The 55,780-nt window shown below is 62.8% G+C and carries 54 protein-coding genes (1 of these 54 cut by a window edge); 30 read left to right on the forward strand and 24 right to left on the reverse strand.

Annotated features, from left to right (window positions below; genetic code table 11):
• Positions 1 to 181: 181 nt before the first annotated feature.
• Both V3388_RS05105 and V3388_RS05110 read left to right on the forward strand, forming a co-directional pair.
• Positions 182 to 640, forward strand: a complete 459-nt coding sequence (locus V3388_RS05105) for a hypothetical protein (RefSeq protein WP_336366467.1) — start codon at positions 182 to 184, stop codon at positions 638 to 640.
• A gap of 94 nt (positions 641 to 734) precedes the next feature.
• Positions 735 to 1,112 carry a YkvA family protein gene (locus V3388_RS05110; RefSeq protein ID WP_336366468.1) on the forward strand — a complete coding sequence of 126 codons (378 nt, stop codon included), beginning with the start codon at positions 735 to 737 and terminating at the stop codon, positions 1,110 to 1,112.
• Positions 1,113 to 1,422: 310 nt separating this feature from the next.
• On the opposite strand, the gene V3388_RS05115 is transcribed toward V3388_RS05110, so the two are convergent.
• From V3388_RS05115 to V3388_RS05130, 4 genes are all read right to left on the reverse strand, one after another.
• Positions 1,423 to 2,220, reverse strand: coding sequence for a site-specific integrase (locus V3388_RS05115; RefSeq protein ID WP_336366469.1), 798 nt, complete (start codon positions 2,218 to 2,220; stop codon positions 1,423 to 1,425).
• A gap of 714 nt (positions 2,221 to 2,934) precedes the next feature.
• Entirely contained in the window at positions 2,935 to 3,396 is a 462-nt protein-coding gene (locus tag V3388_RS05120; protein WP_336366470.1) for an RES family NAD+ phosphorylase, read from the reverse strand.
• Entirely contained in the window at positions 3,393 to 3,896 is a 504-nt protein-coding gene (gene parS / locus V3388_RS05125; RefSeq protein ID WP_336366471.1) for a type II RES/Xre toxin-antitoxin system antitoxin, read from the reverse strand. The genes V3388_RS05120 and parS overlap by 4 nt, the downstream gene beginning before the upstream one ends.
• Before the next feature lie 109 nt (positions 3,897 to 4,005).
• A complete protein-coding gene (locus V3388_RS05130; protein ID WP_336366472.1) occupies positions 4,006 to 4,917 on the reverse strand; it encodes a LysR substrate-binding domain-containing protein in 912 nt (303 codons plus the stop codon).
• A gap of 139 nt (positions 4,918 to 5,056) precedes the next feature.
• Here V3388_RS05130 and V3388_RS05135 point away from each other — a divergent pair, with 139 nt between their 5' ends.
• Positions 5,057 to 5,494, forward strand: a complete 438-nt coding sequence (locus tag V3388_RS05135; RefSeq protein ID WP_336366473.1) for a carboxymuconolactone decarboxylase family protein — start codon at positions 5,057 to 5,059, stop codon at positions 5,492 to 5,494.
• Between the two features lie 77 nt (positions 5,495 to 5,571).
• Here the strand turns inward: V3388_RS05135 and V3388_RS05140 are convergent, their stop codons facing one another.
• Complete coding sequence (locus tag V3388_RS05140; protein WP_336366474.1) at positions 5,572 to 6,030, reverse strand: ATPase; 459 nt, start codon at positions 6,028 to 6,030, stop codon at positions 5,572 to 5,574.
• Positions 6,031 to 6,183: 153 nt separating this feature from the next.
• Here V3388_RS05140 and V3388_RS05145 point away from each other — a divergent pair, with 153 nt between their 5' ends.
• Positions 6,184 to 7,098 (forward strand): pirin family protein, encoded by a 915-nt coding sequence (locus V3388_RS05145; RefSeq protein ID WP_336366475.1) that lies wholly within the window; start codon positions 6,184 to 6,186, stop codon positions 7,096 to 7,098.
• 74 nt (positions 7,099 to 7,172) lie between these two features.
• On the opposite strand, the gene V3388_RS05150 is transcribed toward V3388_RS05145, so the two are convergent.
• The 4 genes from V3388_RS05150 to V3388_RS05165 form a co-directional block, all read right to left on the reverse strand.
• On the reverse strand, positions 7,173 to 8,447 hold the full coding sequence (locus V3388_RS05150) for an MFS transporter (RefSeq protein ID WP_336366476.1): 1,275 nt from the start codon (positions 8,445 to 8,447) through the stop codon (positions 7,173 to 7,175).
• Between the two features lie 54 nt (positions 8,448 to 8,501).
• Entirely contained in the window at positions 8,502 to 8,834 is a 333-nt protein-coding gene (locus V3388_RS05155) for a tRNA-binding protein (protein ID WP_336366477.1), read from the reverse strand.
• Positions 8,831 to 9,742 carry an aromatic amino acid exporter YddG gene (gene yddG / locus V3388_RS05160; protein ID WP_336366478.1) on the reverse strand — a complete coding sequence of 304 codons (912 nt, stop codon included), beginning with the start codon at positions 9,740 to 9,742 and terminating at the stop codon, positions 8,831 to 8,833. Before yddG ends, V3388_RS05155 begins: the two co-directional genes overlap by 4 nt.
• A 129-nt stretch (positions 9,743 to 9,871) precedes the next feature.
• Positions 9,872 to 10,603, reverse strand: coding sequence for an AraC family transcriptional regulator (locus V3388_RS05165; RefSeq protein ID WP_336366479.1), 732 nt, complete (start codon positions 10,601 to 10,603; stop codon positions 9,872 to 9,874).
• Between V3388_RS05165 and V3388_RS05170 the strand changes: the two genes are divergently transcribed.
• A complete protein-coding gene (locus V3388_RS05170; RefSeq protein ID WP_336366480.1) occupies positions 10,602 to 12,893 on the forward strand; it encodes a heavy metal translocating P-type ATPase in 2,292 nt (763 codons plus the stop codon). The two genes, V3388_RS05165 and V3388_RS05170, sit on opposite strands and share 2 nt — an antisense overlap.
• Before the next feature lie 35 nt (positions 12,894 to 12,928).
• On the opposite strand, the gene modC is transcribed toward V3388_RS05170, so the two are convergent.
• From modC to modA, 3 genes are read right to left on the reverse strand one after another with little or no spacing between them, the layout of a single operon-like run.
• The gene (gene modC / locus V3388_RS05175; protein ID WP_336366481.1) at positions 12,929 to 14,065 is read right to left on the reverse strand and encodes a molybdenum ABC transporter ATP-binding protein; all 1,137 of its coding nucleotides are present in this window, start codon (positions 14,063 to 14,065) and stop codon (positions 12,929 to 12,931) included.
• Positions 14,062 to 14,772 (reverse strand): molybdate ABC transporter permease subunit, encoded by a 711-nt coding sequence (gene modB / locus V3388_RS05180; protein WP_336366482.1) that lies wholly within the window; start codon positions 14,770 to 14,772, stop codon positions 14,062 to 14,064. The genes modC and modB overlap by 4 nt, the downstream gene beginning before the upstream one ends.
• 9 nt (positions 14,773 to 14,781) lie before the next feature.
• Positions 14,782 to 15,537: a molybdate ABC transporter substrate-binding protein gene (modA, locus tag V3388_RS05185; protein ID WP_336366483.1), complete on the reverse strand. Its 756-nt coding sequence runs from the start codon at positions 15,535 to 15,537 to the stop codon at positions 14,782 to 14,784.
• 193 nt (positions 15,538 to 15,730) lie between these two features.
• Here modA and V3388_RS05190 point away from each other — a divergent pair, with 193 nt between their 5' ends.
• The 4 genes from V3388_RS05190 (at position 15,731) to V3388_RS05205 (ending at position 18,877) form a co-directional block, all read left to right on the forward strand.
• Positions 15,731 to 16,690, forward strand: coding sequence for an SPFH domain-containing protein (locus V3388_RS05190; RefSeq protein WP_336366484.1), 960 nt, complete (start codon positions 15,731 to 15,733; stop codon positions 16,688 to 16,690).
• Between the two features lie 48 nt (positions 16,691 to 16,738).
• On the forward strand, positions 16,739 to 17,188 hold the full coding sequence (locus V3388_RS05195; protein ID WP_336366485.1) for an NfeD family protein: 450 nt from the start codon (positions 16,739 to 16,741) through the stop codon (positions 17,186 to 17,188).
• Between the two features lie 77 nt (positions 17,189 to 17,265).
• Complete coding sequence (crcB, locus tag V3388_RS05200; RefSeq protein WP_336366486.1) at positions 17,266 to 17,658, forward strand: fluoride efflux transporter CrcB; 393 nt, start codon at positions 17,266 to 17,268, stop codon at positions 17,656 to 17,658.
• Positions 17,659 to 17,824: 166 nt separating this feature from the next.
• The gene (locus V3388_RS05205; RefSeq protein ID WP_336366487.1) at positions 17,825 to 18,877 is read left to right on the forward strand and encodes an NAD(P)-dependent alcohol dehydrogenase; all 1,053 of its coding nucleotides are present in this window, start codon (positions 17,825 to 17,827) and stop codon (positions 18,875 to 18,877) included.
• Between the two features lie 114 nt (positions 18,878 to 18,991).
• Here V3388_RS05205 and V3388_RS05210 read toward each other — a convergent pair whose 3' ends face one another.
• From V3388_RS05210 to V3388_RS05220, 3 genes are read right to left on the reverse strand one after another with little or no spacing between them, the layout of a single operon-like run.
• A complete protein-coding gene (locus tag V3388_RS05210) occupies positions 18,992 to 19,633 on the reverse strand; it encodes an ATP-dependent zinc protease family protein (RefSeq protein WP_336366488.1) in 642 nt (213 codons plus the stop codon).
• The gene (locus tag V3388_RS05215) at positions 19,624 to 20,205 is read right to left on the reverse strand and encodes an acyl carrier protein phosphodiesterase (RefSeq protein ID WP_336366489.1); all 582 of its coding nucleotides are present in this window, start codon (positions 20,203 to 20,205) and stop codon (positions 19,624 to 19,626) included. The genes V3388_RS05210 and V3388_RS05215 overlap by 10 nt, the downstream gene beginning before the upstream one ends.
• Complete coding sequence (locus V3388_RS05220) at positions 20,205 to 20,759, reverse strand: porin family protein (protein ID WP_336366490.1); 555 nt, start codon at positions 20,757 to 20,759, stop codon at positions 20,205 to 20,207. The genes V3388_RS05215 and V3388_RS05220 overlap by 1 nt, the downstream gene beginning before the upstream one ends.
• Before the next feature lie 231 nt (positions 20,760 to 20,990).
• On the opposite strand from V3388_RS05220, the gene V3388_RS05225 reads away from it, so the two are divergent.
• Positions 20,991 to 22,403: a TrkH family potassium uptake protein gene (locus tag V3388_RS05225; protein ID WP_336367278.1), complete on the forward strand. Its 1,413-nt coding sequence runs from the start codon at positions 20,991 to 20,993 to the stop codon at positions 22,401 to 22,403.
• 15 nt (positions 22,404 to 22,418) lie between these two features.
• On the opposite strand, the gene V3388_RS05230 is transcribed toward V3388_RS05225, so the two are convergent.
• From V3388_RS05230 to glgC, 3 genes are all read right to left on the reverse strand, one after another.
• Positions 22,419 to 22,784: a PilZ domain-containing protein gene (locus tag V3388_RS05230; protein ID WP_336366491.1), complete on the reverse strand. Its 366-nt coding sequence runs from the start codon at positions 22,782 to 22,784 to the stop codon at positions 22,419 to 22,421.
• A 69-nt stretch (positions 22,785 to 22,853) separates the two neighbouring features.
• Entirely contained in the window at positions 22,854 to 24,611 is a 1,758-nt protein-coding gene (locus V3388_RS05235; protein WP_336366492.1) for a glycoside hydrolase family 57 protein, read from the reverse strand.
• Positions 24,601 to 25,866 carry a glucose-1-phosphate adenylyltransferase gene (gene glgC / locus V3388_RS05240; RefSeq protein WP_336366493.1) on the reverse strand — a complete coding sequence of 422 codons (1,266 nt, stop codon included), beginning with the start codon at positions 25,864 to 25,866 and terminating at the stop codon, positions 24,601 to 24,603. The genes V3388_RS05235 and glgC overlap by 11 nt, the downstream gene beginning before the upstream one ends.
• A gap of 172 nt (positions 25,867 to 26,038) precedes the next feature.
• Between glgC and glgB the strand changes: the two genes are divergently transcribed.
• The 3 genes from glgB to glgP are packed head-to-tail and all read left to right on the forward strand — an operon-like array spanning position 26,039 to position 31,991.
• On the forward strand, positions 26,039 to 27,925 hold the full coding sequence (glgB, locus tag V3388_RS05245) for a 1,4-alpha-glucan branching protein GlgB (RefSeq protein ID WP_336366494.1): 1,887 nt from the start codon (positions 26,039 to 26,041) through the stop codon (positions 27,923 to 27,925).
• A complete protein-coding gene (gene glgA, locus V3388_RS05250) occupies positions 27,922 to 29,400 on the forward strand; it encodes a glycogen synthase GlgA (protein WP_336366495.1) in 1,479 nt (492 codons plus the stop codon). The genes glgB and glgA overlap by 4 nt, the downstream gene beginning before the upstream one ends.
• A 5-nt stretch (positions 29,401 to 29,405) precedes the next feature.
• Positions 29,406 to 31,991, forward strand: a complete 2,586-nt coding sequence (gene glgP / locus V3388_RS05255; protein ID WP_336366496.1) for an alpha-glucan family phosphorylase — start codon at positions 29,406 to 29,408, stop codon at positions 31,989 to 31,991.
• A 28-nt stretch (positions 31,992 to 32,019) separates the two neighbouring features.
• Here glgP and V3388_RS05260 read toward each other — a convergent pair whose 3' ends face one another.
• Complete coding sequence (locus tag V3388_RS05260; RefSeq protein WP_336366497.1) at positions 32,020 to 33,192, reverse strand: 1-acyl-sn-glycerol-3-phosphate acyltransferase; 1,173 nt, start codon at positions 33,190 to 33,192, stop codon at positions 32,020 to 32,022.
• A gap of 165 nt (positions 33,193 to 33,357) precedes the next feature.
• On the opposite strand from V3388_RS05260, the gene recQ reads away from it, so the two are divergent.
• The gene (gene recQ / locus V3388_RS05265) at positions 33,358 to 35,286 is read left to right on the forward strand and encodes a DNA helicase RecQ (RefSeq protein WP_336366498.1); all 1,929 of its coding nucleotides are present in this window, start codon (positions 33,358 to 33,360) and stop codon (positions 35,284 to 35,286) included.
• A gap of 171 nt (positions 35,287 to 35,457) precedes the next feature.
• On the forward strand, positions 35,458 to 36,411 hold the full coding sequence (locus V3388_RS05270; protein ID WP_336367279.1) for a hypothetical protein: 954 nt from the start codon (positions 35,458 to 35,460) through the stop codon (positions 36,409 to 36,411).
• A 58-nt stretch (positions 36,412 to 36,469) separates the two neighbouring features.
• On the opposite strand, the gene V3388_RS05275 is transcribed toward V3388_RS05270, so the two are convergent.
• Positions 36,470 to 38,356: a methyl-accepting chemotaxis protein gene (locus V3388_RS05275; RefSeq protein ID WP_336366499.1), complete on the reverse strand. Its 1,887-nt coding sequence runs from the start codon at positions 38,354 to 38,356 to the stop codon at positions 36,470 to 36,472.
• A 131-nt stretch (positions 38,357 to 38,487) separates the two neighbouring features.
• Here V3388_RS05275 and V3388_RS05280 point away from each other — a divergent pair, with 131 nt between their 5' ends.
• The 3 genes from V3388_RS05280 (at position 38,488) to selD (ending at position 42,810) form a co-directional block, all read left to right on the forward strand.
• The gene (locus tag V3388_RS05280) at positions 38,488 to 40,020 is read left to right on the forward strand and encodes a bifunctional GNAT family N-acetyltransferase/carbon-nitrogen hydrolase family protein (protein ID WP_336366500.1); all 1,533 of its coding nucleotides are present in this window, start codon (positions 38,488 to 38,490) and stop codon (positions 40,018 to 40,020) included.
• Between the two features lie 71 nt (positions 40,021 to 40,091).
• On the forward strand, positions 40,092 to 40,490 hold the full coding sequence (locus V3388_RS05285) for a hypothetical protein (RefSeq protein WP_336366501.1): 399 nt from the start codon (positions 40,092 to 40,094) through the stop codon (positions 40,488 to 40,490).
• 43 nt (positions 40,491 to 40,533) lie between these two features.
• A complete protein-coding gene (selD, locus tag V3388_RS05290) occupies positions 40,534 to 42,810 on the forward strand; it encodes a selenide, water dikinase SelD (RefSeq protein ID WP_336366502.1) in 2,277 nt (758 codons plus the stop codon).
• 36 nt (positions 42,811 to 42,846) lie between these two features.
• On the opposite strand, the gene senB is transcribed toward selD, so the two are convergent.
• A complete protein-coding gene (gene senB, locus V3388_RS05295) occupies positions 42,847 to 43,833 on the reverse strand; it encodes a selenoneine biosynthesis selenosugar synthase SenB (RefSeq protein ID WP_336366503.1) in 987 nt (328 codons plus the stop codon).
• Between the two features lie 170 nt (positions 43,834 to 44,003).
• On the opposite strand from senB, the gene V3388_RS05300 reads away from it, so the two are divergent.
• The 4 genes from V3388_RS05300 to V3388_RS05315 all read left to right on the forward strand — a co-directional run bounded on the left by V3388_RS05300 (position 44,004) and on the right by V3388_RS05315 (position 47,870).
• Positions 44,004 to 44,879 (forward strand): putative selenate ABC transporter substrate-binding protein, encoded by an 876-nt coding sequence (locus V3388_RS05300; RefSeq protein ID WP_336366504.1) that lies wholly within the window; start codon positions 44,004 to 44,006, stop codon positions 44,877 to 44,879.
• Positions 44,879 to 45,529 (forward strand): ATP-binding cassette domain-containing protein, encoded by a 651-nt coding sequence (locus tag V3388_RS05305; protein WP_336366505.1) that lies wholly within the window; start codon positions 44,879 to 44,881, stop codon positions 45,527 to 45,529. Before V3388_RS05300 ends, V3388_RS05305 begins: the two co-directional genes overlap by 1 nt.
• Positions 45,530 to 45,543: 14 nt before the next feature.
• Positions 45,544 to 47,010, forward strand: coding sequence for a PhnE/PtxC family ABC transporter permease (locus V3388_RS05310; protein WP_336366506.1), 1,467 nt, complete (start codon positions 45,544 to 45,546; stop codon positions 47,008 to 47,010).
• Between the two features lie 245 nt (positions 47,011 to 47,255).
• Positions 47,256 to 47,870, forward strand: a complete 615-nt coding sequence (locus V3388_RS05315; RefSeq protein WP_336366507.1) for a hypothetical protein — start codon at positions 47,256 to 47,258, stop codon at positions 47,868 to 47,870.
• Here V3388_RS05315 and V3388_RS05320 read toward each other — a convergent pair.
• Positions 47,863 to 48,183 carry a hypothetical protein gene (locus V3388_RS05320; RefSeq protein ID WP_336366508.1) on the reverse strand — a complete coding sequence of 107 codons (321 nt, stop codon included), beginning with the start codon at positions 48,181 to 48,183 and terminating at the stop codon, positions 47,863 to 47,865. The genes V3388_RS05315 and V3388_RS05320 overlap by 8 nt on opposite strands.
• Before the next feature lie 210 nt (positions 48,184 to 48,393).
• Between V3388_RS05320 and V3388_RS05325 the strand changes: the two genes are divergently transcribed.
• The 3 genes from V3388_RS05325 to V3388_RS05335 are packed head-to-tail and all read left to right on the forward strand — an operon-like array spanning position 48,394 to position 50,628.
• The gene (locus V3388_RS05325; protein ID WP_336366509.1) at positions 48,394 to 49,314 is read left to right on the forward strand and encodes an ABC transporter ATP-binding protein; all 921 of its coding nucleotides are present in this window, start codon (positions 48,394 to 48,396) and stop codon (positions 49,312 to 49,314) included.
• A gap of 19 nt (positions 49,315 to 49,333) precedes the next feature.
• Positions 49,334 to 50,095: an ABC transporter permease gene (locus tag V3388_RS05330; protein ID WP_336366510.1), complete on the forward strand. Its 762-nt coding sequence runs from the start codon at positions 49,334 to 49,336 to the stop codon at positions 50,093 to 50,095.
• Complete coding sequence (locus V3388_RS05335) at positions 50,092 to 50,628, forward strand: DUF192 domain-containing protein (protein WP_336366511.1); 537 nt, start codon at positions 50,092 to 50,094, stop codon at positions 50,626 to 50,628. The genes V3388_RS05330 and V3388_RS05335 overlap by 4 nt, the downstream gene beginning before the upstream one ends.
• 19 nt (positions 50,629 to 50,647) lie before the next feature.
• Here V3388_RS05335 and V3388_RS05340 read toward each other — a convergent pair whose 3' ends face one another.
• A complete protein-coding gene (locus V3388_RS05340) occupies positions 50,648 to 51,439 on the reverse strand; it encodes an enoyl-CoA hydratase (RefSeq protein ID WP_336366512.1) in 792 nt (263 codons plus the stop codon).
• A 220-nt stretch (positions 51,440 to 51,659) separates the two neighbouring features.
• Between V3388_RS05340 and V3388_RS05345 the strand changes: the two genes are divergently transcribed.
• Positions 51,660 to 52,454: an alpha/beta fold hydrolase gene (locus tag V3388_RS05345; RefSeq protein ID WP_442915611.1), complete on the forward strand. Its 795-nt coding sequence runs from the start codon at positions 51,660 to 51,662 to the stop codon at positions 52,452 to 52,454.
• Here the strand turns inward: V3388_RS05345 and V3388_RS05350 are convergent.
• Complete coding sequence (locus V3388_RS05350) at positions 52,448 to 53,227, reverse strand: hypothetical protein (RefSeq protein ID WP_336366513.1); 780 nt, start codon at positions 53,225 to 53,227, stop codon at positions 52,448 to 52,450. The two genes, V3388_RS05345 and V3388_RS05350, sit on opposite strands and share 7 nt — an antisense overlap.
• A gap of 218 nt (positions 53,228 to 53,445) precedes the next feature.
• Between V3388_RS05350 and V3388_RS05355 the strand changes: the two genes are divergently transcribed.
• The 4 genes from V3388_RS05355 to V3388_RS05370 form a co-directional block, all read left to right on the forward strand.
• Positions 53,446 to 54,867, forward strand: a complete 1,422-nt coding sequence (locus V3388_RS05355; RefSeq protein ID WP_336366514.1) for a DHA2 family efflux MFS transporter permease subunit — start codon at positions 53,446 to 53,448, stop codon at positions 54,865 to 54,867.
• A 99-nt stretch (positions 54,868 to 54,966) separates the two neighbouring features.
• Complete coding sequence (locus tag V3388_RS05360) at positions 54,967 to 55,218, forward strand: TIGR03643 family protein (RefSeq protein WP_336366515.1); 252 nt, start codon at positions 54,967 to 54,969, stop codon at positions 55,216 to 55,218.
• A 44-nt stretch (positions 55,219 to 55,262) separates the two neighbouring features.
• Positions 55,263 to 55,664 (forward strand): hypothetical protein, encoded by a 402-nt coding sequence (locus V3388_RS05365; protein WP_336366516.1) that lies wholly within the window; start codon positions 55,263 to 55,265, stop codon positions 55,662 to 55,664.
• A gap of 37 nt (positions 55,665 to 55,701) precedes the next feature.
• Positions 55,702 to 55,780, forward strand: partial view of a cupin domain-containing protein gene (locus V3388_RS05370; RefSeq protein WP_336366517.1) — the 5' portion only. Its footprint extends 287 nt past the window's final position; 79 of the gene's 366 nt are visible here — the first part of the coding sequence; it begins with the start codon at positions 55,702 to 55,704; its stop codon lies off the right edge, out of view.

Genomic DNA, 55,780 nt, shown 5'->3' on the forward strand with positions numbered 1-55,780 from the left:
TGCTGCATGAAGGCCCCCAGCGGCCACTGGGGGTGGGCCTCAATTTACCCAAACACGGCAGAAATTATCCATACAAGCGCAGTCACAGCGATGGCTTTTACGTTGCGGCTTCGCCTCCACTACAAAGCCACGCGTGCTGCGGGCGTTATGAATACAAGGCCGGAGACAGGAGAAGGGATTCATGGCCACAGATTGGAAATTAGTTCGCAGGCTCGTTAATTCCGCGCTTGACGCCTGTGAAGCTTTAGATCAGCTAGAGATCAGGGACGAAGAGCGGAGCGCCACAATGCGAACGGTCGACGGACAGGAGGCGGGTACGGTATGGGACGCTTTGCAGAGTGCCCACACGGCCCCGGAGAATGTCCGTTATATGGTCATTCGCGGTCGCGGCCAGTTGGGCGATTCAGCCCCATTTGTTCAGCCAGTCAGCCGTGTTCTGCAGCAAGTGGGGTCGCTTGCCGCTGAGCTTGTTGGTGCGCAGCAATTACAGGTGCCAATAGAGGGCATTGATCCTTACGCACCAGGAAAGGAACAATCATTAGAATCAGCGATTGAAAACCTTTCGGCATGGTACGAAAGTTATTTAGTTTCAAATGTCGAGGGTGCCTTGGCCAGTGTGCGTGACAGCGATCATTCATAACCATGCCATTAAGTCTGTTACGGGCCGATGGCCCTCCACCGGACGCCCTTGTCAGGGCGCCGCTTATGGCTGGCGTTAGGTGTAAATGAAGTTGATGAACAAGGTGCAAGAGGCCGCAAAACGTATCAAGCAGGATGCGTTAACCGTTTACTTTGTCGCACGGAATCGCGATACACCAGTATTTGTCAGGCTTCTTGCACTCGCAATCGCAGCATACGCCATCAGCCCAATAGACCTGATTCCGGACTTTATCCCTGTCCTTGGCTTTTTGGATGACGTTATTCTTTTACCGCTGGGCATCATGCTTGTTATCAAGCTGACGCCGACTATGGTGATAGAGGCAAGCCGGGCGAAAGCGTCCGAAATGACTGCAAAGCCAGTCAGCTCCGTTGCAGCCGCTGTTGTTATTTTCGTATGGCTTTTGTGTGCGGGGGTTTTTGGTTACTGGCTGCTGGGTATCGTAAGCACCTAACCAATAGTTCCAGTTCGTTCCGGCTCTCGCGGGCCTCCACCGGACAGCCTTTTCTCCGCTTCGCTACGCAAAGGCTGCCGCTGAACAAATGCGTTAAAGGTCTCATCCGAATGTCCGCTTTGCGACCACACCGAACTTCACGCTTCAGTCTGCACCATGGCGATTTGCCATGACACTCGCCTTTGGTGGGCCAGATCCGTCATATGAGCCGATCTACAAGGGCAGGGTAGCTATCGGTCCTGCGCAGTGGACTTCAAGGGAAGCATGAACAGTAATAATGACTGGGCTTTAAAGTCTATTTGTTGCTGGACTAACCAACATAGTGGTACCCGGCATCCTGCAACGCCTCCTTCAGTGACTCCTCGGGAGGTTCTTCGTAAATGAGCGTGGTTGATGGTGACACATGGCCGGCGATTTTTTGCGCGACTTTAACTGACTTCTTTTGTTCATGAATGATATTCGTCATTAAAGTCCTCCGGCCACTGTGAGAGCTGGCTCGTTCAATACCTGCCCAATGCCTTTGCATGAGAGCAAAGTGTTCCTGGAGAGTATTGGGAGAATAGGGGCCTGCTTTTTGAGTCAAGAATAGGGGATCCGTCTTTTTCCCTGAGGGGTGCGCTGCCAGTCGGATCGCAAGGTGATTTTCTATAGCCGTTCTCAGGGCAACGTCATTCATCGGAAGATCGCGCGATTTACCACGATGTTTATTGACCTCCGGATAGAAATCTTCCGGTCGAATCTCCGCACCGGCTTTCGCCATGGTCTCGATTTGCCGTATGAGTTGGTCAAAATCATGAACACTAAAACTGATTCGACGCCGCTGGTATGTCGATTTGGATCGCTTCAACGCATCGGCACCCTTGGTATACGCCGCCGGCAACGCCAGGATTTCCTTCAGTTTGAACAAGCGCTGACCCGAAGTTTCGGGGCCGAGTTCGGCCACGTCCTTGATTTGAAGCAACGCAATTTCCTGCACCCGTAGCCCGAGTTTGAAGCTGATCTGAACCAGTGCGGTGTTCTTTTCCGGGTAGCGGTGCTCCTGAATCACATTCAACAGGTGGGCAAACTGTTCGGGCGTGAGGACGCGGGCCTGGCCGGTCTTGCTCATCGGGAAAGCTCCTGGAAGGCTGCATGAGGAGAAGGATAGGGCGCAAATAAAATCCGTAATAATGTTATTTTAACGGATTTTGGTCGTTCAGTGCGTAGTATCTCGGTCGGATGGATAATTAGGGCTTCCCAATTCATTGCCGGCGGGGTCCACCAATGACACATTGTAACTGTCGTTTCTTAATCTAGAAGATCGCAATGTCATCCATAGTTTCAACCGGGATTTCCACGATCAGCTGTTTGAAGACACCTGCGCGTCAGGTTTCTTTTGCTACCAAAAATTCCCTGGCGCCGATCAGCTCAAAGAATATGTTCTTGGCTATTCCTGGAAGTCGAGATGATAGCGTTTACGGCCTGTGATTGATGCCTTAGTACTCGTGGAGGGAGCTCTCCTCTGGAAGCTGCGCTTCTCACGACACTCGAATCGAGACTAGGGAGCGACCAAATTTTCGTCTCAAACGTTAACTGCAGCGCAGTCGGCAAGCCTCTAAATAGCAGCACATACGCTGAATTTAGTGTTTTGCGTGGAAATTTAGCGTTTTGTGTGGAGAAATTTAGTATTTTGCGTGGTCGTATATCGCTCCGTTGAATGAATCACTGACCTAACGTCCCGTTTTTCAGTGCGCATAATGTATATTATGTTAAATACGGTATAGACCGGCCTGAGGATCCCCATCCAAAATCACCATCACTGCGATCCTCACCAGCTTCCTTTTCACGCTCCCAGCCTCGAATCAAACTCAAACCTCACCTCGACCGCCCCATCAATCACCGCCTCTGCCTCCGGATGCTCCGGATTGAGCACCAGGTTAAATTCCTGCGGTACCACACACGATCGCACTGCCAGGGCCAGTGCGTCGCCGTCGATGAGGAAATCCGTTCCGATGGCCTGGGTGCGTGGCGAGGCTCTCGGGCTGTTCCAACCTTTTGGGTAGGCGTCGTCGGCCAGCACCAGGATCTGTTCATCGGGCACATCGATTTCGTATAGCAGATAGTCCTTTAGGCTGTCTTCTTCACCTAAATTCACCAGAATTTCCAGCTGGGCAAGCGCGATGCTTTCGGATAAATACACCGCCCGGTGCTTTGGGAAATTCCACCGGCCGCCGTACTGGCGCGCGCCAAACCCGGAAAACGCGGTGTCTTTGTGCTTTCGCTTGGCAATGCGATACGCCTTCATGCGTAAACGCCGTGCTCGAGCTGCCCGATCAGGTCCCGCACCATGCGGATGCCGGCTTCGGTATCCAGCAGATCGATGGGACACTGCTGTTCCAACGCGCGCGCGGGGCGTTTTAGCCAGCGTTGGGCTTTGGCCTGGTCGCCTTCGAACAGGTCGACAGCATCCTGCATGACCAGATGGAGTGTGGCCACCCTATCCAGTTCGGCTTTATTCACGGTGCCCTCTTCCCGACGGCGCGCCAGGGTGCGTGGCGAAATGCCCAACAAGGTGCACAAGGATGCGTCATCGATGTCGAAGAGGTCCTTGAGGGCGTCCAGTTCTTTCGCCTTGCCACCAAGGCGGATTTTCTTGACGCCCTGGAGGCCGGCAAAACCGGGCGGTCGAGCGGCTGAACCTTGACGCTTCGGAACGGAACGACCGGTATAGACACCTCTGACCTTGGCTTTCGCCGGGCCAAGGCGCTCATGCGCATCATCCGCTTTTTCAATGGTCGCAGACATAATCACCTCCTGCCATTTGGCAATTTAAGCTTACCACAATGGCAGCACTGAGGGTGAAATCCTGGTTTTCATGGGTCATCCCGAGTCGGGCCGCTGTTATCACAACCTTTTAAACGCCCCACGACTCGAGGGCACCCGGCAACTCCTCATAGAGATAATCCAACAGGGTTCGAACGGAGGGCAGCATGCCCCGCCGGGACACGAACAGAATGTGAATGCTTTCATCGGCCGTGCTCCACGGGGCGAAGAGCTGTTGTAGATGCCCCCGGTTGAGGCTGGATCTGACGATGCGTTCCGGAAGCATCGCGACCCCGACACCGCCCAAGGCCGCTTTGCACTGCGCCTGAAGATCCGTACACAGCAGGCGTGGCTGAACCTGCAACGTTTCGTTTGCCCCGTTGTGGTTGGTCAGTCTCCAACTTTGCTGCGGCCCGGCCGCCAAGCCGCCGATCCAGTCCCACTCGGCCAGCTCGTGCAGGGTTACGGGCTCGCCGCGCTTTTCCAGATACGCGGGACTCGCGACCAGGATGAAGCGGCCGCTACCGACTTCTCGGGCAATCAGCCCGGGTTCGTTCCGGGCGGCATTCCTGGCGCGAACCGCGATGTCGAAGCGTTCGTCGATCAGGTTGACGTTTCGGTCCGTCGCTTCCAGCTCGATGCGAACTTTGGGGTGCTTCACCATAAAGCGTGAGATCAGTTCAATAAGGTACAGCTGCGCCATGACCGCTGGGCAGGTTATCCGAACGGTGCCAACCGGCTCAGTGCGCAATTGGTGAACGGATTCGTGGGCGGCCTCCGCTTCCAGCAGCATCGCCGCGCAGTGGTCGTAGAAAATCTTGCCGGCATCGGTCAGGGCCAGTCGCCGGGTCGTTCGTTGCAGCAGCCTGACGCCGAGCGAGGCTTCCAGTTGCGCGACGCGCCGGCTGAGTTTTGATCGATGCACATGGCTGACCCGCTCGGCCGCCGTAAATCCGCCGTGTTGAACGATTAACGCGAAATACCGAAGGTCGTTCAGATCCACCTGATTATCCCATCCATACAACAATCTATTGCTGAATTGGCGTCTTATCGCTGATTGCTCATCATTCTATGCTGATTCCGAGTCAATCAGTAAGTACGTCGGGCACGAAGGTGCCCGCTCAATTCAAGAGGAATCGGACATGAGCCATCGAATCGACTTTTTCAAAGCGTGCCCCGGGGGCGTCAAGACCATGCTGGCCGTTGAGGAGTATGTGGCAACATCGACCATCGAGCGCCCGTTGGCGGAGTTGGTGAAATTACGGGCGTCCCAGATCAACGGCTGCGCCTATTGCGTGAACATGCACGTGCGAGACGCCCGCAAAGGCGGCGAGACGGCGCAACGGCTGGACACGCTGGTTGCCTGGCGGGAGACGCCCTTTTTTACCAAGCGGGAACGAGCGGCGCTGGCATGGACCGAGGCGCTGACGCTGGTGGCGACCACCCAGGCTCCCGACAGCGCGTATGAGGCCGCCCGCGCTGAGTTTTCTGATGCGGAATTGGCGGATCTCACGCTGTTGATCGGCGCCATCAACCTATGGAACCGGATCGCCGTTGGTTTCCGCAAGCCGCTGGACTGACGCTGTCGGAATCACGCCAGTCAGGCGGTGACGTTGCGGGCCATTCATTCGCGGTAATGACGGCCCGCTCACCAGCATCAAACGTCATCCATCCGTCCGATCTGCCGGGACAGGCGCATGGATTCGTTGGTTTCCATTTTCAGCAATGCGGACAACAGTTCCCGGGCCTCGGGAATTTCGGCTTTCTCCGAGAGGGATTTGTACAAGTCCATCACCTGTCGGTGATAGTCCATCACTTCCCGGTAAATGCCCTGGAAGTCCAGCTTGGCGTAGGGCTCGTCGCAGGTGCGATGGGTTTCGATCGGGTTGTGCTTGAGGTAGTCATACACGCGGGTTTCCAGGGTGTTGCGGGCACTTTGCCGCTCGAACTCGTCCACCATCCGCGCCATTTCGGCTTCATGGGTGGCGAGATATTCCAGCAGTGCCCGCGCCCTCTCCTCTTCGTGAACGGTAGCGCAGTGGCCCAGGCAGTTCGCCAGATGCTGGTGAAGATCCCGGGTCCAGTCGATCAGCTCGCCGAACGTTTTGATGTCCATATCCCCTCCCTGTAAAGAACCGGTTTCTCTCAATTGTCGCTGAAATGAGCGAAGGTGCCAGGTCTGGATTTCATTTACGTCAAATCCTGGACGAAAATAGGGCATTGGCGTTGAGATGGCCCCCAGCTGCATGACACAACAGGAGACACCCTCATGAGCAACCCGACCGACGAGCTGATCACCGATTGCGACACCCGCCACGCCGAAAACGCGGTGGATCTGTTGATCATCCCCCGCACCAAAAGCCTCGGCGGTTTCTCCGTTCGCCGGGTGCTGCCCACCCGGGAGCGGCAGATGGTGGGGCCCTGGACCTTTTTTGACCACATGGGGCCGGCCCACTTTCCCGCCGGCGAAGGCATCAACGTGCGCCCTCACCCGCACATCAACCTGGCGACGGTCACCTATCTGTTCGAGGGCGAAATCCTGCACCGGGATTCACTGGGCAGCGAGCAACCCATTCGGCCTGGGGACATCAACCTGATGGTGGCGGGCAAGGGTATTGTGCATTCGGAACGTGAGCGACCAGAGATCACCGCCACCGACCATACCCTGCATGGATTGCAGCTCTGGCTGGCCCTGCCGGAGGCCGCGGAGGAGATGGCGCCGGAGTTCCTGCATTACCCCAGCGAGACCATCCCGGCGCTGACCGTGGAGGGGGTGCCGGTGCGGGTGATTATGGGCAGCGCCTATGGCGTGACGTCACCGGTCCGCGTCTTTGCGGATACCCTCTACATAGAGGCCCACCTGCAGCCGGGCCAGCGTCTGGTGCTGCCGGTGACGGAAGAGCGCGCGATCTACCTGGCTCAGGGCGAGGTGAACGTGGGTGGAACGATGATTCCGGAGTTTGCCATGGCGGTGCTGGCCGGGGGCCAGACGGTGGAGGTAACGGCGGAACGGGAATGCCGCATTGCCGTGATCGGCGGGGAGCCGCTAGGGCGGCGGTTTATGGAGTGGAACTTCGTCTCAAGCCGGGCCGAGCGCCTGAAACAGGCACGGGAAGACTGGAAAGCCGGCCGCTTTCCCACCGTGCCTGGGGACGACAAGGAGTTTATCCCTTACCCGGGCTGACCGCCCTCACCTCGGCCGCGCTTCGCGGGGGCCGGCTGCTGTTAGCCTGTCGGTGCCGCCATGTCAGTGGTGGCTCAGGCGGCCACCGGTGCGGGCCGCTGGGCCCAGGGCATTTCTTTTACCGGCAGGTGAATGAGTGCGGAGAAAGCCCCGGCACCGACGCCAATCCACCACACCAGCGTGTAGCTGTGGTTGAGGTCGTACATCGCGCCGCCGAGCCACACCCCCAGGAATCCGCCGAGCTGGTGGGAGAAAAACACCAGGCCATACAGCGTGCCCATGTAACGCAGGCCGTAGATCTCAGCCACCAGCCCCGAGGTCAACGGTACGGTCGCCAGCCACAGCGACCCCATGGCGATGGAGAACAGCACCACGGATACCGGGGTGACCGGCAGCATGATGAACGCACCGGCCACCACCGTGCGCAACGCATACACCGTGGCAAGCAGGTATTTACGGGAATAGCGGTTGCCTAGCCACCCGGCCAGTAAAGTGCCGCCGATGTTGAAGAACCCGATGATGGCGATGGACGCCGCCCCCAGGCTGGCCCCGGAGGTAATGCCAATCGAGTACAGCAGGCTTCCCGGGGAGACCGTCCCACACACTTCCGTGATGAACGCCGGAAAGTGGGCGGTGATGAAGGCCAACTGATACCCACAGGAGAAAAAGCCAAAAAAGATGCAGAGAAACGAGGGATCGGTGACCGCCCGCTTCACCACGGTACGCATGTCATCTTCGCCCACGGCCGGCTTTTGCGGCAGCGGCGCCCGCATCATGAACAGGGCCAGCAAGGACACCACGATCAGGCCTGCGAACACCACAAACACCGATTGCCACGCCATCTGGCTCAGCAGGGCCTGGGCCAACGGCGGCCCAACGATCTGCCCGGCGGAACCGGCCGCCGTGGCCACACCCAGCGCCAGCGAACGGTGCTTATCCGACGTCGCGCGGCCCACTACGGCCAGGATCACGCCAAAGCCGGTGCCGGCAATGCCGAAGCCCACCAGAATCTCCAGCCACTGATGCTGCCCCGGCGTCGTCGCGAACGAGGACAGCACCAGCCCCACCACGTAGAAGGCAGCGCCGGCCAGAATCGCCCGGCGGTCGCCGTACCGCTCTGCAAAAGCCGCAAACAGCGGCTGGCCGATGCCCCAGAACAGGTTTTGCAGGGCAATGGCGAGGGAGAAGGACGCCCGGGGCCAGCCAAACTCGGTGGCAATGGGGAGCTGGAACAGGCCGAACGAGGCCCGGATCGCAAAACTCACCAGGATAATAATGCAGCCGGCAATCAGCACCGGGTGCATCAGGCGGTCGTACTGGGGGCCCTGCTGGGCGGCGGCGCTGGTCATGGGTGGTCAGGCTCGAAGCGTCATTGTCTCAGCCCACGTGGTCTGCATGGGCCATCAGCACAGGCGCGTGCCGTTGGGTACGGGGGCGTCCGGCGTTACCAGGGTGACACTGCCCTGCTCTGTGTGAACGCCGGTGACCAGGCATTCGGACATGAACGGGCCAATCTGCTTGGGCGGGAAGTTGGTCACGGCCAGCACCTGCTTTCCCACCAGCTCGTCTCTGGTGTACAGATGGGTAATCTGCGCGCTGGATTTTCGCACACCCACCTCGGGGCCGAAATCCACCTTAAGTTTATAGGCCGGGCGGCGGGCTTCCGGGAAATCTTCCGCCTCAATCACCGTGCCAATGCGCAGCTCCACCTGTTCAAAATCGTTCCAGGAAATCATAACCGGTTCTCCGTATGGGGTTCAGGGATTTTGGGCGCGGGCCGGGCTTTACCGGCAATCAGCGAGCCAATGACAATCAGGATGCTGGCGCCAATCACCGCGACGGTGGCCTGGCCATACCCGGCCAGCACCAGCAGCACCACGGAAATCAGCGGGGCGCTGTAAGCCAGAGTACCCAGCAACTGGATGTTGCCGTGCTTGACGCCATGATCCCAGGTAAAGAAGGCAATGCCCACCGGCCCGAGCCCCAAGCCGACCACGCCGATCCATTCGGTGAGATTGGCGGGCCAGACGGTCTGTTCCCAGAGCCGATGGCACACCAGCGCCAGCAGTGCCGTTACGCCGCAGAACCAGCCCACCGCGTCCGTCGGCACCGAGCGCACCAGGCGGCTGAGCACCGAATAGCTGGACCAGATCACGGCGCAGCCCAGGGCCACCAGGTAGCCATTCACGTAGGCCCATTGAAAGCCGTTGCTGTTGCGGCCTACCAGCAGCCAGCAGCCGGCCAGAGCCAGTACGGCACCGATCAAGTGCTGGGGCCGGAGTGATTCCCCCGGCAGCAGCGCCGAGAGAATCACAATGAGCAGCGGCCAGAGGTACGCCAGCAGGCTGACGTCCACCGGGGGCGCCAGGGTCATGGCGGTAAAATACGCCAGGTGATAGCCAAACAAGCCGCCCACGCCAATCACCCAGGCCTGCGGCGCCTGGCGCAGATAGCGCAGACCGCTTTCGCCCCGCAGCCACCAGCGCACCGCCATCAGGACAAAGGCAATGCCGAACGTCATGGCCATCAGCTGAAACTGGGGAATGTGTCCGCCGGTGAATTTGGTGAGCACCGCAAGCGTACCCCAGAGGACCACGGAAATGGCGCCGATGGCGGTCGCGGTGGCAACAGTGCTGCGGGCCATGAAAACTCCTGTGCGGGTTGGCTGACGGACACGACAATGAGGCCTCACAGTATATCCGGCCAGCCGCGATTTCCGGTGCGCAAATCGGCGGTGCTGATGCGGATTCCGGCGGAGGTTGCGGAGTGGGTTTTATCGAACGCTGCGCCGGAAATGCCCCGGGGGATGCCCGAAGTGCCGGCGGAAGCGATCACTGAACGTGGACATCGATTGGTAGCCCACCGCATCCGCCACCTGCTGGAGGCTGGCACCGGTTTGCTCGAGCATCTGCCGGGCCCGGGCCATTCGCCGCTCGGTAAGGTATTGATGGGGGGTAACGCCCAGCTGTTCCCGGAACAGCGCGTTGAGCTGGCGCACGCTCAGATGCGCAACCGACGCCAGTTCTGCGGCGGAGATGCTACGATGAAACTGATCGTCCAGGAGCTGTCTGGCGGCGGCAATGCGCCGATCCAGGCTGCGTGGGTTGCCGTAGCGCTCCTGCAGCAACTGGAGCAGCAGCTGCAGCATCTGGTGCTGGGTCGCGGCACCGGTTTCGGCGGTGGTCACCTGGGCATGGAGAAAACGCACGTAGTGGGCCAGGGCCGGATCCAGCGGCACAAAATACGGCAGCCGGTCCAGCGCCGGCGCCAGCGCCTCGGGAATATCGGCCACCAGGAAGCGGTTCTGGTCCGAGGCGGCAAACCCGTGATCCGAGCCAGAGGGAATCACACCGGCCTGCTGGCCGGACACCTCGCCGCCGGTGCCGTTCACTGACAGGTGCAATGTGCCGGCCACGGGCAGCACGAGTTGATGGTGACGATGGTCGTGGCGTTGGCCTTCGTCATTGTAGGTTCGCAGTTCCAGGGATAAGGTGGTGTCCGGCATGCGTCTATTATATTCACAAAACTCCCTTGTGTTCGCCCTTGGCTGCCTGGCTCTGGCCGCCGGCGGCGTTGCCTGGCTGGTAGGCAGGGCGCCGCTTGCTCAGTGGCTGTGGTTAGCCGGCACCCTGCCCGCGCTGCTCTCCGTTGTGGTTGATACGGTACGAACCCTTCGACGCCGCGATCTGGGTATCGACGTACTGGCGGTGATTGCCATGGCCGGAGCGCTGGCACTGGATCAGGCCCTGACGGCGGTGATCATCGCCGTGATGTTTGCCAGCGGCCGTGCCCTCGAGGGGTTTGCCCGGTTGCGCGCGCAGCGGGAGATGACTGCGCTGATCAACCGGGCGCCGCGCACCGCCCAGCGAATGGACGGCGGTTCGGTGGAGACGGTGCCGCTGGATGCCGTGGCCGCCGGCGATCGCCTGCTGGTCCGGGCCGGTGATGTGGTGCCGGTGGACGGGCTCATTGACTCCGCCTCGGTGGTGCTGGACGAGTCCGCCCTCACCGGCGAGTCTGTGCCGGTCACCCGCCGGCAGCATGAGACGGTATGCAGCGGTGTGGTGAACGCCGGGCCGCCGTTTGAAATGCGCGCCAGCACCACGGCGGCCGACAGCACCTACGCCGGCATCGTGCGTCTGGTCGCCTCGGCCCAGGCCAGCCGGGCGCCCGCCGCTCGAATGGCGGATCGTTATGCGGCCTGGTTCGTGCCCCTGAGCCTGGCCCTTGCGGGCATTGCCTGGGCCGCGAGCGGCGACCCGGTGCGAGCCCTCGCGGTGTTGGTGGTGGCCACCCCCTGCCCGCTGATTCTTGCCGTGCCCGTGGCCATCGTCTCTGCCATGTCCAGCTGCGCCCGCCGAGGCATTCTGATGAAAAACGCCGGCGCCCTGGAACACCTGGCCCGGGCGAAAACCCTGATTCTCGACAAGACCGGCACCCTCACCACCGGCCAGTCCGAGCTGGTGTCCGTTCGCAGTGAGGCCGGCAACACCCCGGAGCAACTGCTTACCCTGGCGGCTTCACTGGATCAGTATTCCGGTCACGTCATTGGCCAGGCAATTGTTGGCGCCGCCCGACGGCGAGGGCTGGCGCCGCTGCCAGCCAGCGACGTGCAGGAGCAAGGCGGCGCCGGAATGTCGGGGGTGGTCCAGGGCCAGCGGGTGCTCGTCGGCGCTTTGGACTACGTTCTTGACGGCCTCTCCGGCACCCCGGCCTGGCCGGAGAACTTTCTGCGGGGGGTGGCCGAGGAAGGCGGCAGCGCGGTGTTTGTGGCGGTGGATGGTGCGCTGGCCGGCGCCCTTCACTTGGCGGATCCGCTGCGGGTGGAGGCCCCACGGGCCTTACGGCGGCTCCGGCGTGACGGGCTGGAGCGGGTGGTGATGCTCACCGGGGACCACCATCAGATTGCCGAGGCCGTCGGCACCGCCCTGGACGTGGACGACGTGTTCGCCGAGCAGACCCCGGCGAACAAGCTAACAGTGGTTACCGCCGAGCAACAGCGGCAGATCACCGCCATGGTGGGGGATGGCATCAACGACGCGCCGGCCCTGGCGGCCGCGGACGTGGGCATTGCCATGGGCGCCCGGGGTGCCACCGCATCGGCGGAATCGGCGGATGTGGTGCTGTTGGTGGATCGTCTGGATCGGTTGGCCGATGCCCGCCACATGGCGGGCCACGGTCTGCGGATCGCCGGCCAGAGCGTGGCCGTCGGCATGGGCCTGTCCCTGGTGGCGATGGTAGCCGCAGCGCTGGGCTGGCTGACGCCGGTGCAGGGGGCCGTGCTGCAGGAACTGATTGATGTGGCGGTGATTCTCAATGCCCTACGGGCCCTGGCGCTCAAGCCGGAGCGGGGAACCCGGGCCCGGCTCAGCCAGGAGCAGTGGCAGCAACTGGAACAGGAGCATGAGGCCTTGCTGCCGATGCTGGACCGGCTTGCCAGCGTGGCCGACCGCCTGCCGGATTCCGGCAACCAGGCCGCCATGGATGACGTCCGCGCCCTCTACCGGGAGCTGACCGAAACGCTGTTGCCCCACGAACAGGCCGATGCCCGACAACTTTACCCAAAGATGGCCGACATGCTCGACGGAGACGATCCGCTGGCAACCCTCAGCCGAACCCATCAGGAGTTGTTTGCCCTGTGCCGCCGCCTTGGTGGGGTTCTGGCCAGTGTGCCCGAAGCGGCCGATGCGCCCACCGAGAGCGTGGCGGAGCTTCGCCGTCTGCTGTTTGGCCTGGCTACCCTGTGGCGGCTGCACTTCGCACAGGAGCGGGAGCTTTTCCAGTCGTTGGTCTGAGCGGACACGGAAACAGTAAAACGTCGTGACCGCCATCAGCGGACAATGGCCACCGATTTGATGTGTGCCCACACGGGCTGCCCGGTGTGCAGTCCAAGATGGTGAGCGGAGAACCGGGTGATCCTCGCCACCAGCGGCTGACCTGCTGCCCGAAGCCGAACCAGGGCCTGAGCGCCATCGGACGTTTCATAAATGGATTCAACAACAGCGGGTAAGTGATTGATGATGCTGGTTTGTTCAAATGGTTTCAGCGACAGGCTGACGTCCCGGGCCTGAATACGTACGCGCACCTCGCCGTCGGAAACACCGAGGCGACTCTCTGCTCCTTGCTGAATCCACAGATCACCCCCGGCGCAGGCCACCCGGCTCAGGTGCCATTCCGCCCGCTGCTCCACAATCGGCCCCTGCCAGACCACGCCCGTGTCTTCTCCTTCCGGCAGGGCAATATCCAGCCCGGACAGCACCTCGGCCACCGCGCCCTGCCCGACCACCCGGCCCTCGTTCATCGCCACCACCTGGTCCGCAAGCCGTGCCACCTCGGTGACCGAATGGCTGACGTACAGCACCGGCACGCCCGCCAGGTCTCGGATCTGCTCAATGTACGGCAGTATCTCTTCCTTGCGGGCGGCATCCAGCGCTGCCAGAGGCTCGTCCATCAGCAACAGCCGCGGCCGGGCCAGCAACGCCCGGGCGATGGCGACCCGCTGCCGCTCACCGCCGGACAGTTGCCCGGGCTTGCGGTCCAGCAGGGGCGCAATACCCATGCGATCAATAACGTCCTGCTCGCCCACGGCGCTCGCGTTGCCCGGTGATTCAGCCGCACCCGTACCCCGCCCAGAGGCCCGGCGAGCGGCATAGGCCAGGTTCTGCCGCGCCGTCAGATGCGGCAGTAGGCTGGCTTCCTGAAACACGTAGGCCAGCGGCCGTTTGTGGGTGGGCAGGCACACGCCCGGGCCCAGCCAGGTCTGGCCATTCACGTGCAGCTCACCGGTAGCGCCGGCTTCCAGGCCGGCAATGCAGCGCAGCAAGGTGGTTTTACCGGAACCGGACGGGCCAAAAATGGCGGTGACGCCCCGGCCCGGCAGGGAAAGATCGACGTTGAGGGCGAATCCGCCGGCCCGGGACAGGCCAAGGCGCACCGTGAGCGATTCCGGGGCGCGGGCATCGGTCATGAGCGGTGCTCCGGAACCGGGGCGGCGCCGGCGCCCCAGAGGCCGGCGCGCCGGCGAAAGCCATACAGCACCAGCAGGACCGCAAACGAGAGCACCACCATGACCGCCGAGAGGCCGTGAGCCTGGCCATAGGCCAGGGCTTCCACGTGGTCGTAGATCTGTACGGACACCACCCGGGTTTCCTCGGGTATGTTGCCGCCGATCATCAGCACCACACCGAACTCCCCCACGGTGTGAGCGAAGCCCAGCACGATGGCGGTGAGATACCCCGGACGGGCCAGGGGCAGAATCACGGTGAAAAATCGGTCCCAGGGGCCGGCGCCCAGGGTCGCCGCCACCTCCAAAGGCCGCTCGCCGATGGCTTCCATGGCGTTCTGCAGGGGCTGGACCACAAACGGGAGGGAGTAAATCACCGAGGCCAGCACCAGGCCCCAGAACGTAAACGCCAGCGTGCCGAGGCCCAGCGCCTGAGTCAGGCCGCCAACCGGGCCGTTGGGCCCCAGGGCAATGAGCAGGTAGAAGCCGAGTACCGTCGGAGGCAGTACCAGGGGCAGTGCGACCACCGCGCCCACCGGGCCCCGGAGCCAGGACCGGGTGCGCGCCAACCACCAGGCGATGGGAGTGCCAATCACCAGCAACATCAGGGTGACGACGGTGGCAAGACGGAGCGTCAGCCAGAGTGCGGACAGGTCGGCGTCGGTCAGCACGTGGGCGCCCTACTCCGTGGTGTAGCCAAAGTTGTGAATGATGGTCCGAGCGGCTGGCGACGCCAGAAACGTCAGGAAGGCCTCGGCGGCCGGATTTTGCGCGCCCCGCTTGAGCAGGATCGCATCCTGGCGGATGGGCGCATACAGGGATTGGGGAACGATCCAGGCACTGCCCTCCGGCCGCTTCCCGTCCACGGTAATCTGGGACAGCGCAACGAATCCGAGCGCGGCGTTGCCGGTGCGGACAAACTGATAGGTTTGGCCGATATTCTCCCCCTGAACCCAATGGGGCCGGGTCGAGTCTTCCAGGCCGAGCGATTTCAGGACGTCGACGGCGGCCGCACCATAGGGCGCAAGGCGGGGATTGGCCAGGGCCAGTTTGCCGAAATCGCCGTTCCTCAGGGCGGCCGCGTTGTTGACGTCGACATCCTTTGAGGCGGACCACAGCGCCAGAGCCCCCACCGCGTAGGTGAACCGGGAGTCAGCTACGGCTTCGCCACTGGCGGCCAGCGCTTCGGGCTTGGCCTGATCGGCGGAGAGAAACACATCAAACGGTGCGCCGTTTCGAATCTGCGCCACCAGTTTGCCGGAGGAACCGAGGGACACCGACGCGTCATGGCCGGTCTCGGCCCTGAACGCCGCGGTCAACGGCTCAACGGCCCCGGCAAAATTGGCGGCCACCGCCAACCGGACCGTCTCTGCGGCGGCGGTGCTGGCGAAAGTGAAGGTGACCAAAAGCAGCAGGAAGGCGCTAAGCAGCGGCATGGAATCGGGTCCTGACGGTAGCGGAGGATAATGGCGGCGCGGCAAACGCCGTCCGGCCAGTATATCGACTTCAACGGTCAGCGAAAGTCCGGCCTTCCTTGGGGTAGAATGTCGGCGTCGGGTGCGGACCGTGGCCCGGCTGACGCCCTGGCCCCGGCCAGGAGAGACAGACCTTCAAGGAAAGACCAAGCGTATGGACATTGTATTGATCGTTGCGGGCATTTTTGCCCTTCTCGTGGTGGTCACCCTGGCCAAGGCGGTACGGATTGTGCCTCAGGCCGAGGTTCAGGTCATCGAGCGCCTCGGGCGTTTTCATCGGGTACTGAACGGCGGGCTGAACGTGATTGTGCCGTTTGTGGACCAGGTGCGGCAGACCTTCAGCACCCAGGAGCAGGTGATTGATATCCCCTCCCAGCAGGTCATTACCGCAGATAACGTACAGATCACCATCGATGGCGTGGTGTTCCTGCGGATTAACGACGCCAAGCTGGCCACCTACGAAATCAACGACCTGAAACACGCCATTGCCCAGCTCGCGCAGACCACGCTGCGTTCGGAGATCGGTAAGATGGAGCTGGACAACACCCTGTCCAGCCGGGAAGAAATGAACGCGGCCCTGCTGATGGCGCTGGATAATGCCTCCGGCGGCTGGGGCGCGAAAGTGACCCGGGTGGAAATCAGCGACATCTCCGTGCCGGACAACGTGCAGCGGGCCATGGAACTGCAACTGCAGGCCACCCGGGAGCGCCGGGCCATCGAGCAGAAGGCGGAGGCGGAGAAGAACTCCACCATCGCCAAGGCAGAGGGTGACAAAGAACGCGCCTACCGGGAAGCCGAAGCCCTGGAACGGACCGCCGAGGCCCGCAAAAAGGAGCAGGTGCTGCTGGCCGAGGCCGCCAAGACCGAGGAAGTGCTCAAGGCCGAAGGCCAGAAGCAGGCCATCGAGCTGGTGGCTGCGGGCCTCCGGGACAATCCGGACGCCGGCGAATATCTGCTGACCCAGGGACGGATCGCTGCCTGGGCCGGCATTGCCGCGAGCGACAGCCAGAACAAGGTGGTGGTGCCCTATGAAGTCAGCGAGCTGATTGGTTCCCTGGCGACCGTCAAGGACTTCCTGGCGAACCCTGGTAAACGCCCCGAAAACGGGCAGTGATGCACCCATAACGGACCGGCTTCGCGCAAGCGGAGCCGGAACAACATAATGGATATGACAATTTCCTGGTGGCTCCTGGTCACGCTGGGCGTGGTGCTGGTGATTGCCGAGGTGTTTATCGGGGCCTTTGTGGTGTTGTGGTTTGGCGTAGGCGCCATCGCCGCCGGCCTGCTGACCCTGGCGGTGCCGGACTTGAACGCGGGCATCCAGCTGCTGATGACGGCGCTGATCGGCGCCGTGCTGCTGTACTTTTTCCGGGACCGGTGCGTGGCCGGCAACAACGCGTCGGCCGAAGAATTGCATACGTTTTCCAGCACCACCGGGGAACTGCGGGTAAGCGACCAGGGCGCTGTGACCGTTTTTGCCAACGGCACATTCTGGCAGGTCGCCAACCCGGAGGTGCTGGATGAGGCACATCGGGTCAACGGTGCCCGTGTGCAGATCGCCGAGTTCCGGAATAACCGGGCGTGGCTGGCGGGGGCGCCGGCGGGCGGTTAAGGTTACCCCCTCGCGGACGGGACGCGCAGACCCGGCTGCTCCGTTTTCTGATTCACCTTTACACGCGAGAACGGCCTATGTGGTTATCAATCGTTGCGATTTCGGGGGGTGCTGCCTGCGGCGCTCTGCTACGCTGGTACTTGGGTATGCAGTTAAACGCCTGGTTCCCCCACCTTCCACCGGGCACCCTGGTGGCGAACCTGGCGGGCGGTTATCTGATCGGCCTGGCCATCATGGTGCTCGCCCAGTTCACCGAACTCGCACCGGAGTGGCGCCTCTTCGTCATCACGGGATTCCTGGGGGCACTGACGACCTTTTCCACGTTCTCGGCGGAAATGGTCACCCTGCTGCAAGCCGGCAAGGTCCTCTGGGCCATCACGGGTATCGCTGCCCACGTGTGCGGATCACTGGTCATGACCCTGGCAGGCATGGGCACCTTCGTCCTCATGCGTTGGCTGTACGCCGTCTGATCCCCAGGGCCCTGATCAATCCGTCACCACCCGGATACGAGTTTCCCGTAACAATGCCCCGGTGAGCCATCTGGTTACGGTAACGTAAATAGCTGCGTAAACGGTTGTAAGCTACGCTTGGTGGCCGTTGCACGAGTCCCTGTCCATTCATACAGAGGAGTATGCTATGCAAGTCAAAGCCTATGGTGCCTACGCCAGTGACAAACCGCTGGAGAGCATGGACATCTACCGCCGCGAGCCCGGTGCCGAGGATGTCCAGATCGACATCCAGTACTGCGGCATCTGCCACTCCGACCTGCACCAGGTCCGTTCCGAATGGGAGGGTACCCACTATCCCTGCGTTCCCGGCCACGAGATTGTCGGCCGCGTAACCGCCGTTGGCGGCAACGTTTCCGGCTTCAAAGTGGGCGATATCGTCGGCGTCGGCTGCATGGTCGACAGCTGCCAGCACTGCGCCTCCTGCGACGAAGGCCTGGAGCAGTACTGCGAAAACGGCTTTACCCCCACCTACAACGGCGCCACCGACGACGAGCCTGGCCACACCCTGGGCGGCTACTCCCAGAAAATCGTGGTCAGCCAGAAGTTCGTTCTGAAAGTTAACCACCCGGAAGACCAGCTTGCGGCAGTCGCCCCGCTGCTGTGCGCCGGCATCACCACCTACTCGCCGCTGCGCCACTGGAACGTAGGCCCCGGCAAGAAAGTGGGCATCGTGGGCATCGGTGGCCTCGGCCACATGGGTGTCAAAATCGCCCACGCCCTGGGTGCGCACACGGTAGCGTTCACCACCTCCGAGAAGAAGCGCGAGGCCGCACTGGAACTGGGCGCCGATGAAGTGATCGTATCCAAGAATGAAGACGAGATGGCGGCACACGCCAACTCCTTCGACTTCATCCTGAACACCGTGGCAGCCAGCCACAACCTGGATGCGTTCACCAACCTGCTCAAGCGTGATGGCACCATGACGCTGGTGGGCGTGCCTGAGCATGCGCACCCCTCCCCGGCCATTGGCAACCTGATCTTCAAGCGTCGCAGCATTGCCGGCTCCCTGATTGGCGGCATCGCCGAGACCCAGGAAATGCTGGATTTCTGCGCCAAGCACAACATTGTTGCTGACATCGAGCTGATTTCTGCGGAGAAGATCAACGAAGCCTATGAGCGGATGCTCAAGAGCGACGTGAAGTACCGGTTCGTGATCGACAACGCCACCCTGGCGGGCTGATCATCCGGCGGCGCCACCGGGCACCGCCGCCGAACCAAAAAAAACCGCCTTACCGTCGCAACGGGAGGCGGTTTTTTTGTGGCCGTGCACCGGGCACGCAATCGGAACGCGCCGCTACGGCCTGGGCTTCACGACGTTGTCCTTGTACTCACGGACGATTTTTCCCAGCGGCAGGTACTTGCATTCCTTTTTTGCCAGGAAGCTGTCGGAAGAGTCGATCAGGATGTTGTCCTTCCCCATGAACCGCCGCCCAAGCAGCATGGGGTAGCTGAAGGCGCTCCGGTCGGCCAGGGAAAACTGGGTGGTGTGCACGGTTCCGGCAATGCAGAAGTCCATATCCACCACATAGCGGCGCTGGGGTTCGGCGCCCTTACGCTTGATCAGCACCGTGCGGCGCACCGGTCGCTCGAATTTCAACACCACGTCCTCTGGTTTCAGGTCGCCGTCGCTGGGCACATCATCGTGGTCTCCCAGCGGAATCTGGAAGCGCACCCAACGGTCGCCGTCACGGTCAAACTCCTCGATGTTTTCCGCGTGCAAGGAGGAGGTTTTCGCGCCGGTATCCATTCGGGCTTTCATGCGGATACGCCCGTCTTCCAGCATGGCCCACTCCACAAACCCCAGCACCTCCGGAACGCCCTTTCCGCCGTCCCGGGCGGCCTGGGAGGAGGCAGCCCCCTCCGCGGCGAGGGCCCCGGCGGGCAACGTTAACAGTGCGCCGGCCAGTACGGTGGCATGCATCAGCGTCAATCGCATTCAAACTCCTCTGAAACGTGGTGAAGGTGATCAAAAAAACGGAGAAATCGCGCCTCCAACTCGTCTTCATGGGCCTGGATCTCATCGATCATGCCGGCAAACTGATTCGTAAAGCGCACCCGCTCGGCGATCCGGTCGAGAGCCTGGCCGATGTTGTCCAGGTCCCGATAGGCGTTGAACCAGTCGTGGCTGGCCATACGGTCCGTCACCCGGCGCATCCGATCCGGCATCACGTCCCGATGACAGCGGAATTCCCCGTACACTTGCCGGATAAACGGACCGGAGCCGGCACGGGCGTAGCGGCTCCAGTGGCGCAGCAGAAAGTGATCGTACAGCACATCCAGCGCAACGCCGGCAAAGCGCCGGCGCTGGGGCGAAAACAGTGCTTTGGAAGCGAGCACTTCCGGATGCCGGTCGGTAAATCCGTCCACCCGGCGATGGTGGTGAACGCCGAGGCGCACGTCCGCCGGCAGCGCGGACAGGTCCACGCCCCGGGTAAAGTCTCCCATCACGCTCCCGACCCGGGCCTCGGCCGAATCGGGGGCGAGAAACACGTGCGCCAGGTGGTTCATCAGAACCGGAAGGCGACGCCCAGGCTCAGCCCATCAAGGGTGACGTCGTCCTTGTCGTAGTAGCGCATGTATTCCAGGTTGGCGGCCACGTTCCGGGCCATATCCACGTTCACACCCAGGCCGTAGGACACGTCCGAGTCGTCATCGCTGTAGCTGCCACCCGGGATGTCCGCCGTGGAGGATATACGGGTGAAACCGAGCACCGCGTACGGCGTGATCGGGGTATTGGTGGGCAGGTTCAGGGTGGCGTACCCGCCGAACAGCGAATCAATGGAAATATCCGCGCCCAGCACCCGATCGTCACTGGTGCCAAAGCCGGCGCGGGCCTCAACGCCAAGGTAGGGCGTTGCCATGACACCGACTTTGCCGGACAGGGTTTCCAGGTCAGCGTCCACGTTGCTGCCGTAGTCGACGTTCATGAAGGTGTAGTTCAGGCCCGCGTACAGCCCTTGCACGCCGGATTTGTACATATCCTGGGCGCTTGCTGCGCCGGACATCAGCAGGGCGGAGGCAACGCCGCCGGTGGCCAGTGTGCGGAAGAGGTATCGGTTCATTGTCTGTCTCCTTGTCCGGCAAGGCCGGTGTTTTTCATTAACATGCCCGAACAGGACGACGGCGGCCAGCCCATGGTTCGCGATTTACACCATATTTACAGCATCTTAACCGGCCAGCAATGCGACCTTGCGGGCGCCCCTTGCGCTGGGTATTCTGGCGCCTTCATTTTCCGGTTCAGGCGCGCGCACGCGGTGAAAAACCTCAGTCCGGTTGTCTTTATCATCAGTGTGATGTTTGTGCTGCTCAGCGCCTTCATGACGCTGCCGGTACTGTTGCTGATGAACAGCGAAGCGCCGAATGCGATGGCGTTTGTGCGCTCGGCGATCATCGTGCTGGTGCTGGGCATCATCGGGTTGGTCTGCACCCTCCACCGGGTCCGGGACCTGAAACCACGCTACATGTTTGTGCTCACGGTCGCGAGCTGGTTCATCATCGCCCTGCTCTCGGCGCTGCCCTTTTATTTCAGCCATCAGGGCATCTCTGCCGCCGATGCGGTGTTTGAGGCGGTCTCCGGCGTCACCACCACCGGTGCCACGGTGTTTACCGGCCTGGACACCATGGATCGCGATCTGCTGCTGTGGCGCTCGATACTGCAGTGGATCGGCGGCATCGGGATCATCGGTATGTTCGTTGCCGTGCTGCCATTCCTGCGGGTGGGCGGTATGCGTCTGTTCGCCACCGAATCGTCAGAATGGTCCGATAAGGCCCTGCCCCGCATGCGCACCCTGAGCCGGGGCCTGTTGGTGGTTTACCTGTTTCTGTCGATCCTGGCAGTGGTAACGTACAGCCTGTCCGGCATGAGTCTGTTCGACGCGTTCAACCACGGGCTGACAAGCATTGCCACCGGCGGCTTCTCCACCTCCGATCAGTCCATGGGCAAGTTCAGCGATCTTCTGCTGATTGAAGCCACGATTTTCATGGCCCTGGGCAGCTTTCCGTTCTTCCTCTATGTGCGCGAAATGCACGGCCAACGCGGCGTGCTGTTCCGTGATCAGCAGGTGCGCCTGCTGCTGGGCATCCTTCTGGCCGTGCCCCTTCTGCTGACCTTGCATGAGTGGTGGATCGCCCCCGGTGTGTTCGACCCATTTCACAACTACACGGCGACGCTTTTCAACGTGACATCCGTCATCACCACCACCGGCTATGCTGCCGGCGATTATTCCGCCTGGGGGCCGCTGGCGTTTGCGGTGTTCTTTTTCCTGATGTTCGTGGGCGGTTGCTCCGGCTCCACCGCCGGCGGCATGAAGATCTTCCGGTTCCAGTTGTCGGTCATCATTCTCAAGGAGCAGCTGATGCGCCTGCTCCATCCCCGGGCGGTCCTCACCCGGAAATACAACGGCCGTTCGGTGAGCGATGAGATCATCGCCTCCATGATCGCCTACACCTTCGTATTCCTGCTCACCCTGCTGGTGATGACTCTGGCTCTGGCGGCGCTGCAACTGGACTTCGTGACCGCCCTCAGCGGTTCCCTGGCGGCACTGACCAACGTTGGCCCCGGGCTGGGCAACCTGATTGGCCCGGCCGGGACCTTCTCGCCCCTGCCGGATGCCGCCAAATGGATACTGTCCATTGGCATGCTCATGGGGCGTCTGGAGATCCTGAGCGTGATCATTCTCCTGTCACCCGCCTTCTGGCGAGGCTGACCGGCGCACCCCGCGCTATTTCAGTATCCGGTATTGGTCGGCATCCGCCGGCCGGCCCTCGGCCCGGGTTCTGAGCCAGTGAAGGAATTCCGCAATCCCGACGATATCGTTCTCGGCCCCGTCAAATTCCAGCCCAATGCCCTCCCGGCATTTTCGGACCACCTGGCCCTTGAGGCGTATCGGCGCCTCCCTCGGGCTGTCGTCCGGGGTGAACGGCTCCAGTTCCAGAACCTGGTTCAGGCCCACGTCGTCGTAGTCGGTGGCAATGAACACGCCGCGGCGGGAGGCGTTGCAGACGGCGCCGACGGCGACCGGCAGCCCCCGTTTCATCACGATCAGGGACAGGTCTGCGGGAATGCGCTTGCTGAGTCGGTGTTCCATGGTCAGTGCTCCTGTGATCAACGATGGTGTCATGCTCTGCCGCCGCTGGGCGGTCTGCGCGGCTGGCCATCAGGCCTCGCCGCCGGTGTCTGCGTGTCCGCGTTTCATGGTGCCGCCAGCCACTGGGTGGCCATCGCCCCGGCTCAAAGGGGTGAACAGGGCGTCCGGTGGCGGCTCGTTCAGCAACTGGTACAAGTGGATCAAATGGCGCCGGAACAACGTCTCGAACCCCGCCACGGTAGCGGCGGGGTTACCACCGCCGAACCACCAGAACCAGTCAGAGCCCTCGCAAATGGCCAGATGCCGGGCGACCTGCCTTTGCTGGTCGTCATCCAGGCGATGCTGGGCAAGCGTCAGGTCCACCCGGTGCTTCGCCGCGCACAGCAGGTCCCAGGCGCGGTTCTTGTCCGGATCGCCCATCCAGGTGGAAAAGGTGCCGTAAATCCAGCTGCCTGCCACCAGCACCGGCAGCCGGGCCGTCGTCAGCCCCGGTCGTTCCAGCAGCGCTGAAAACGTCGTGGTTTCCAGATCGGGGTGGTCAGTGAGAGCGGCATACAGGCCCTTGGGGCCACCAAGAAAATGTCGCCCATTTTCCGGGTAGTATTCCCAGGCGTTCTCCCCGTCCAGGATCAGTGCCAGAACCTGGGGCGCCGGCCCGTGCTCCGGGCGAGCCAGCACCGCCAGACGGTGAACCAGATCGGTGGCCGCATCATCCCCCCGCCAGTGGGCGTACTGAAACCCGATGCGATCGGAGAGGCCATCGTCCCGGAAGAACACCGTGATCGGTGAATCGCCAAACTGAAACGGTCGGTTAAGGTCGTCGGGCACCCCAGGGGCGTCCCGGCGCCGGGCCAGCGCGAGGCTGTGTTGGCCCACAGAGTCGCCGCTGGCGCACCATTGAAAGCCGGCCCGGGCAAGATGCCCCAGGGTGGCCTGGCTCAAGCCGCCCTCCGACGGCCAGCAGCCGGCCGGCCGCCGGCCAAAGTGCTGTTCGAACACGGCGATGGCTTCGGCCAGTTGCCAGTCCACCCGCTCGGCGCCGCCCGGGTAGTCCGGCTGCTCCGGCAACGCGCTCTCCGGCCAGGCCTCCCGGGCGCTCTCGAACGCCAGCATCAGCGGCAGGATCGGGTGGCTGTAGGGGCTGGTCGCCAGTTCCACCTGCCCGGAGTCGGCCAGCGCCCGGTACCGGGGAAGGATGCCGCTGATCACATCGGCGATCACGTCCAGCACGATAAGCCGGTCCGCCAGGGTATAGCCGCGGCCCTTGGCCTGCAGGCACTGGACCCGGGGGTCGGCATCCCGCACCGATTCCCCCATCCAGCCCAGGTGATGCCATACCAGCAGGTCCGCCAGCAGGGACCGGCGAACGTATGGCTGCAGGTCCGTATGGTCCCGGTAGTGCTGGGCCAGGCCGGCCAGCCTGGCGTAGTCCGGAAAACGGGCGATGATCCGCTCTGGGTGGGCTCTGAGGGTCTGTTCCAGCAGCGCGGAGAACGCCAGGCTGCCGGGTTCCGGCAGCGCCCGGGCGACCAGGGCCGCGAGCACCGGATCACCCGGGCGTTCGTGTTGAAGGCGCCAGCGCTCGATCTGTATCCGGTAGCTGTCCAGCTGTTCGAGCAGCACGGGGGTCACATTCACCACAGCATGCACCTGAGGGTGCGCTTCAAGATAGGCGGCCATGTCGCTGTAATCCTTAAGCGCATGCAGGTACACCCAGGGCTGGAGAAAGGCCCCGTTCTGCTGGTCCTGGTACATGGGCTGGTGCATGTGCCAGCACAGCACGACCGGTACTTTCGGGCTCGGGCCGCCCGCCCGCTCAGAGGCCATGGGGATACTCCTGCCCCAGCATCTCCGGGGTCACCAGCACCACGCCCTCGGGCGAGACGTAAAATCGCCGGGCGTCCTCCCGCGGGTCGTAGCCGATCTGCTCGCCGTCGCGCAGCCGGCAGCCCCGGTCGATCACCGCCTTGCGAATGCGGCAGCGTCGGCCGATGTCCACGTCCGGAAACACCAGGGAATCCCGGACTTCGCTGTAGGAATGCACCCGCACCTGGGAAAACAGCAGGGAGTGGCGGATCTGCGCGCCAGAGACAATGCATCCGCCGGCGACCATGGAATCCACTGCCATGCCCCGCCGGTCGCCGTCGTCGAACACGAACTTGGCCGGCGGCAGTTGTTCCTGGTAAGTCCAGATCGGCCACTCGGCGTCGTACAGGTTCAGTTCCGGGCTCACCTCGATCAGTTCCAGGTTGGCCCGCCAGAGGGCATCCACGGTGCCGACGTCCCGCCAGTAGGCGGCCTTGCCCGTGGCCGGGTCCTGGAACGGGAACGCCATTACCCGCAGGCGTTCGATCATGGAGGGGATCAGGTCCTTGCCAAAATCGTGGCTGCTCGCGTCTTCGAGCCCGTTGTCCCTGATCAGCTCATCGAACAACACCGAGGTATTGAACACGTAGATGCCCATAGACACGAGCGCCCTGTCCGGGTGGCCAGGCATGGCCGCCGGCGCGGCGGGCTTTTCATCAAAGGCGACAATCTGCCCGTGGGTGTCCGTGGCCATGACGCCGAACGCCCGGGCATCCGCCAGGGGCACGTCAATACAACCAACCGTCACGTCCGCTTCTTGCTCAACGTGGGCGGCCAGCATGGTGCCGTAGTCCATCTTGTAGACATGGTCACCGGCGAGGATCAGCACGTATTCGGGCCGGTGACTGCGGATGATGTCCAGGTTTTGCAGCACGGCGTCCGCGGTGCCGGCGTACCAGGAGGTTTCAATGCGCTGCTGGGCCGGCAGCAGCTCCACGAACTCGTCCAGTTCGCCCCGGAGAAAGCCCCAGCCCCGCTGGATGTGGCGGATCAGCGAGTGGGATTTGTACTGGGTAATCACCCCCACCTGGCCAATACCTGAGTTGATGCAGTTGGACAGCGGAAAATCGATGATCCGGAACTTGCCGCCAAAGGGCACCGCCGGCTTGGCCCGCCACCGGGTCAGATCGTGGAGACGCGACCCCCGCCCGCCGGCCAGAACGAGGGCCAGGGTCTGCCGGGTCAGCCGGCTTACAAATCGCTTGCTGGTATGCATGTCCCTGCCCCCTGAGACAGAGCGTTCCGACCGCCGTCGGCCGCCGGCGGTCACCGGCGCTAAATCACGTTACCAAGGCGAACCGATGACGGAATTGCCGCAGGTCAGTTTTTATCCAGCCTGAAAGGCGTCAAATAAGGCATGACCGTTCGTTGGCTTCGGAGTCCCCACAATGGGCACCGACTTACTCAGTGATTTTGATCTCCACCTCTTCTCCGAAGGCCATCACTGGCATTTGTACAATGTGCTGGGTGCGCACCCTTGCCACCAGGGCGGCACCGACGGCGTACGCTTTTCGGTCTGGGCGCCGTACGCCAGCGGGGTCAGCGTGGTGGGCAGCTTCAACGACTGGGACGGCGATACGCACCCGCTGCGCCGAAACGGCGGCTACGGGGTCTGGTCCGCATTTGTACCGGGGGTGCACCCCGGCGCCCGCTATCAGTTTGCCGTTCGCACTCGCGATGGCCGCTGCCAGCTCCGGGGTGATCCCATGGCCCAGCAGACCGAACACCGCCCGGGCACCGCTTCCGTGGTGGCCGATCGTGGCCACTTTCCCTGGGGAGACGGCGACTGGTTGAACCGGCGGGCGAGAGAGCCCTGGTCCCACCGCCCATTATCCATCTACGAACTGCACCCCGGCTCCTGGCGACACCACGGCAGCGGCCGCTGGCTGAACTGGCAGGAACTGGCGGAGCAGTTGGTGCCCTATGTGCTTGAACTCGGCTTTACCCACATCGAGCTGATGCCGGTGACCGAACACCCACTGGACGAGTCCTGGGGTTACCAGACCACCGGGTATTACGCCCCGACCGCCCGCTACGGCAGCCCCGACGACTTCCGCGCCCTGGTGAACGCCTGTCACCGGGCCGGCCTCGGCGTCATTCTGGACTGGGTGCCCGGGCATTTTCCGGACGACCCCCACGGGCTGGCCCGATTTGATGGCACCGCCCTGTATGAGCACGACGACCCCCGGCTGGGCCGTCACGAGGGTTGGGGCACCCTGGTGTTCAACTACGGGCGCAATGAGGTGCGCAACTTTCTGATCGGCAGCGCCCTGTTCTGGCTGGATGCCTACCACGTGGACGGGCTGCGAGTGGATGCGGTGGCCTCCATGCTTTATCTGGACTACGACCGCCCGCCGGGCGACTGGCTTCCCAACCTTCACGGAGGACGGGAGAATCTGGAGGCCATTGGCTTTTTGCGGGAACTGAACAACCTGTGCCATCAGCGCTTCCCGGGCGTGCTGATGATAGCCGAGGAATCCACCAGCTGGCCCGGGGTCACCCACCCTCAGGAAACCGGCGGGCTGGGTTTTGATCTCAAGTGGAACATGGGCTGGATGCACGACACGCTGGACTACCTGCGCCTGGACCCGATTTTCCGCCAATACCACCACGACCGGCTCACCTTTGGCCTGATGTATGCGTTCACCGAACAATTCCTGCTGCCGCTGTCCCACGATGAAGTGGTCCACGGCAAAGGCAGCCTGCTGGCAAAAATGTCCGGCGACCGCTGGCAGCAGCGAGCCAACCTGCGGCTGCTGCTGACGCTCCAGTTCACCTACCCCGGTGCCAAGCTGTTGTTCATGGGCGGCGAGTTTGGCCAATGGCGGGAATGGAGCGAGCGCCGCGAGCTCGACTGGCACCTGCTGGCGGATTCCGACCACGCGGGCTTTCAGCGCCTGGTCCAGGATCTCAACCGGGTGTACGCCGCCCACCCGGCCCTGTATCTCGACGGCTGTTGCCCGGAGACCTTCCGCTGGATTGACTGCCACGATTCGCCCCAGTCAGTGATCAGCTTCCTGCGCCAGTCCGATGAAGCCCGGCTGGTGGTGGTGTTCAACTTCACGCCTGTGCCCCGGCGGGGCTACCGGATCGGTTTGCCTGCCGGCGGTGTCTGGCGGGAATGCCTGAACTCCGACTCCGCCTATTACGGCGGCAGCAACCTGGGCAACGCCTACCGGCTTGAGGCCGAGGACGTGCCCTGGATGAGCCAGCCGTATTCGGTGACTCTGAGCCTGCCACCGCTGGCGGCCCTGATTCTGGAGCATCAGCCATGAGCCGGGTGCTGTTTGTCACCAGCGAGGCCTACCCGTTGGTCAAAACCGGCGGCCTGGCGGACGTGTCCGCGAGCCTGCCGGCAGCGCTACGAGCCCTGGGCCACGACGTACGCGTGCTCCTGCCCGCTTACCCCCTCACCCAGGCACCCGCCAGTCATCACGCGGCCCGATTTTCGGTCGGTCGGTACGCCGTGGACCTGTGGCAGACCACCCTGCCGGACACGGGCGTTCCCCTCTGGCTGATGGCATGCCCCGAGCTGTTCGATCGCCCCGGAAACCCGTACCTTGATGCCCACGGCGTCGACTGGCCCGACAACGCCACGCGCTTTGATCTTCTGTGCCGGGTGGCCGCACGTATCGCCCTGCGTCAGGCGGGCCTGGACTGGCAGCCGGAGCTGGTGCACGCCAACGACTGGCAGGCCGGGCTGACGCCTGTCCACCTGGCGAACCAACCTTATCGCCCGCCAGTCGTGTTCACGGTGCACAACCTGGCTTATCAGGGCATTTTCGACCGGCCAACCTTTGATGCCCTTGGCCTGGCGCCTGCCCTCTGGCACCCGGATCGGCTGGAGTACTACGGCCGGTTCAGCTTCCTGAAGGCCGGCCTGGTCTATGGCGACTGGCTGACCACGGTAAGCCCAGGCTACGCCCGGGAAATCTGTGCGCCAGAGGGCGGGATGGGCCTCGATGGCGTGCTCCGCGCCCGCAGCGACCGCCTGGAGGGGATTCTCAACGGGATTGATACCCGGGTCTGGAGTCCGGAAGACGATCCGTATCTGCCAGCCCAATACAGCGCCCGCCACCCGGGGGATAAGCGCCGGTGCCGGTATGATCTGGCCGAAGCCCTGGGGTTTGGCCACAGCGACGCGCCGATGGCCGGATTCATTGGCCGGTTGGTGGCCCAGAAAGGCATCGACTGGCTGATTGAGGCGCTGCCAGCCATCATTCAGCGCGGCGTACGCGTTGTCGTGCTCGGCGACGGTGAGGCCCGCTACACAGAACCGCTGCGGCAGTTGGCGGCCGAACATCCCCGGCAACTGGCCGTGATCCTCGGCTATCACGAACCCTGGGCGCATCGTGTCACCGCCGGCTCTGACCTGCTGCTAATGCCGTCCCGATACGAACCGTGCGGCCTGAACCAGTTATACGCAATGCGCTACGGTACCGTGCCCGTCGTGCATGGCGTTGGCGGCCTGGCGGACACCGTTCGGGACCCGGACCGCAGCGACCCGGCCACCGCCAACGGGTTCGTGTTCACGGAGGCCACCAGCGCCGCCCTGCTGACCACCCTGGACCGGGCGCTGGTGTGGTTTCAACGCCCGAGCGACTGGCGCCGCCTGCGTTATAACGGCATGACCGGCGACTACAGCTGGACGATGCGGGCGCGCGCCTACGACACCGTCTATCGCCAGGCACTGGCCGATCGGCCGCGGCCCGGCAATACCCACCCTGAAGCGATTGCCGCCGGGAGCTGACGCCCATGGACAACGCCACCGAATTTCTCCTTGAAGCCTGCCCCCGCCTGCCCGAGGCCCTGTCGCGCCTGGAGGCCCTGGCAAGCGATCTCTACTACAGCTGGGACCCGGGGGTACGCAGTTTGTTCGGCCGACTGGACCCACCGCTCTGGCATAAGGTGGAACACAACCCCCGGCTGTTCCTGAGGCGGGTGTCGCAGCAGCGCCTTGACGACGCCGCCGCCGATCGCAACTACGTGGCCGAGTACCGGCGCATCGTCGCCACCTACGACGCCTATCAGGCCAGTGAGGCCAATCCGGACGTCACCGAGAGCTTGCCCGCCGGTAAGGCCCTCGTCGCCTATTTCTGCGCCGAATTCGGCTTTCACGAGAGCTTTCCAATCTACTCCGGCGGGTTGGGCATCCTGGCGGGGGACCACTGCAAGGCCGCCAGTGACCTGGGAGTGCCGTTTGTGGCGGTGGGTCTGCTGTATCAGCAGGGCTATTTTATCCAGGCCATTGACGCCCAGGGCCAGCAGGTGGCCCGCTACCAGAGCCACGGCAGTGAAGACCTGCCGATAACGCCGGTCCTCCAGGACGGCAAGGTGTTGGTGGTCACCGTACCGTTTCCTGGCCGGGCGCTGAGCGCCCGGGTCTGGAAGGCGCAGGTGGGCCACGTCACCCTGTACCTGCTGGACAGCCGGACAGACGACAACACCGCCGAAGACCAGCAGCTCACCCAGCAGCTCTATGGCGGCGACGAGCAGACCCGGATCAGCCAGGAAATGTTGCTTGGCATTGGCGGTGTCCGGGCTCTGGCCGCCCTCGGGCTCAAACCCACCGCCTGGCACATCAACGAAGGCCACGCCGCATTTATGGTGCTGGAGCGGTGCCGGCAATGGATGGCGGAAACGGGCGCGCCGTTCGAGGCAGCCCTGGAGGGCGTCGCCGCAGCCACCCTGTTTACCACCCACACACCGGTGCCGGCGGGCCATGACATGTTTACCCGGGAACTGACGGAAGCCGCGCTGATGCCCTACTGCAAACAGGCCGGCCTGGACTTTGAGCAGATCTACGCGCTGGGGGCCAAAGTCAACGATCACCGCTTCAACATGACCAGCCTGGGCCTGCGCGGCTCCCGCTTCCACAACGGCGTCAGCCGAATCCACGGGGGCGTGGCGGCGCGCATGGAATCGGACATCTGGCCGCAGATTCCGCCGGGGGAAAACCCCATGGGCTACATCACCAACGGTGTGCACGTGCCCACCTTTCTGGCGCCGGATTGGGCAGCGCTGTTTGATGTGCAGGCACCGACCTGGCGCGGTGAACTGCGCAACCCGGGGTTCTGGTCGTTTATTGATCAAATCCCCGACTTTCACTACTGGAGCGTCCACAAGACCCTGAAACACCGGATGTCGGAGTTCGTCGCCGAGCGCCTTGCCCGCCAGCACGAACGCAACGGCACCGGCCGGTCGGTGACCGAGCGGATGATCCGCCCGTTGCTGGACAATCAGCGGGACCCACTGCTGATCGGTTTCGCCCGGCGCTTCGCGACCTACAAGCGGGCCACGCTGATTTTCTCTGACCTGGACCGTCTGACCCGGCTGCTGACCGATCCGGAGCGGCCGGCCGTGCTGATCTTCGCCGGCAAGGCGCACCCCAAGGACGGCCCCGGGCAGCAGTTGATCCGGGTGGTGCATGAGCTGTCCATGCGCCCGGCGCTGATCGGCCACATCCTGTTGCTGGAAAACTACGACCAGGCCATGGCGCGGTACCTGGTATCCGGAATGGACGTCTGGTTGAACAACCCGGAATACCCCAAGGAAGCGAGCGGCACCTCCGGCCAGAAAGCCGCCCTCAACGGTGCGATCAACCTGAGTGTCCTGGACGGCTGGTGGGGCGAAGGCTTCATGGAAGAAAACGGCTGGGGCATTACCCCTCGGGATATCGCTCTGGACCCGGAGTTCCGCAACCGGGAGGAGGCGCGGGACCTGCTGGACCTGCTCGAATACGACGTCATACCGGCCTATTACGAGCGGGCGGTCCAGGGCTATTCCGAGGCCTGGGTGGCCCGTTCCAAGGCCTCCATGCGAACCATCACGCCGCGGTTTAACGCCCAGCGCATGGTGATGGACTACGTGGAACGGTATTACCAGTCTGCCACCGCCCAGGGGCAGCGCCTACTGGCGGACCACGGCCAACAGGCCCGGGACCTGGCACGGTGGAAAGCGAGGGTGCGTCAGGCATGGCCGGGGGTCACCCTGAGTATGGTGGGGTGTGTGGACGGGCGCTGTGCGTTCGATGAGGGCGTGGAGGTCAGCGCCGAGGCGTTTCTGAATGGCCTTGCCCCAGAGGATGTGCGAATGGAGTGCCTGGTCACCCCGGAATGCACCGGAAGCCACGATGAGCCGGGACCGAACTGCTTTCTGCTTTCGGTCACGGATAACCGGGGCGGTGAACGCCCTGCGGCAGGAAGCACAAACGGCCGAGTGACGTTCGGCGGCCGCATACAGCCGCCCTATCCGGGCCTGCAGACACTGCGCCTGCGACTCTATCCGTTCCACCCCGCCCTCAGCCACCGATTCGAGACCGGCTGCATGCTCTGGATCTAGCGCGGACCAATCTGCCTCAGCCAGCCGCTCAGTTGGCGCTCAGGGCCGACACCACCGGATTGGCGTACATGTCCAGCAGATATGGCCGGATGGCCGGATCACAGGCTTCCAGTCGCCGTTCCATTTCCGCCTCGGCGGCGGCCAGGTCCGCCGGTGACCAGGTATCGGCGGTGACCACGGACTCGGTGACGGCATCCGGGGTGTTGTGGGCCTGCGGGTGCTGATCCCGCTGCTGGTACGCCACCAGGTTGGACGGGTGGAGGTGATAGTTGGCGTGCATTTCCCGATCAATGCGGGCAGCCAGATCCTTGGGGTTGTCCGGCGCGTCGGTGATGGGCGCGCCAAAATGCACGTGCACGTGGCCTTTAAAACCGGTCAGACCCCGAACGATCTGCTCGCTGTCCTCACCTTCGGTCTTCTGGTAGGTGCCGGTGCGGGCTCGGGTTTCCAGCTCCCGGGCTTTGTCGGCGTCGCAGGGATCGTACTCGTAGGCAATGGAGACCGGCACAATGCGCAGCTCGTTCATCGCCTCGCCAAAGCCCATGCCGCCCTTCTTCCGGCTCATGAAGAACATCTTGATGATGGCCGGGTCGGTGCGATCAACGCCATCCTTCGCCCGCCCTTCCCGCTGGGCTATCCAGATGCTCTGTCCGGTGTCGATGCTGTGGTTGATAAAGCCGGACAGGGTCAGGTAGGCGTCCCGCATTTCCCGGGGGCTGGTCATATTGCGGCGCACCACAAAGCTCTTGTTCAGCCGCATCATCTCCGCGAACACGCGATTTTGCAGCAGGTTGTCGCCAATGGCGATGCGGGTGGTGGCAAAGCCGTTCTGGAACAGCAGGTAATTGACCACCATGGGATCGAACACGATGTCACGGTGATTGGAAATGAACAGATAGGCGGTGTTCGGATCCAGACGGTCCAGGCCACTGTGACTGACCCGGGTGGTGGTTTTCTCCACCAGCTCGCCCACGTAACCGGACACCTCGGCTTGCAGGGCATCCACCCGGGTAACGTGACCGAAATGGCGGATCAGCCAGCGGCGCGTCAACATCCGCAGCACCGCCGGCGCCCACTGGGCCAGGGTTGGCGATTTGAAACGGCCGACCATCTCCAGAAATTCCCGGTCGTTCACCAGGCGCTGGATGGCCGGGCCGGTTTCGTCGTCCGAATAGGGACGGATGGCATCGAAGTCCTGCATCTAAACCCCACGGTGGTTTTCAGGCGAAGCATTGTAGCGTTTTTGAGGCAACTTTGCCTCCGCCGAAAGCCGGGGTTGACCCGGGCCCGCGTCTGATCTGGTATCATCCCGCACTTGGCGCAAAACGCCCCCAAGGACACTTTCAAGAGCACCCAAAGAGCGCTTATGCACCCGGACGACTACCCGGATTATTATCCGGACGCCCCGCTGGACGATTACCCGTACCCCGACGCCGGCTTCGAAAACCTGGCGACCGAGCGCCCCACACAGCCGCAGCGGGAACCCCTTGAGGTACTCCGGGATGTGTTCGGCTACGAGGCCTTCCGGCCCCTGCAGGGCGATATTGTGGACACCGTTGTCCGGGGCGAGGATGCCCTGGTGCTGATGCCCACCGGCGGCGGCAAGTCCCTGTGCTATCAGGTACCCGCGCTGATCCGCCCGGGCACGGGCGTGGTCATCTCTCCGCTGATCGCCCTGATGCAGGACCAGGTCGCTGCCCTGCGCCAGCTCGGGGTGCGGGCGGCCTTCCTGAATTCGACGATGGATTTCCAGCAGGCCCGGGCCACCGAATACGCGCTCAGTACCGGCGAGCTGGACTTGTTGTACTGCGCGCCGGAGCGGCTGATTCAGCCGCGCACACTGGAGTTGCTGCACAACGCCTCGATTTCCCTGTTTGCCATCGACGAGGCCCACTGCGTGTCCCAGTGGGGCCACGACTTCCGGTCCGATTACCTGCAACTGAGTATCCTGGCGGAATCGTTCCCGAACGTTCCCCGCATCGCCCTGACCGCCACCGCCGATGAGCGCACCCGGCGTGAAATTGCCGAGCGCCTGTCGCTGACCGGCGCGCGTCATTTCGTGAGCGGCTTCGATCGCCCCAACATTCAGTATCGTATTGCACCAAAAACCAATGCAAACAAACAGTTGCTGGATTTTATAAAAGCAGAACATGAGGGCGACTGCGGCATTGTGTATTGCCTGTCCCGGAATAAAGTGGAGGCCACGGCCCGACTGCTGGCCCAGAAAGGCTTCACCGCGCTGCCCTACCACGCAGGCCTGAGTGCCGAGGAGCGGGCCCGTAACCAGGAGCGGTTCCTGCGAGAGGACGGCGTCATTATTGTGGCGACCATTGCCTTTGGCATGGGCATCGACAAACCGGACGTGCGCTTCGTGGCCCACCTGGACCTGCCCAAAAGCCTGGAAGCCTATTATCAGGAGACCGGGCGGGCCGGCCGCGACGGCCGGCCGTCGACCGCGTGGATGGTCTACGGCCTCCAGGACGTGATCAAGCTGCGGCAGATGCTGGAGGCGTCCCAGGGCAACGATCAGTTCAAGCGGGTGGAACGGCAGAAGCTGGACGCCATGCTCGGGCTCTGCGAAGTCACGGGCTGCCGCCGGCAGGTGCTGCTCGAATACTTTGGCGACCACCTTGAGAAACCCTGCGGCAACTGCGATACCTGCCTGAGCCCGCCGGAAACCTGGGATGGTACGGTGGCGGTCCAGAAAGCCCTGTCCTGCGTGTTCCGCACCGGCCAGCGGTTTGGCGTCACCTATCTGATTGACGTTCTGCGGGGTTCAGACAACGAGCGCCTTCGCCAATCGGGGCACGACCGGGTGTCCACCTTCGGCATCGGCACCGAGCTGTCCGCCAACGAGTGGAAATCCGTGTTCCGGCAACTCGTGGCCATGGGCTATCTGAAGGCGGATCCGGAGGGCTATGGCGCCCTCCAACTGACCGAGCGGTGCCGGCCGCTGCTCAAGGGCGAACAGCCCCTGCAGCTTCGTAAAGACCCGGTCGTGCGCAAAAGCGCCGGCTCGGGCCGCAGCCAGCGACAGGGGAACCGCCCGGACATGGATATGGGCAATATCAATCCCGCCGCCTGGGACCACCTGCGAGCGTGCCGCAAGGCCCTGGCGGACCAGCAAGGCGTGCCACCGTATGTGATTTTTCACGACACCACCCTGTACGACATGCTCCAGAAAATGCCGGAGTCCCTTGAGGCTCTGGGTGAGGTCAGCGGCGTGGGGGCCGCCAAGCTGGAGAAATACGGCCCGGCCTTCCTGACCGCCATTGCGGAGGCGGCGGCGCTGTAATACGGACATCGGGCGTGCCAAGGACGCCTGTCTACGGCACACGCCATCTGTCGGACATCACGTTTTACAATTTTTTTGATATGGCGCCCGTGGCGCCAGCGTATCTATCAACTACAGTAGAAGCGTTCAAAGGGAACGCCTATTCGTCGGTGAGGGAACACGCTGGTGGTGATGGTTCGTGCGCTGTCCGTTTTTGCCGCCTTCTGGCTGCCGCTGTTATCTGCGGCATCGGTGGCTGCTGCGCCCGAAGACGCCACTCAGGCCGATCCGCCGCAGGCGGACAGTGCCACCTACATACCGCCGCCCACCCGCGACTACATTCTCTGGTATCGCAACTTCGACAGCCCCACGATTCACACGCTTGTGACCCTGGCGCTGAATGAAACCCCGGAATACGGCCCCTACCGTCTGGTTCGAAGCGAGGACCTGAGCCAGGGCCGGGCCCTGCGGGAGTTGGCCAACCCAAACACCCGAATGGTGGATATTGCCAACGTAGCCACGTCCCGGGAGCGGGAAGACTACCTGACCGCCATTCCCATTCCGGTGGACGGCGGGCTGCTCGGGCTTCGGGTGTGCCTGACAACGCCGGACAAGCTGCCGATGTTTGAGGGCATCAAAACCTTGGATGACGTCAAGCAGCGAAACATCCGCATTGGCCAGGGCAGCCACTGGCCGGATACCCCGATTCTCCAGGCCGCCGGCCTCTCGGTGATCACCCACGCCCGCTACGAAATTCTCTTCGGCATGCTCAAGGCTGACCGGTTTGACTGCTTTGCCCGGGGCGCCAGCGAGGTGCTGTACGATCTGGAACTGCAGAACGATCCTGAGCTGGTGATCGTTCCGGACCTGGTGCTGGCCTATCCGATGCCCTCGTACCTGTTCGTCAACCGCGAGCGACCCGAACTGGCCCAGCGACTGCAGCTGGGCCTCGAGCGGGCCATCCAGGACGGCAGCTTTGGCGGCTATCTGGTGACGTTCTTCTCCAAGCCGGTGCACGCCCTGAAACTGCCCCAGCGGCAGGTCATTCGCCTGCCAAACCCGGACCTGACCGAGGAATCCGCCCTGATCGGCCGGCAGACGTTCCAGAACCTGCAGCGACGCCTGAACTTCCTGGTTCGGCGGTAGTCACCCGGTCACCATCCCTTCTTCGTCGCTTGCGGCGTCTGTCTCTCGTTCCGGGCGATCAGACCCGGAAGCGTGATACGTTCTGCTCAAGCCCCTGCCCGATGGTTTCGATATGCCCGCTGTACACGTCGTTTTCGCTGGCCGCGGCGGCGGCTTCCTGGCCCTGGTCGGCAATGCGGTTGATGGAGGCGTTCAGTTCCTCGGTCACCGACGTCTGCTCTTCGGACGCAGTGGCAATCTGGGTGGTCATCTGGCTGATGGAGGTAATTGCCTCCGCGATGCGGTTCAGCGTGTCCATGGCGTCCTGGGCTTTTTCCATACTCACATTGGACACGGCGGTGGACGCTTTCATCACGTCAACGGCATCGGTAGCCCCTTTTTGCAGGCGCCCGATCATGTCGTTGATTTCCTCGGTGCTGCGCTGGGTGCGTTGGGCCAGGTTGCGCACCTCATCGGCCACCACGGCAAAGCCCCGGCCCGCTTCGCCCGCGCGGGCAGCTTCAATGGCGGCGTTGAGTGCCAGCAGGTTGGTCTGCTCGGCGATTCCCTCTATTACCGCCAGAACAGAGGTAATGGATGACACGTCTTTCCCCAGGGTATCAATGACTTCTGCGGCGGCATTGATCTCACGGGAGAGCTTTTGAACCGCGTCCCGGGACGCAGCGACGGTCTCGAGAGAGGCCCGGCTGTCCTGGTCCGCCGTGTTGGCCGCATCGGCGGTTTGCTGGGCGTTCTGGGCAATTTCATTGGCGGCGGCGGACATCTCGTTGATGGCCGTGGCCACCATATCGATCTCCGCCTGCTGGCGTTCCACGCTGTCCCGGCTGGTGCGCGCGGTGTTTTTCAGGGCGGTGACGTTGCCGCCCAGCTCCTCGCTGCCCTGCTGCACATCCCGGACGACATTGCGGATGTTCTCCACAAACCGGTTGAAGCTGCGGGCCAGCTCGCCAAACTCGTCGTTGGTGCTGTCGTCCAGGCGCTGGGTCAGGTCGGCGTCACCGGAACTGATGTCTGCCATGGCGGTATTGAGACGGCGCACCGGCGCCAGCAGGGTTCGGATGCCCAGATGCAGAATCACCAGCGACACCAGCAGCCCAATTACGGCAATGGTGAGGCCGCTGATGCGGGCGGTCATCACCGGGGCCTGGATTTTGTCCGTGTTCACAAAGGTGCCCAGGTACCAGTCCACGCCCCGGGCTCCGGAGATGGGGTGAAAACTCACCTGCCAGTTGGCATCGTCCACTTCAAACTGGGTCGGGCTGCCGTCTGTGTTCAACGCACTGCCGGTCAGCGCCTGGATATTCTTGCCCACCAGTTCCTTGTTGGGGTGGAACAATACGGTGCCATCCTTGGTGACCAGTGCCGCGTAACCGGTGCCCGCCAAAGTCACGGTGGAGAGGGTTTTCTCGATGGCGGCCAGGGAAATGTCGCCGCCAACCACGCCTTCGTAAGGGCCGGAAGGCACCGGCGCAAGCGTGGAAATGATGGTTTGCTTGGTGCTCACGTCCTGGTACGGATCGGTAAACGAGGGCTTGCCAAGAGACATCGCCTTTTTGTACCAGGGCCGCACCCGGGGATCGAAGTCCGCCGGCAGCGTGGCCTGGTCCGCCTCCGTTTTCATCAGCATGTAGCCATCGGTACGTCCCACGTACACGTTCTGGAAACCGCCGCTCTTGTTGATGGCGGCTAGCACCGTGCGGGCCTGTGCGTCATCACTGACCGCGGTCATCGCCTCGGCGGTGGCTTCCGTCATGGTCAGGCGGGTGTTGAGCCAGCGGGCGATGCTCGTCGTACTCTGGTCCACCGCGTCGTCCATCAGCGCCTGGACGTAGGTATTGGTGGTTCGCTGGAGCTGGTAGTCGCCGGAGAAAGTGAGGGCTGCCATGGACAGCAGGAGAAGAACGCCAAAGGCGGTAAGCAGTTTCTGACCGAAGGACAGGTTCACGCGTGATTCCTCGTGTGTGTTCGGGCGCTGTAGTGTTCCGGGGTTGATACCTTGGATGTCGGCCTGCTGAGCGAAGTCTTGAGCGCCATCTGTTAAACTCTAGTCTTATAGACCAACCGGAGCCACGCTGAATGCCCCACGAAGAACTTCATCTGAATCTCCGCAACCTCACCCTCGAGGACTACGACCAACTCAAGATCCTGATGGACTCGGTGTACGACGACATCGGCGGCGCCTGGCCGAGGGACACGATCAAAGCCCTGGTGGAGCAGTTTCCCGACGGGCAGATCTGCATTGAGGACAACGGCGAGCTGGTGGCGGTGGCCCTGACGGTGTGCGTGAAATACGAGCGCTTCAGCAACCCTCACACCTACGATGACCTGATCCTGCGCAACGAGAAGATCTGGCACAACGCCAACGGCGATTCCCTGTACGGCCTGGATGTGTTCATCCACCCGGAATACCGGGGCTACCGCCTGGGCCGCCGGCTGTATGAGGCCCGCAAGGAACTGTGCCGCTCCATGAACCTGCGGGCCATCCTGGCCGGTGGGCGCATCCCCAACTTTCACAAGTACAAGGACCAGTACTCCCCGGCGGAGTACATCCAGCGGGTCGATCGCAAGGAAATCTACGATCCGATCCTGAGCTTCCAGCTCTCCAACGATTTTCAGGTCACCCGGCTGATGCACAAGTACTTGCCGGAGGATGAAAAATCCCTGGGCTATGCCACGTTGCTGGAGTGGCGGAATATCCTGTACACGCCGCCGACCTCTGTGCTCAGCACCCGCAAGACCCAGGTACGCATGGGCGCCGTGCAATGGCAGATGCGGGAATTCTCCTCCGTGGAGGAGGTGCTTAAACAGGTGGAGTACTTCGTGGACGCGCTCTCGGACTACAAGAGCGACTTCGCCCTGTTCCCGGAGTTCTTCAACGCGCCCCTGATGGGCCTGACGGACCAGATGGACCAGACCCGGGCCATCCGCTTCCTGGCCGGGTTCACCGAGCAGTTCCGGGACGAAATGTCGGAAATGGCGGTGAGCTACAACATCAACATCGTCACCGGCTCCATGCCCCTTCTGGAGAACGACCGCCTGTTCAACGTCTCTTACCTGTGCCACCGGGACGGCCGGGTGGACGAGCAGCGAAAGATTCACATCACGCCCCACGAGCGGCGGGACTGGGTGATCGAAGGCGGCGACCACTTCGAAGTGTTCGACACAGACGCCGGCCGTGTGGCGATCATGATCTGCTACGACATCGAGTTCCCGGAACTGGGGCGGATTGCCGCCCAGCAGGGCGTGGACATCATCTGCGTGCCCTTCTGGACCGACACCAAGAACGGCTACCTGCGGGTTCGCCACTGCGCCCAGGCCCGGGCCATTGAGAACGAATGCTACGTGGTCATCACCGGTAGCGTGGGCAACCTCCCGAAGGTGGAAAACCTGGATGTTCAGTACGCGCAGTCGTCGGTGTTTTCGCCGTCCGACTTCGCTTTCCCCCACGATGCGGTCATGGCGGAGACCACGCCGAACACCGAGATGATCATGTTCTCGGACATGGACCTGGAGAAACTCACGCTCGTCCGCAACGAGGGGTCGGTCAACAACCTCAAGGACCGCCGGGAAGACATGTACGAACTTCGTCTCAAACATGCTAAGGTTTAATCGCTTCGCGGCCTGTTTTTTGAACAGGCCGCGAAGCGCGTGACCACGGACATCACGAGAGACCGGCAGACATGAACGACGCACTCCCAGACCTCGTCGCCCGCTTCCGGGTACGCCGTGGCTTGTTCCGCAAGGAACAGGTGGAGGCGTCGGTGTTTGAGCTCGACAGCTACGGCTGCGTGCTGAAAACGGACAAGGTCTTTGAGCCTGGGGATTCGGTAACGTTGGACCTTGTGATGACCATGCCCTTCGAGAACCTCAGCACGGGGCCGTTGACCGGGCTGGTGACTGAGCGTAGAAAGCACTGCAGCAATTTCTTTTACTCTATTGATTTCTCGGACGTTAATCCAAGTTCCAGTGCGGAGGATAAGCTCCGCCGAATGCGGGATGTGCTGTCACGAAAGCTGTCTCTGAAATCCCGCCGCACGTCGCCCCAGGGATCCACGCCGGGATTCCGGCAAATGGCCTGAGCACCGTCCCCCTTCCCATTCCAAACGCCAAGACAACCACCTGATGCGAACGCCTGACCAGCCTGTTTTACGCGATATCGTTCTGGTTGGCGGTGGGCACAGCCACGTTGGGGTCCTGAAGCGATTCGCCATGAATCCGGTCCCCGGCGTACGCCTGACGCTCATCTGCCGCGACACCCACACGCCCTACTCCGGCATGCTGCCGGGCTATGTGGCGGGCCACTACGACTACGATGACGTTCACATCGACCTGAGCCGCCTGGCGGAATACGCCGGCGCGCGATTCTACCGGGACGAGGTGATCGGGCTGGACCGCAGTCGCAAGCGCATTCACTGTCGGACCCGCCCGGACGTGCCCTACGACGTGCTCTCCATCAACATTGGCTCCTCCCCCCGGGTATCAGACGTGGCGGGCGCCAGCGATTACGCCGTGCCGGTCAAGCCCATTACCGGCTTCAACCAGCGCTGGCTTGCCCTTCTGGACCGTGTGGAACAGCACGACGGGCGGATGACGGTTGCCGTGGTGGGTGCCGGCGCCGGCGGCGTGGAGCTGACCCTGGCCATGCAGCACCGGCTGCGGAACGTGCTCACGGAGCGCGGCAAAGACCCGGACCTGCTGCATTTCCATCTTTTTGATGGGGCCGACCGGATACTGCCGACCCACAACGCCCGGGTTCGGGGGGTGTTTGAACGCACCCTCAGCCAGCGCGGTGTTCAACTGCACCTGGGTTCGGCCGTATCCCGAGTGGGCGCTAACGAGCTTGAAACCGCCGCCGGCGATATCTTTGAGGCCGACGAGGTTCTCTGGGTGACCCGGGCCGGCGGACCGGCCTGGCTTGAGGACACCGGTTTGGCGTTGGACCCTGGCCGGTTCGTCCGGGTGCGGGACACCCTGCAAAGCGAAACCGACGACGCCATTTTCGCCGCCGGTGACATCGCCAACGTGGTGAACCACCCCAGGGAAAAAGCCGGCGTGTTTGCGGTTCGCCAGGGCCGTCCGCTGGCCGACAACCTGCGCCGGGTGGCCACGGGGCAGTCGCCTCGGGATTTCCACCCGCAAAAACACTGGCTGGCGCTGATCAGCACCGGCGACCGCTACGCCGTGGCCTCCCGGGGGCAGACCAGTTTTCAGGGCGCCTGGGTCTGGCGCTGGAAGAACTGGATCGACCGTCGCTTCATGCGCAAGTTTGGCGACCTGCCCCCCATGGCAGACGACGGCACACTGCCGGACACCTCGGCGGCCCAGAGCCCGGAGGAAGCCGCCCAGGCCATTTCCGCCGTGGCCATGCGCTGTGGCGGCTGTGGCGCCAAAGTGGGCAGCACCGTGCTGTCCCGGGCCCTGGGTGAGCTGCGCCCCATCGAACGGGACGACATCCTGATTGGCCTGCACGCGCCGGATGACGCGGCCGTGCTGCGTGTACCGCCCGGTAAGGCGGTGGTGCACACCGTAGACTTTTTCCGCGCGTTCATCGACGACCCCTATGTGTTTGGCAAAGTGGCCGCCAATCACAGCCTGGGCGACGTATTTGCCATGGGCGCAGAGGCCCAAAGCGCCACGGCTGTGGCGACGGTGCCCTACGGTATCGAGTCCAAAGTGGAAGACGTGGTGTTCCAGATGATGTCCGGTGCGGTGGAGGTTCTCAACGAAGCGGGCTGCGCCCTGGTGGGCGGGCACACCGGTGAAGGCAAGGAACTGGCCCTGGGCTTTGCGGTGAACGGCCTGATCGATCCGGACGAGGTGATGAGCAAAGGCGGGCTGAAACCCGGCGACGTACTGATCCTGACCAAGCCGATTGGCACCGGCACCCTGTTTGCCGCCCACGCCCGCCTCGCCGCGAAAGGCCGCTGGATTGATGCGGCCCTCACCTCCATGATGCAGTCCAACAAGGCGGCGGCCGAGTGCCTGCGGCGTTTCGGCACCCGGGCCTGTACCGACGTAACGGGCTTTGGCCTGCTCGGCCACCTGGTGGAAATGACCCGCCCGTCCGGTGTGGACGCGGAACTGAACCTGTCCGCCATCCCGATCCTGCCGGGGGCGGAAGAGACCGTCGCCGCCGGTATCATGAGCTCCCTGCAGCCGGCCAATGTGCGCCTGCGTCGCGGCATTCGCGAGCAGGAAAAGTGGGTGAACCACCCGCTCTACCCGCTGATTTTTGATCCGCAGACCGCCGGTGGCCTGCTGGCCAGCGTGCCGGCCGACAAGGCCCAGGCCTGCGTTCGTGAACTGCGAGCCCTGGGGTATCCCCAAACCACCATCATCGGCCGTGTGACCGCCCAGGACGAACAGGGGCCCATCGAACCGATTACCCTGAAAAGCTGACAACCCGGGCCCGGCGCAGGCCGCGATGCATGCCGATCAGCCGGTGCCGCCCCGGCGCTGTCGGCACCGTTCCACGGCAAGCGCCAGCGCCGCCAGCAGGCTGGCCTGCTCCCGCTCCGGGGTAAAGCGGGTGGCCCGTTCCGCGACCCACCGGCGCACGTCGTCCAGAAACGGCCTGTCGTCCATGGCGCGGAGCATCAGCCGAGCCAGGGCCGCCTCGTCCCCGACGGGAAAATAGCCCGGATAATCGTCTCCCAGCAGTCCCCGGTTGCCCGGAATGTCGCTGGCCAGCACGGGCACACCCGCCCTGCAGGCTTCGGAGACCACGTTGGCACCCCCTTCCATAACCGAGCTGATGACCATCACGTGGCTGCCTGTGAGCAGCCGCTCCGTGCCGGCCTGGTCCAATTCGCCGAGCCACTGGAAGCGGGGATTGTCCCGGGCTTCCCGCAAGGCCCGGTCACGCCAGGCGTCGTCAAGGGGCTTGCCGGCGCAGATCACCCGCACGGCACGGTCCACCGGAATATGGCGCAGCGCCAGGGCGGCCCTCAACGAATCCTTTTCGTCACGAAGGTGACCAACCACGCAAACCTGGAACACATCGGACGGCGGGGCCGGCTGTGCAGCGGGCACGCGCGCCGACTGGTAAAGCGTCACCAGGCGATCGGCAAACCGAGCCGGGATGTCCCTGCTGAGCTGGTCGTGCAGGCCGATCAGGCTGTCCGCCGCGTCCAGGCTTGCCAAGGTCTCCTCCGGACACCGGTTGAGGTGCAGGTAGACATCCGTACCGGTGAGCACCACGATCAACGGGCGGTCGGGTCTGCGTTCCCGGAAGGCCTGGATGGCCTCTCGGCTGCGCCACGCATGCAGGGCGATCATCACGTCGCACGGTTGCCCGTGGTACTCAGTATCAACGGCCACCGTGTGGCCCGCCCCGGTCAGCAGCGCCTGCCAGCGTTCCGCGGTGGCGCGGTTGCCGGCACGGGAACCCGGCGTTGCCGGAGTGATCATCAGAACCTGCATGGACGAACCTTTTTCATGGCGGGATACCGCAAAGCCAAAGCAATGCCGGTATCGTAAAGAGGTTCAGTGCTCGCGTAAATCACGGTATCCTGCCGCACTCGCGTCGATCAGATCGGTGCGACGCCCAAAGACGCACAACCACCCTAAGCCCACACCCAGAAGGACTTGTCATGGCCATACGTTCCCTGAGAACCCTTATCGCCTCGTCCCTGCTTGCCCTCAGCGCTACCGCGGTTCAGGCCGAGACGTTCGTATTCACCGCCATCCCGGACGAAGACGAAACCAAGCTTGTCGAGCGCTTCCAGGGCGTTGCCGATTACCTCGAAGACAAGCTCGGCGTGGATGTCCGTTATATCCCGGTAAAATCCTACGCCGCGGCCATCACGGCGTTCCGCAATAACCAGGTCCAGCTGGCATGGTTCGGCGGGTTGTCCGGTGTTCAGGCCCGGGCCCTCGTTCCCGGCTCCGAGGCATTGGCCCAGGGCGTTGAAGACCAGGCATTTGTCAGTTATTTCATCGCCAACACCAGCACCGGCATCCAGCCGGCAGACAACCTGGCGGACTTGAAGGACGACTTCAAGGGCAAAACCTTCACTTTTGGCGCAAAAGGGTCCACCTCTGGCCGCCTGATGCCGGATTTCTACCTGCGCGAAGCGTTTGATGCCGCACCGGAGGACGTCTTTTCCCGCGTGGGTTTCAGTGACAACCACACCCGCACCCTCAGGCTGGTGGAAGCCGGCACCTACCAGGTGGGCGCCCTGAACTTCCAGGTGTGGAACAAGGAACTCGAGGACGGCAACATCGATACCGACAAGGTTCGCGTTGTCTGGCAGACCCCGTCCTACCCGGACTACCAGTGGACCATTCGTGGTGATGTGAACGAGCGCTTCGGCGACGGCTTCAAGGACAAGGTCCGCCAGGCCCTGCTGGACCTGAACGACCCGAAACTGCTGGAAAGCTTCCCGCGATCAGGCTTTGTGCCGGCGAGCAACGATGACTACGTGCCCATCGAGAAAACCGCAAAGGCGCTCGGGATCATCGATTGATGCCAGGCATTGACGTTTCCGGCCTGACGGCCTCCTTCGGCGGCGAGCGGGTCCTTGGCCCCTTGTCGCTGAGGGTGGCGCAGGGCGACAAAGTGGCGCTCGTTGGCAAAAGCGGTGCCGGCAAGTCCACGCTGATCCGCCTGCTGTATGAGCACTTGGGCAGTCAGGCAGCCCTGGTGCCTCAGGACCTGGGACTGGTCAACGCGCTGCCGGTGTTTCACAACGTGTTCATGGGCCAGCTCGACCGCCATTCCACGCTGTACAATCTGTCGACCCTGGTCCGGCCACGCCAGCGCGACCGTCAACAGGTTCGCGAGCTGCTGTCCGAGTTGGACCTGGTGCCCCAGCAATGGAAGCCGGCTGCGGCGCTGTCCGGCGGCCAGCGTCAGCGGGTAGCCATTGGCAGGGCCCTGTACCGGGGCGCCGATCTGCTGCTGGCCGATGAGCCGGTATCAGCCCTGGACGGCCCCATGGCCCATCAGGTGATGGCGCTGCTTCGGGACCGTTTCGAGACCAGCGTGATTGCCCTGCACGACGTAGACCTGGCGCTGGCCTACTGCACCCGCATCATTGGTATCGCCGATGGCAGCATCGCCCTCGACGAGCCAAGCGACCGATTGTCCCACGCCGACATCACGTCGTTGTATTGAGGGTGCGTCCACGTATGCGCACCGCACCCACCGTCCAGATCAGCCTGTTGTTTGTGGCCATTGCGCTGGTCAGTCTGGCGTTCTCCGACATCGCCATCACCGCTGCCAATCCCTGGCGGGACCTGGGCAACTTCCTGTTGGGTGTCGCCACCCCGAATTTCTTCAGCTCGGAAGGCCTGGCAACGGCGCTCCTGCGCACCGTGGCGTTTGCCTTCGTCGGCGTGGCCGCCGGCAGCGCCTCGGGCTTTTTGCTGGCTCTGGTGTACCGCTTCCTGCCGGTGCGCCTGTTCTGCAACTTTATCCGCGCCATACACGAGTTGTTCTGGGCGCTGATTTTTCTCCAGTTCTTCGGCTTTCACCCGTTGACCGGGGTGCTGGCCATCGCGATCCCGTATGCCGGCATTTTTGCCAAGGTGTATTCAGAGATCCTCGATGAGGCAGACGACACACCCCGGCGCCTGCTGCCGCCGGGTACCGGCGTTGTGTCCGCGTTCCTGTACGCCCGCATCCCGGACGCCTGGCACCAGATCCGCACCTACACCGCGTATCGGCTGGAATGCGGCCTGCGGTCCTCGGCGATTCTGGGCTTCGTGGGTTTGCCCACCCTGGGTTTCTACCTGGAGACGTCGTTCTCCCAGGGCATGTACTCCGACGCCGGCGCCATGCTGATCCTGTTCTACGTGCTGATTGCGACCATTCCCCTGTGGGTGCGGCCTCGCCTGCTGCCGGTCTATGTGCTGTCAGCGCCCTTTTTTCTGGGCGAAGGATTTCCGATTGTCTGGGGCAACGTGGCGCGGTTTTTTACCGAGGACATCGTGCCGGAACCCCTTCGCAGCGGCGATGGCCTGAGCGGCCTGTGGGCCTGGGCTTCTGACCTCGCGATTAACGAAGCGCTGCCGGGTATCTGGAACACCGTCATTCTCACCCAGATGGCCCTGGTGGCCACGGGCTTGCTGGCCCTGCTGACCTTTCCGCTGATTTCCCGGCATTTTGGCGGCCCGAAGCGGCGGTTACTGGGGCACGTGGGGCTGGTGATTGCCCGTTCGACGCCGGAATACGTGCTGGCCTACATCCTGCTGCAGCTGCTGGGACCGTCCATGCTGCCGGCCGTGATTGCACTGGCCCTGCACAACGGCGGCATTATTGGCCACCTGATTGGCCGCCAGACCAACAACCTGACCCTCCGCCCGGACGCACCCATCGGGGTGAACCGCTACAGCTGGGAGCTGGTGCCCCGGGTGTATCGCTCGTTCCTGGCGTTCCTGTTCTACCGGTGGGAAATCATCATGCGGGAAACCGCCATCCTCGGGGTGCTGGGTATCTACACCCTGGGGTTCTACGTGGACAGCGCCATCCAGAACATCCATTTCGACCGGGCGCTGATCCTCATACTGATCACCGCCCTGCTGAACATCGGGATTGATACCCTCGGGCGCTACATTCGCCGGCGCCTGGCCTTACAGACCATGCCCACCTGCTGAACCGTCCGGCGCTTCCTCCCCTCGTCTCTTCGTAGACGCCTGTCCGCCCGGCCCCCGGACCAACCTGCCTTACGTCAACCCGGCTGCGAGCGGCGTCACATTTCCGTCAGATCAAAGTGGTGTCGGGTCACATCAGGCGGGTTTCGGCAAGGAATTGGCGTTACACGTTGTTACACTCAGGGCGTAAGTCGCGTTAACCCACGCTTTTTCGCCCAACTGTTTCAACTCCGGGAGCACGAACAACCATGACGGCACCTCTGGCCAGCACAACCGCCGACCTTGTTGCGAACAGCCTGGAAGTGGCATCGCTGTTGGGTCTGGCCGGGTTGGTTCTGCTATTGGGCGTGAAGGTAAAGGCCCTGGCCCGAACGGAGCCTCTGATGGATGCGATGCCAGACAGTCGTTCAGGCGGCTTTCCGGCTCCGGCTGAGGACGTCTTCGCGCCGGTAATGCCGTCGGAGCGTCCCCGCGCGAATCATCTGGAGCTGGTCACCCAGCTTCATATCCTGGCGGGCCTGCAGGACCGGGACTGCCGGGAGCAGGCCCTGCCCCTGGCCCAGTCGCCGGGTCAGGTTCGGGTGTACGCGGGTATCTGGCTGTACGGTGCGGCCAATGCCCTGTGCGAGCGCTCTGCCCGCCATTCCCCGCAGCTCGCCGCGCTGGCCGCGCAAATCGCCGGCCGCAAATGGGAAGCGCCCCACACCGACCTGCTCTGGGCCATTCGCAACCTGACTTCGGACAGCGTATACCTGACCTGCTTTCGGGCCGGCCTGGAAGGCGCCAGCCACTGGCAGGGACATCATTTTGTACCGGCGCCCGCCAGCGTCTATCAGGCGGTCACCAGCAACGCATTCATCTGACCGCCGCAGCCGCCTGGGCCGGCGCGAGCTGCCAATCCGTGCCGAGGAACGTGGGTTCGGCCGTAGCGGTTGCACCCTCACCCAACGGCAAGCCCGACACCGCCGGACGGGTTAAGGTGCCATCGGCGTTGTAGGCCATGGAATCGATATCCACCGAGCACACCTCATACACCTGACCGTCGGCCACCACCCGGGTGCGCCGGGACAGGCCAAACACGAAGCGGCAGTAATCCAGGCGAAGCTGGATGGTCTCCTGCTCGGCCTTTTTCAGTTTTCTCAGAAGAACCTTTTGAACGCTGTCACCGTAATCCATTACCAGTTCCTTGTTATTGGCTGACCCGGTCAGTTTACACCAGCCCGGCGCGAACAGGCCTCGCCTCGTTCACGAATGCGCATTACGGTGGCGAGAGGTTTCTCAATGCCGGCCAGTCATGAGAAACTATCGCTCCATCCCGGTCGGCCCGCGCCGCCCCGAAGCAACACCCGCTCCCAACGACGCAAGCAGCTAAGGCAGGTACCACACGTGCAGTCGGACATTTCCGTTAAGCACCTGAACAAGACCTACGAAGATGGCTTCCAGGCGCTCAAAGACATCAACCTCGAGATCCACAAGGGCGAGATCTTTGCCCTGCTGGGGCCGAACGGCGCGGGCAAGACCACGCTGATCAGCATCATCTGTGGCATCGTCAACCTCACTGATGGCCAGGTCACCGCCGGCGGCTACGACATCGTACGCGACTACCGGCAGGCCCGCGCCACCATTGGCCTGGTCCCTCAGGAGCTGAACACCGATTCGTTCGAGACGGTCTGGAATGCGGTGTCGTTCAGCCGCGGCCTGTTCGGCAAGGCACCGAACCCGGCACACATCGAGAAGGTGCTCAAGGCGCTGTCGCTGTGGGACAAGCGCAACAACCGCATCATGTCCCTCTCCGGCGGCATGAAGCGCCGGGTGATGATCGCCAAGGCGCTGTCCCACGAGCCCCGCATCCTGTTCCTGGACGAGCCCACCGCCGGTGTCGACGTGGAGCTGCGCCGGGACATGTGGGACCTGGTGCGAACGCTCCGGGAAGACGGTGTGACCATCATCCTGACCACCCACTACATCGAAGAAGCCGAGGAAATGGCGGACCGGATTGGCGTGATCCGCCAGGGTGAGATCATCCTGGTGGAGGATAAAGACCGCCTGATGACCAAGCTGGGCAAGAAAGAGCTGCGCCTGCAATTGCAGAACCGGCTTGACCAGATTCCCGGGGAGCTGACCCTGGAGCCGGTTGAGCTGGCCAAAGACGGCTGGGAGCTGATCTTTACCTTTGATTCCCAGCAGGAGCAGGCCGGCGTGGCCCGCCTGCTGCGCACCCTCGGCGACCTGGGCATTGACTACCGCGACCTGCAGACGCGGGAAAGCTCGCTCGAGGAGATTTTTGTGGGATTGGTGCACGAATGAACGCAAACGGGAGACGCACATGAATTTCTACGGCGTTCGCGCCATCTACCAGTTTGAAATGGCCCGCATGAAGCGAACAGTGATGCAGAGTGTCCTGTCGCCAGTCATCTCCACCTGCCTGTATTTCGTGGTGTTCGGCTCGGCCATCGGCTCGCGCATGGGCCACATCGACAACATCAACTACGCCGCCTACATCATCCCGGGGCTGGTGATGCTGTCCCTTCTGATGCAGAGCATTTCCAACGCCTCCTTTGGTATCTATATGCCCAAGTTTTCGGGGACCATCTACGAGGTGCTGTCTGCGCCCGTGTCCTACGTGGAGGTGGTGCTTGGCTACGTGGGCGCTGCGGCCAGCAAATCCGTGATCCTCGGCCTGATCATCCTGGCCACCGCGCGGCTGTTCGTGGACTACAGCGTGCTGCACCCGTTCTGGATGTTCTCGTTCCTGGTACTTACTGCCATTACCTTCAGCCTGTTCGGGTTCATCATCGGCATCTGGGCGGACGGCTTCGAGAAGCTGCAGATTGTTCCGATGATGATCGTCACGCCCCTGGTGTTCCTCGGCGGCACCTTCTACTCCATCGACATGCTGCCGCCCATCTGGCAGACCATCAGCCTGGTGAACCCAGTGGTGTACCTGATCAGCGGCTTCCGGTGGGCGTTCTATGGGGTGTCGGACGTGCACGTGGGTATCAGCGTGGGCATGACCCTGGTGTTCCTGACCGCCTGCATGGTCACCATCTGGTGGATCTTCAAGACGGGCTACCGGCTGCGCTCATGAGCCGGTTGAGCCTGCTGCGGGGGGCCGCGCTTGCCATACTGGCCGGCCTCAGCACGGGTTGCCAGAGCGAGGGTCCGAGCCTGGGAGCCCTGCCCCAGACCGGCCTGCCTGAAGCCCGGGCATGCTTTCTGGGGCAACGGACGGACACGGCCCGGCCAACGATGGTCAGCGTTACGCTTGAGGTGACCAACACCGACCGGCAACGGCAGGCGGGCCTGATGCAGCGCCCAGACCTGCACGACAGCGCTGGCATGCTGTTCGAGTACGGTGAACAGCGCCCGGCCAGCAGCGGCTTCTGGATGTACCAGACGCTCATTCCACTGGACATTGCCTACCTGGACCGGCAGCGCACCATTCGGTCAATCCGAACCATGACGCCCTGCGACCAGGCCAACGGCCTGCGCTGCCCCACCTACGCCAGCGCAGAGCCTTATTGGTCCGCGGTGGAAATGAACGCCGGCTTCTTCCGCCGCCATGATCTGGGCGTGGGCGACCGGCTGCTGCTGAACCAACCCTGCCCGAACGACGGCTGACCGACCCTGGGCGATTTAGCTACTTGTCCTGCCACGCCGGCGAACGCTTATCCAGAAACGCACAAATACCCTCCTGGGCATCGTTTGCCTGCAGGTTGTCCGCCATCACCTTCGACGTGTAGGCATAGGCCTCCACCAGGGGCATCTCCAGCTGGCGATAGAACGCTTCCTTGCCGATTTTGAGGGTGTGGCCGGACTTGGCGGCAATCACCGACGCCATGCCGTACACGGTATCGTCCAGCGCCTGCTCGTCCACCACCCGGTTCACCAGCCCGATCTCCATTGCCCGGCTGGCGCTGATCATCTCGCCGGTCAGCAGCATCTCCATGGCCTGTTTACGGGTGACGTTCCTGGACAGCGCCACCATCGGTGTGGAACAGAACAGCCCGATGTTGACCCCCGGCGTGGCAAAGCGCGCGGTATCTGAGGCGACGGCCAGATCGCAGGACGCCACCAGCTGGCAACCCGCCGCCGTGGCCACGCCGGACACCCGGGCAATCACCGGCTTGGGCAAGGTGACGATCTGCTGCATCACCTCACTGCAACGGTCGAACAGGGCCTGCTGGAAGTCACATTGGTCGAAGTGCTCCCGAATCTCCCGCAAATCATGCCCGGCCGAAAACACATGGCCGGCAGCGGCAATCACCACCACCCGGGTGTCCGGATCCGCTGCGGCCTTCCCAAGCGCCTGGCCCAGGGCCTCCAGCATGGCCATGGACAGGCTGTTGCGCCGGTCCGGCTGGTTCAGGGTCAGGGTGGTGATGCCGTTTTCGGTGTGTTGCAAAATCAGGGGTGCGTTGGCGTCCGTCATGGGGTGCCTCACTGGTCGTTGGTGGCAATTGGCGCCCGTCGGGGGCGATCGCTCTTGTTGTTGGAACGGGTGTGCGTCGGAAAGATCGCGGTATCCGCGGTACCACCGAGTATTGACCAGATGCCCAACCGGCGGCAACATGCCCATCTAATACTTTACGTTAACGTCAACCCGGCGACGCCCACACCCCTCGTCATCCACACCCGACGGAATCCGCGCTATGAACACCGCAGGCCACCTGCCCTCCGCCATCGGCCGAATCTTCTACTCCGTAACTGAGCCGGCCAGCGATCGGGGCTCATCGTCCCCTGCACCCATTGTGCTTTTTCACGACTCCCTGGGCTGCGTCGCACTCTGGCGGGAGTTTCCCGGCGCCCTCGCCAACGCCACCGGCCGCACCGTCATCGCCTACGATCGCCCGGGCTTCGGGGACTCCGACCCCTGCCCCCACGCGCTCACCCGAGGCTTTATCGAAGCCGAACCGAAGCAGGCCTTTACCGCTCTGTGCGATCACTTGGGCATCGACCACTTCATCGCCTTCGGCCACAGCGTTGGCGGCGCCATGGCCGCCGCCTGCGCGGCTACCTACCCGAACCGCTGCGAGGCGCTGATCACCGAATCCGCCCAGGCGTTCGTGGAGGCGCAAACCCTCGCCGGCATCCGCGAAGCCCGCGCCCAGTTCGCCCAGCCCGGCCAAGTCGACCGCCTGCGCAAATACCACGGCGACAAAGCACCCTGGGTGCTCAGCGCCTGGATTGATACCTGGCTCTCAGACGAGTTTCGGGACTGGACACTGGATGGCGTGCTGAAAGACGTCCGCTGCCCCAGCCTGGCGTTGCACGGTGACAGCGATGAGTTTGGTTCCGCGGAACACCCCCGCCGCTATAGCTCGCGCACGTCCGGCCGGGGTGACATGCACCTGCTGCCCGGCTGCGGGCATGTGCCGCACCGGGAGCAGGAAGGTGTGGTGCTCGAGGTGGTGGTGGGGTTTTTACGGCGAATTAGCGCTCACTGAGTGCCGATAAAGACCATGGCCAAAGAGCCATTGTTGGCAGCAAAACGAATTTGGGCAGTACTGCCGCCACTCGGCGGTACGTAAGTTCCGATGCCTTCGTAATTGCCATTACGCTCGGCTGCGGACGCACCCTCACCGGGGGCACACAAGGTTGCCTCAAAGTTAATTTTATAAACGTTAATATTCGCTTCTGGAATCTGCAGCGTGCCCGCGAAGTGACAACTACCATTATTGCCATCAAGAGAACCATCGGCGTAAACGGTAAAAACCAAACTGCTAGAAGTCGCGGAGTACGTATTCGCAATATCCGCCAGCGTGTAACCCTTGTCACTGAACGTATTCTGTCGCTCAAGTATCGCCGTTGTGGTCTCCGAACTTGAGGACCCTTTCAGCTCAGCCTCCCTCGTCGATTTGGCGGTTCCGGACAACGTGCCAGACACTTTGCTGCGCACACCGTTCCTGTACAGGTAATCCGTCCCCTGGCCTGAAATAGATCCATTGCTAATGCTCAACTGCCCAAACGAAACGTAGGTGCCGGAGCTATCCTCAAAGATCGTCGTAAACTTACCAGAGGGTAGAAAGTACGTTCCCCCACTGTATTGGCCGCCGCTGGAGCTTTTCAATGATGTGATGTAAAGGCCGCTGTCGAGCTGGTTAACGGTTGGCGAAGAGGTACCTCCCGAACCAGAACTTCCACCGCCTCCGCCACAGCCGGCCAAAGCCAGAAGGCCGGCAGCTGCCATAGCGCCAAAGCCAACGTTGGAGTAACGCATCGGAAAACTCCCTTTTTCTTTTTAATTCGCCCGAGGCGGGCGCGCCGAGCCGGCGAGGCCGACGGTTCCGATCCGTTACTGGCCTCTTCGGATATAGCATTAAAGTAGCGTGAGTCGGGGTTGGCGGCAAATGAATGACGTGTGCAACCCGTGAATTTTCGACAGGACCCTGGTTACTGCGCCATCATTTCAGCATAAGCGGTTTCCGCTGAACCAGCATGGAGGTTGTCGGTTTGAACCAGCAGGCCAAAGCACCAACGCCCATTCCAGGACGCGCTTGGGCCATCGCGGCCGTGACTGGGGCGGGCGCCTTCATGGCCATGCTCGATTCCACCGTGGCGAACCTTGCCATTGAAGCCATTCGCGACGATCTCTCGTCCAGCCTATCCATCGTCCAGTGGGTGGCCACAGGGTATCTTTGCGCGTTGGCGGTATCGCTACCCGCCAACGCCTGGCTTGGCGCAAGGTTGGGCTATGGGCGGCTGTGGGCTGGCAGCCTCATCGTGTTTTTACTGGCGTCGGTGTCCTGCGCATTGGCACCAGACGCGCCAGCGTTAATCGCGGCCCGTCTGGTTCAGGGACTTGCCGGGGGCCTTATGGTACCGGCAGGGCAGGCCGTGATCGGGTCGACGATTGACAAGGGCCAGCTCGGGCGTATTTTTGGCACCCTTGGCCTGGTGATTGCGCTCGGGCCCGCTGTGGGCCCGGTGCTGGGCGGCCTTCTGCTTGATGCGGTGTCATGGCGTTGGCTGTTCTGGCTCAACGTTCCCATCGGGGTGGTGGCCCTGATCGCAGCCATCGGCCTGGTACCCCGTGGCGAGCGGGATCCGCAACGGTCCATTGACGTTACAGCTTATACCCTACTGGCCGTTGGCCTACCGTTATTCCTGTTCGGGGCCTCCGACATGGGCGACGCCGGAAACGGCGAGGCGGGCCCGGTTGCGCTGGCGCTCGGTGTCCTGTTAACGGTCGCGTTCCTGGTAATCACCATCTACCGTCGGAACCCACTCATCGACCTAACGCTTCTGAAACGAAGGATGTTTTCCACGGCCACCCTGACCACAGGCCTCACAGGTGCCAATATGTACGGAGGGTTGCTGCTGATCCCCCTGTATCTGCAGCTGATCGCAGGGGCGGATTCGGTCACCACGGGGTTATGGCTCTTGGTGATGGGCCTGGGCAGTGCGTTTGTACTGCCCGTTGCAGGCGCGTTGACCGACCGCTTCGGGGGAGGAGGTGTGTCTTTGGCTGGCGCCATCCTTCTGTTGATCAGCACCCTGCCCCTTGCCTGGCCCCAGGTGCCATCAACGGTTAGCCTGGCCATGTGCCTGGTGGCGCGCGGTGTGGGCGTGGCCCTTGCCCAGATGCCCGCGATGACCGCGGCCTACACGACAGCCGCTGCCGACGAAATGGGTGACGCGACAACGCTGGTGAACATCGTGCAGCGAGTGGGTGGCGCCCTGGGCGCCGTCGGTGTTGTGGTTCTTGTTCAGCAAACGGGTGGCACCGGCCGTATCGGAGCCCACAACGTCGCATTTTCCGCGCTGGCCATTGTGTCCGCGCTGACCATGGTTTCGGCGGCCCTGCTCCATCGCCAGTCCAGACATCACCCGGCAAACGCCGTCGAGGCCACAGATTGATTGGGTGCACGGCGCGTTGCCATTCCCACGGATCAAACCATTCATCCGTGTTGAACGCCCGACGTATATGACGGCACAGCGAGCAACGGGAAGGGGCCGATGACATTACCCATAGACGACGAATCCCGAATCATCGAAATGGCCTGGGAAGACCGAACACCGTTCGAAGCGATTGAACGTCAGTTCGGGCTGGCCGAAAAGGACGTTATCCGCCTGATGCGCCGATGCCTGAAACGGAGTAGCTTTAATCTGTGGCGGGCCCGGGTATCCGGTCGGGCGACCAAACATCTGAAATTACGTAGCCCGGACGTGAGCCGGGGATACTGCCCGACCCAGTACAAGCCCCGCTGACTCGGGCGGCAAGCGCGGAACGCACAGGGACGGCACGAACGGTGATGACCTCTCAGATTGCCATAAGAGCGATGGTCGTTTGGGCCGGCATCCTGGTGTTGGCGATTGGCAACGGCATCATTCGCGAATATCTGCTTCTACCGCGGCTGGGCAACCCAACATCCCTTCTGCTCAGTGGTTCTCTGCTCTCAGTACTCATCCTCGTTGTCGTGTACCTCAGCCTCCCGTGGCTGCACCTCCGCCGCCGCCACCAACTCTGGCTCATCGGCTTCGGCTGGCTTGCCCTCACCCTGGCTTTTGAGGCGACGTTCGGTGTACTGCAGGGGAAATCGTGGTCTGAGCTGGCCAGGGCCTATACCTTCGCGGATGGCAATCTCTGGCCCCTTGTTCTGGTCGTGCTGGCCACAGCGCCTTACATTGCAGGTAAGCTTAGAAACATCATCTGACGGCAACCCGTCTCCAAAACACCGAATGAGAGGCCCCATGAACTACCAAGCCGTGAACTTCCGGAACAAACTCGCCCTTTTCAAAGACCAGTGGTCACCGAAGGTGATCGCGGAGA

It is taken from the genome of Marinobacter sp. C2H3 (assembly GCF_037080155.1).
Classification (GTDB): Bacteria; Pseudomonadota; Gammaproteobacteria; order Pseudomonadales; family Oleiphilaceae; genus Marinobacter.

Excerpts from the sequence above, each read along its gene's own strand:
- V3388_RS05285 (WP_336366501.1), top strand. The coding sequence starts at position 40,092 with ATGAACGACGCACTCCCAGACCTCGTCGCCCGCTTCCGGGTACGCCGT.
- modC (WP_336366481.1), bottom strand. The coding sequence starts at position 14,065 with ATGACCGATGCCCGCGCCCCGGAATCGCTCACGGTGCGCCTTGGCCTG.
- selD (WP_336366502.1), top strand. The coding sequence starts at position 40,534 with ATGCGAACGCCTGACCAGCCTGTTTTACGCGATATCGTTCTGGTTGGC.
- V3388_RS05280 (WP_336366500.1), top strand. The coding sequence starts at position 38,488 with ATGCCCCACGAAGAACTTCATCTGAATCTCCGCAACCTCACCCTCGAG.
- V3388_RS05345 (WP_442915611.1), top strand. The coding sequence starts at position 51,660 with ATGAACACCGCAGGCCACCTGCCCTCCGCCATCGGCCGAATCTTCTAC.
- yddG (WP_336366478.1), bottom strand. The coding sequence starts at position 9,742 with ATGGCCCGCAGCACTGTTGCCACCGCGACCGCCATCGGCGCCATTTCC.
- modA (WP_336366483.1), bottom strand. The coding sequence starts at position 15,537 with ATGCCGCTGCTTAGCGCCTTCCTGCTGCTTTTGGTCACCTTCACTTTC.
- parS (WP_336366471.1), bottom strand. The coding sequence starts at position 3,896 with ATGTCTGCGACCATTGAAAAAGCGGATGATGCGCATGAGCGCCTTGGC.
- V3388_RS05120 (WP_336366470.1), bottom strand. The coding sequence starts at position 3,396 with ATGAAGGCGTATCGCATTGCCAAGCGAAAGCACAAAGACACCGCGTTT.
- V3388_RS05105 (WP_336366467.1), top strand. The coding sequence starts at position 182 with ATGGCCACAGATTGGAAATTAGTTCGCAGGCTCGTTAATTCCGCGCTT.
- V3388_RS05230 (WP_336366491.1), bottom strand. The coding sequence starts at position 22,784 with ATGGAACACCGACTCAGCAAGCGCATTCCCGCAGACCTGTCCCTGATC.
- V3388_RS05210 (WP_336366488.1), bottom strand. The coding sequence starts at position 19,633 with ATGCGATTGACGCTGATGCATGCCACCGTACTGGCCGGCGCACTGTTA.
- V3388_RS05235 (WP_336366492.1), bottom strand. The coding sequence starts at position 24,611 with ATGGCCTCTGAGCGGGCGGGCGGCCCGAGCCCGAAAGTACCGGTCGTG.
- V3388_RS05215 (WP_336366489.1), bottom strand. The coding sequence starts at position 20,205 with ATGAACCACCTGGCGCACGTGTTTCTCGCCCCCGATTCGGCCGAGGCC.
- V3388_RS05340 (WP_336366512.1), bottom strand. The coding sequence starts at position 51,439 with ATGACGGACGCCAACGCACCCCTGATTTTGCAACACACCGAAAACGGC.
- V3388_RS05115 (WP_336366469.1), bottom strand. The coding sequence starts at position 2,220 with ATGAGCAAGACCGGCCAGGCCCGCGTCCTCACGCCCGAACAGTTTGCC.
- V3388_RS05335 (WP_336366511.1), top strand. The coding sequence starts at position 50,092 with ATGAGCCGGTTGAGCCTGCTGCGGGGGGCCGCGCTTGCCATACTGGCC.
- V3388_RS05195 (WP_336366485.1), top strand. The coding sequence starts at position 16,739 with ATGGATATGACAATTTCCTGGTGGCTCCTGGTCACGCTGGGCGTGGTG.
- crcB (WP_336366486.1), top strand. The coding sequence starts at position 17,266 with ATGTGGTTATCAATCGTTGCGATTTCGGGGGGTGCTGCCTGCGGCGCT.
- V3388_RS05145 (WP_336366475.1), top strand. The coding sequence starts at position 6,184 with ATGAGCAACCCGACCGACGAGCTGATCACCGATTGCGACACCCGCCAC.
- V3388_RS05270 (WP_336367279.1), top strand. The coding sequence starts at position 35,458 with ATGGTTCGTGCGCTGTCCGTTTTTGCCGCCTTCTGGCTGCCGCTGTTA.
- V3388_RS05355 (WP_336366514.1), top strand. The coding sequence starts at position 53,446 with ATGGAGGTTGTCGGTTTGAACCAGCAGGCCAAAGCACCAACGCCCATT.
- V3388_RS05150 (WP_336366476.1), bottom strand. The coding sequence starts at position 8,447 with ATGACCAGCGCCGCCGCCCAGCAGGGCCCCCAGTACGACCGCCTGATG.
- V3388_RS05205 (WP_336366487.1), top strand. The coding sequence starts at position 17,825 with ATGCAAGTCAAAGCCTATGGTGCCTACGCCAGTGACAAACCGCTGGAG.
- V3388_RS05260 (WP_336366497.1), bottom strand. The coding sequence starts at position 33,192 with ATGCAGGACTTCGATGCCATCCGTCCCTATTCGGACGACGAAACCGGC.
- V3388_RS05190 (WP_336366484.1), top strand. The coding sequence starts at position 15,731 with ATGGACATTGTATTGATCGTTGCGGGCATTTTTGCCCTTCTCGTGGTG.
- V3388_RS05365 (WP_336366516.1), top strand. The coding sequence starts at position 55,263 with ATGACCTCTCAGATTGCCATAAGAGCGATGGTCGTTTGGGCCGGCATC.
- V3388_RS05305 (WP_336366505.1), top strand. The coding sequence starts at position 44,879 with ATGCCAGGCATTGACGTTTCCGGCCTGACGGCCTCCTTCGGCGGCGAG.
- recQ (WP_336366498.1), top strand. The coding sequence starts at position 33,358 with ATGCACCCGGACGACTACCCGGATTATTATCCGGACGCCCCGCTGGAC.
- V3388_RS05350 (WP_336366513.1), bottom strand. The coding sequence starts at position 53,227 with ATGCGTTACTCCAACGTTGGCTTTGGCGCTATGGCAGCTGCCGGCCTT.
- V3388_RS05140 (WP_336366474.1), bottom strand. The coding sequence starts at position 6,030 with ATGGACATCAAAACGTTCGGCGAGCTGATCGACTGGACCCGGGATCTT.
- V3388_RS05320 (WP_336366508.1), bottom strand. The coding sequence starts at position 48,183 with ATGGATTACGGTGACAGCGTTCAAAAGGTTCTTCTGAGAAAACTGAAA.
- glgP (WP_336366496.1), top strand. The coding sequence starts at position 29,406 with ATGGACAACGCCACCGAATTTCTCCTTGAAGCCTGCCCCCGCCTGCCC.
- glgC (WP_336366493.1), bottom strand. The coding sequence starts at position 25,866 with ATGCATACCAGCAAGCGATTTGTAAGCCGGCTGACCCGGCAGACCCTG.
- V3388_RS05165 (WP_336366479.1), bottom strand. The coding sequence starts at position 10,603 with ATGCCGGACACCACCTTATCCCTGGAACTGCGAACCTACAATGACGAA.
- V3388_RS05220 (WP_336366490.1), bottom strand. The coding sequence starts at position 20,759 with ATGAACCGATACCTCTTCCGCACACTGGCCACCGGCGGCGTTGCCTCC.
- glgB (WP_336366494.1), top strand. The coding sequence starts at position 26,039 with ATGGGCACCGACTTACTCAGTGATTTTGATCTCCACCTCTTCTCCGAA.
- V3388_RS05300 (WP_336366504.1), top strand. The coding sequence starts at position 44,004 with ATGGCCATACGTTCCCTGAGAACCCTTATCGCCTCGTCCCTGCTTGCC.
- V3388_RS05155 (WP_336366477.1), bottom strand. The coding sequence starts at position 8,834 with ATGATTTCCTGGAACGATTTTGAACAGGTGGAGCTGCGCATTGGCACG.
- V3388_RS05135 (WP_336366473.1), top strand. The coding sequence starts at position 5,057 with ATGAGCCATCGAATCGACTTTTTCAAAGCGTGCCCCGGGGGCGTCAAG.
- V3388_RS05330 (WP_336366510.1), top strand. The coding sequence starts at position 49,334 with ATGAATTTCTACGGCGTTCGCGCCATCTACCAGTTTGAAATGGCCCGC.
- V3388_RS05310 (WP_336366506.1), top strand. The coding sequence starts at position 45,544 with ATGCGCACCGCACCCACCGTCCAGATCAGCCTGTTGTTTGTGGCCATT.
- V3388_RS05360 (WP_336366515.1), top strand. The coding sequence starts at position 54,967 with ATGACATTACCCATAGACGACGAATCCCGAATCATCGAAATGGCCTGG.
- V3388_RS05170 (WP_336366480.1), top strand. The coding sequence starts at position 10,602 with ATGCGTCTATTATATTCACAAAACTCCCTTGTGTTCGCCCTTGGCTGC.
- V3388_RS05315 (WP_336366507.1), top strand. The coding sequence starts at position 47,256 with ATGACGGCACCTCTGGCCAGCACAACCGCCGACCTTGTTGCGAACAGC.
- glgA (WP_336366495.1), top strand. The coding sequence starts at position 27,922 with ATGAGCCGGGTGCTGTTTGTCACCAGCGAGGCCTACCCGTTGGTCAAA.
- senB (WP_336366503.1), bottom strand. The coding sequence starts at position 43,833 with ATGCAGGTTCTGATGATCACTCCGGCAACGCCGGGTTCCCGTGCCGGC.
- V3388_RS05225 (WP_336367278.1), top strand. The coding sequence starts at position 20,991 with ATGTTTGTGCTGCTCAGCGCCTTCATGACGCTGCCGGTACTGTTGCTG.
- V3388_RS05110 (WP_336366468.1), top strand. The coding sequence starts at position 735 with ATGAACAAGGTGCAAGAGGCCGCAAAACGTATCAAGCAGGATGCGTTA.